The 57,671-nt window shown below is 43.7% G+C and carries 61 protein-coding genes, 1 pseudogene, 1 riboswitch and 1 other annotated feature (2 of these 64 running past the window's edge); of the genes and pseudogenes, 46 read left to right on the top strand and 16 right to left on the bottom strand.

The features are described 5' to 3' along the window. From ahrC to D4T97_RS12895, 5 genes are all read left to right on the top strand, one after another. A protein-coding gene (gene ahrC, locus D4T97_RS12915) for a transcriptional regulator AhrC/ArgR (RefSeq protein ID WP_126051162.1) crosses the window boundary here: on the top strand, positions 1–118 show its 3' end. Its footprint begins 332 nt before the window's first position; only the last 118 of its 450 coding nucleotides appear in the window; its start codon lies off the left edge, out of view; it ends in the stop codon at positions 116–118. 21 nt (positions 119–139) lie between these two features. Beyond that, a complete protein-coding gene (recN, locus tag D4T97_RS12910; RefSeq protein ID WP_126051161.1) occupies positions 140–1,813 on the top strand; it encodes a DNA repair protein RecN in 1,674 nt (557 codons plus the stop codon). Positions 1,814–1,932: 119 nt separating this feature from the next. Further along, positions 1,933–3,219 carry a SpoIVB peptidase gene (gene spoIVB, locus D4T97_RS12905; RefSeq protein WP_126051160.1) on the top strand — a complete coding sequence of 429 codons (1,287 nt, stop codon included), beginning with the start codon at positions 1,933–1,935 and terminating at the stop codon, positions 3,217–3,219. 191 nt (positions 3,220–3,410) lie between these two features. Further along, positions 3,411–4,235 (top strand): sporulation transcription factor Spo0A, encoded by an 825-nt coding sequence (gene spo0A, locus D4T97_RS12900; RefSeq protein WP_126051159.1) that lies wholly within the window; start codon positions 3,411–3,413, stop codon positions 4,233–4,235. 91 nt (positions 4,236–4,326) lie between these two features. Then, the gene (locus tag D4T97_RS12895) at positions 4,327–5,055 is read left to right on the top strand and encodes a glycerophosphodiester phosphodiesterase (protein WP_126051158.1); all 729 of its coding nucleotides are present in this window, start codon (positions 4,327–4,329) and stop codon (positions 5,053–5,055) included. A 68-nt stretch (positions 5,056–5,123) separates the two neighbouring features. Here D4T97_RS12895 and D4T97_RS12890 read toward each other — a convergent pair whose 3' ends face one another. Further along, positions 5,124–5,366: a DUF2627 domain-containing protein gene (locus D4T97_RS12890; RefSeq protein WP_126051157.1), complete on the bottom strand. Its 243-nt coding sequence runs from the start codon at positions 5,364–5,366 to the stop codon at positions 5,124–5,126. A 246-nt stretch (positions 5,367–5,612) separates the two neighbouring features. Here D4T97_RS12890 and D4T97_RS12885 point away from each other — a divergent pair, with 246 nt between their 5' ends. From D4T97_RS12885 to D4T97_RS12865, 5 genes are all read left to right on the top strand, one after another. Further along, on the top strand, positions 5,613–6,692 hold the full coding sequence (locus D4T97_RS12885; RefSeq protein WP_408021609.1) for a Leu/Phe/Val dehydrogenase: 1,080 nt from the start codon (positions 5,613–5,615) through the stop codon (positions 6,690–6,692). A gap of 74 nt (positions 6,693–6,766) precedes the next feature. Then, positions 6,767–8,191, top strand: coding sequence for a dihydrolipoyl dehydrogenase (lpdA, locus tag D4T97_RS12880; protein WP_126051155.1), 1,425 nt, complete (start codon positions 6,767–6,769; stop codon positions 8,189–8,191). A gap of 312 nt (positions 8,192–8,503) precedes the next feature. Continuing rightward, positions 8,504–9,502 carry a thiamine pyrophosphate-dependent dehydrogenase E1 component subunit alpha gene (locus D4T97_RS12875; RefSeq protein ID WP_126051154.1) on the top strand — a complete coding sequence of 333 codons (999 nt, stop codon included), beginning with the start codon at positions 8,504–8,506 and terminating at the stop codon, positions 9,500–9,502. Between the two features lie 12 nt (positions 9,503–9,514). Next, a complete protein-coding gene (locus D4T97_RS12870; protein ID WP_126051153.1) occupies positions 9,515–10,498 on the top strand; it encodes an alpha-ketoacid dehydrogenase subunit beta in 984 nt (327 codons plus the stop codon). Positions 10,499–10,529: 31 nt separating this feature from the next. Beyond that, a complete protein-coding gene (locus tag D4T97_RS12865) occupies positions 10,530–11,816 on the top strand; it encodes a dihydrolipoamide acetyltransferase family protein (protein WP_126051152.1) in 1,287 nt (428 codons plus the stop codon). 431 nt (positions 11,817–12,247) lie between these two features. On the opposite strand, the gene D4T97_RS12860 is transcribed toward D4T97_RS12865, so the two are convergent. Continuing rightward, positions 12,248–13,480: a CynX/NimT family MFS transporter gene (locus tag D4T97_RS12860; RefSeq protein WP_164525577.1), complete on the bottom strand. Its 1,233-nt coding sequence runs from the start codon at positions 13,478–13,480 to the stop codon at positions 12,248–12,250. Between the two features lie 504 nt (positions 13,481–13,984). Between D4T97_RS12860 and D4T97_RS12855 the strand changes: the two genes are divergently transcribed. The 5 genes from D4T97_RS12855 (at position 13,985) to D4T97_RS12835 (ending at position 20,680) form a co-directional block, all read left to right on the top strand. Beyond that, complete coding sequence (locus D4T97_RS12855) at positions 13,985–15,847, top strand: methylmalonyl-CoA mutase family protein (RefSeq protein WP_126051150.1); 1,863 nt, start codon at positions 13,985–13,987, stop codon at positions 15,845–15,847. Beyond that, complete coding sequence (scpA, locus tag D4T97_RS12850; RefSeq protein ID WP_126051149.1) at positions 15,840–18,008, top strand: methylmalonyl-CoA mutase; 2,169 nt, start codon at positions 15,840–15,842, stop codon at positions 18,006–18,008. Before D4T97_RS12855 ends, scpA begins: the two co-directional genes overlap by 8 nt. Continuing rightward, on the top strand, positions 18,001–19,029 hold the full coding sequence (gene meaB / locus D4T97_RS12845; RefSeq protein WP_235872246.1) for a methylmalonyl Co-A mutase-associated GTPase MeaB: 1,029 nt from the start codon (positions 18,001–18,003) through the stop codon (positions 19,027–19,029). The genes scpA and meaB overlap by 8 nt, the downstream gene beginning before the upstream one ends. A gap of 329 nt (positions 19,030–19,358) precedes the next feature. After that, positions 19,359–19,796, top strand: a complete 438-nt coding sequence (locus D4T97_RS12840) for a BrxA/BrxB family bacilliredoxin (RefSeq protein ID WP_126051147.1) — start codon at positions 19,359–19,361, stop codon at positions 19,794–19,796. Positions 19,797–20,191: 395 nt separating this feature from the next. Next, positions 20,192–20,680, top strand: coding sequence for a L,D-transpeptidase (locus D4T97_RS12835; RefSeq protein ID WP_126051146.1), 489 nt, complete (start codon positions 20,192–20,194; stop codon positions 20,678–20,680). A 77-nt stretch (positions 20,681–20,757) separates the two neighbouring features. On the opposite strand, the gene prli42 is transcribed toward D4T97_RS12835, so the two are convergent. Beyond that, entirely contained in the window at positions 20,758–20,862 is a 105-nt protein-coding gene (gene prli42 / locus D4T97_RS20540; protein ID WP_328588771.1) for a stressosome-associated protein Prli42, read from the bottom strand. Between the two features lie 114 nt (positions 20,863–20,976). Here prli42 and mce point away from each other — a divergent pair, with 114 nt between their 5' ends. From mce to D4T97_RS12815, 4 genes are read left to right on the top strand one after another with little or no spacing between them, the layout of a single operon-like run. Continuing rightward, entirely contained in the window at positions 20,977–21,390 is a 414-nt protein-coding gene (gene mce / locus D4T97_RS12830) for a methylmalonyl-CoA epimerase (RefSeq protein WP_126051145.1), read from the top strand. Then, positions 21,391–22,941, top strand: coding sequence for an acyl-CoA carboxylase subunit beta (locus D4T97_RS12825; RefSeq protein WP_126051144.1), 1,551 nt, complete (start codon positions 21,391–21,393; stop codon positions 22,939–22,941). A gap of 18 nt (positions 22,942–22,959) precedes the next feature. Further along, positions 22,960–24,081, top strand: a complete 1,122-nt coding sequence (locus tag D4T97_RS12820) for a M20/M25/M40 family metallo-hydrolase (protein WP_126051143.1) — start codon at positions 22,960–22,962, stop codon at positions 24,079–24,081. Positions 24,082–24,095: 14 nt separating this feature from the next. Then, positions 24,096–25,310 (top strand): DNA polymerase IV, encoded by a 1,215-nt coding sequence (locus D4T97_RS12815; protein ID WP_126051142.1) that lies wholly within the window; start codon positions 24,096–24,098, stop codon positions 25,308–25,310. Here the strand turns inward: D4T97_RS12815 and D4T97_RS12810 are convergent, their stop codons facing one another. After that, positions 25,311–25,820, bottom strand: a complete 510-nt coding sequence (locus D4T97_RS12810; protein ID WP_126051141.1) for a YueI family protein — start codon at positions 25,818–25,820, stop codon at positions 25,311–25,313. Between the two features lie 55 nt (positions 25,821–25,875). Between D4T97_RS12810 and rnz the strand changes: the two genes are divergently transcribed. Further along, positions 25,876–26,793 (top strand): ribonuclease Z, encoded by a 918-nt coding sequence (rnz, locus tag D4T97_RS12805; protein WP_126051140.1) that lies wholly within the window; start codon positions 25,876–25,878, stop codon positions 26,791–26,793. A 377-nt stretch (positions 26,794–27,170) separates the two neighbouring features. Here the strand turns inward: rnz and namA are convergent, their stop codons facing one another. Together namA and proC are read right to left on the bottom strand one after the other, a co-directional pair. Further along, positions 27,171–28,187, bottom strand: a complete 1,017-nt coding sequence (gene namA, locus D4T97_RS12800; RefSeq protein ID WP_126051139.1) for an NADPH dehydrogenase NamA — start codon at positions 28,185–28,187, stop codon at positions 27,171–27,173. A gap of 79 nt (positions 28,188–28,266) precedes the next feature. Next, entirely contained in the window at positions 28,267–29,094 is an 828-nt protein-coding gene (proC, locus tag D4T97_RS12795; protein WP_126051138.1) for a pyrroline-5-carboxylate reductase, read from the bottom strand. A gap of 124 nt (positions 29,095–29,218) precedes the next feature. Continuing rightward, positions 29,219–29,434 (bottom strand) — a binding site (T-box leader). 172 nt (positions 29,435–29,606) lie between these two features. On the opposite strand from proC, the gene D4T97_RS12790 reads away from it, so the two are divergent. The 7 genes from D4T97_RS12790 (at position 29,607) to D4T97_RS12760 (ending at position 37,135) form a co-directional block, all read left to right on the top strand. Further along, positions 29,607–30,560 (top strand): MBL fold metallo-hydrolase, encoded by a 954-nt coding sequence (locus tag D4T97_RS12790; protein WP_126051137.1) that lies wholly within the window; start codon positions 29,607–29,609, stop codon positions 30,558–30,560. 13 nt (positions 30,561–30,573) lie between these two features. Continuing rightward, a complete protein-coding gene (locus D4T97_RS12785; RefSeq protein ID WP_126051313.1) occupies positions 30,574–31,374 on the top strand; it encodes an SDR family NAD(P)-dependent oxidoreductase in 801 nt (266 codons plus the stop codon). Positions 31,375–31,780: 406 nt separating this feature from the next. After that, a complete protein-coding gene (locus tag D4T97_RS12780) occupies positions 31,781–32,992 on the top strand; it encodes a Y-family DNA polymerase (protein ID WP_235872251.1) in 1,212 nt (403 codons plus the stop codon). Between the two features lie 30 nt (positions 32,993–33,022). Beyond that, positions 33,023–33,355 (top strand): YolD-like family protein, encoded by a 333-nt coding sequence (locus D4T97_RS12775; RefSeq protein WP_126051136.1) that lies wholly within the window; start codon positions 33,023–33,025, stop codon positions 33,353–33,355. Between the two features lie 772 nt (positions 33,356–34,127). Next, positions 34,128–35,525: a purine-cytosine permease family protein gene (locus tag D4T97_RS12770; protein ID WP_126051135.1), complete on the top strand. Its 1,398-nt coding sequence runs from the start codon at positions 34,128–34,130 to the stop codon at positions 35,523–35,525. A gap of 160 nt (positions 35,526–35,685) precedes the next feature. After that, a complete protein-coding gene (locus D4T97_RS12765) occupies positions 35,686–36,231 on the top strand; it encodes an RNA polymerase sigma factor (RefSeq protein ID WP_126051134.1) in 546 nt (181 codons plus the stop codon). Next, positions 36,185–37,135, top strand: coding sequence for a hypothetical protein (locus D4T97_RS12760; protein ID WP_126051133.1), 951 nt, complete (start codon positions 36,185–36,187; stop codon positions 37,133–37,135). The genes D4T97_RS12765 and D4T97_RS12760 overlap by 47 nt, the downstream gene beginning before the upstream one ends. Positions 37,136–37,688: 553 nt before the next feature. Here the strand turns inward: D4T97_RS12760 and D4T97_RS12755 are convergent. Continuing rightward, positions 37,689–37,889 (bottom strand): CDGSH iron-sulfur domain-containing protein, encoded by a 201-nt coding sequence (locus D4T97_RS12755; protein WP_126051132.1) that lies wholly within the window; start codon positions 37,887–37,889, stop codon positions 37,689–37,691. Positions 37,890–37,985: 96 nt separating this feature from the next. Between D4T97_RS12755 and D4T97_RS12750 the strand changes: the two genes are divergently transcribed. Beyond that, complete coding sequence (locus tag D4T97_RS12750; RefSeq protein WP_164525570.1) at positions 37,986–38,306, top strand: iron-sulfur cluster biosynthesis family protein; 321 nt, start codon at positions 37,986–37,988, stop codon at positions 38,304–38,306. Here the strand turns inward: D4T97_RS12750 and D4T97_RS12745 are convergent. The 3 genes from D4T97_RS12745 to D4T97_RS12735 all read right to left on the bottom strand — a co-directional run bounded on the left by D4T97_RS12745 (position 38,303) and on the right by D4T97_RS12735 (position 41,162). Further along, positions 38,303–39,199: a hydroxymethylglutaryl-CoA lyase gene (locus D4T97_RS12745; protein WP_126051130.1), complete on the bottom strand. Its 897-nt coding sequence runs from the start codon at positions 39,197–39,199 to the stop codon at positions 38,303–38,305. The genes D4T97_RS12750 and D4T97_RS12745 overlap by 4 nt on opposite strands. A gap of 131 nt (positions 39,200–39,330) precedes the next feature. Then, the gene (locus D4T97_RS12740) at positions 39,331–40,512 is read right to left on the bottom strand and encodes a toxic anion resistance protein (RefSeq protein ID WP_126051129.1); all 1,182 of its coding nucleotides are present in this window, start codon (positions 40,510–40,512) and stop codon (positions 39,331–39,333) included. Next, a complete protein-coding gene (locus tag D4T97_RS12735; protein WP_126051128.1) occupies positions 40,509–41,162 on the bottom strand; it encodes a 5-bromo-4-chloroindolyl phosphate hydrolysis family protein in 654 nt (217 codons plus the stop codon). Before D4T97_RS12735 ends, D4T97_RS12740 begins: the two co-directional genes overlap by 4 nt. Positions 41,163–41,367: 205 nt before the next feature. Here D4T97_RS12735 and D4T97_RS12730 point away from each other — a divergent pair, with 205 nt between their 5' ends. Genes D4T97_RS12730 through D4T97_RS12720 form a run of 3 tightly spaced genes read left to right on the top strand, consistent with a single transcriptional unit; the run spans position 41,368 to position 43,954 of the window. Further along, positions 41,368–42,561, top strand: coding sequence for an acetyl-CoA C-acetyltransferase (locus tag D4T97_RS12730; RefSeq protein WP_126051127.1), 1,194 nt, complete (start codon positions 41,368–41,370; stop codon positions 42,559–42,561). 24 nt (positions 42,562–42,585) lie between these two features. Next, the gene (locus tag D4T97_RS12725; protein ID WP_126051126.1) at positions 42,586–43,275 is read left to right on the top strand and encodes a CoA transferase subunit A; all 690 of its coding nucleotides are present in this window, start codon (positions 42,586–42,588) and stop codon (positions 43,273–43,275) included. Positions 43,276–43,291: 16 nt separating this feature from the next. Beyond that, entirely contained in the window at positions 43,292–43,954 is a 663-nt protein-coding gene (locus D4T97_RS12720; RefSeq protein WP_126051125.1) for a CoA transferase subunit B, read from the top strand. A 94-nt stretch (positions 43,955–44,048) separates the two neighbouring features. Here D4T97_RS12720 and D4T97_RS12715 read toward each other — a convergent pair whose 3' ends face one another. Together D4T97_RS12715 and D4T97_RS12710 are read right to left on the bottom strand one after the other, a co-directional pair. Then, on the bottom strand, positions 44,049–44,180 hold the full coding sequence (locus D4T97_RS12715) for an anti-repressor SinI family protein (RefSeq protein WP_126051124.1): 132 nt from the start codon (positions 44,178–44,180) through the stop codon (positions 44,049–44,051). 21 nt (positions 44,181–44,201) lie between these two features. Continuing rightward, positions 44,202–44,531 carry a helix-turn-helix domain-containing protein gene (locus tag D4T97_RS12710; RefSeq protein ID WP_126051123.1) on the bottom strand — a complete coding sequence of 110 codons (330 nt, stop codon included), beginning with the start codon at positions 44,529–44,531 and terminating at the stop codon, positions 44,202–44,204. Between the two features lie 238 nt (positions 44,532–44,769). Between D4T97_RS12710 and D4T97_RS12705 the strand changes: the two genes are divergently transcribed. From D4T97_RS12705 to sipW, 4 genes and pseudogenes are all read left to right on the top strand, one after another. Next, a complete protein-coding gene (locus D4T97_RS12705) occupies positions 44,770–45,363 on the top strand; it encodes a CalY family protein (RefSeq protein ID WP_126051122.1) in 594 nt (197 codons plus the stop codon). 151 nt (positions 45,364–45,514) lie between these two features. After that, a pseudogene (locus D4T97_RS21110) lies at positions 45,515–45,598 on the top strand (hypothetical protein); the annotation flags it as partial. A 48-nt stretch (positions 45,599–45,646) separates the two neighbouring features. After that, the gene (locus tag D4T97_RS12700; RefSeq protein ID WP_235872245.1) at positions 45,647–46,282 is read left to right on the top strand and encodes a hypothetical protein; all 636 of its coding nucleotides are present in this window, start codon (positions 45,647–45,649) and stop codon (positions 46,280–46,282) included. Continuing rightward, the gene (gene sipW, locus D4T97_RS12695) at positions 46,279–46,842 is read left to right on the top strand and encodes a signal peptidase I SipW (RefSeq protein ID WP_126051120.1); all 564 of its coding nucleotides are present in this window, start codon (positions 46,279–46,281) and stop codon (positions 46,840–46,842) included. The genes D4T97_RS12700 and sipW overlap by 4 nt, the downstream gene beginning before the upstream one ends. A gap of 83 nt (positions 46,843–46,925) precedes the next feature. On the opposite strand, the gene D4T97_RS12690 is transcribed toward sipW, so the two are convergent. The 4 genes from D4T97_RS12690 to mciZ all read right to left on the bottom strand — a co-directional run bounded on the left by D4T97_RS12690 (position 46,926) and on the right by mciZ (position 48,907). Beyond that, a complete protein-coding gene (locus D4T97_RS12690) occupies positions 46,926–47,246 on the bottom strand; it encodes a helix-turn-helix domain-containing protein (protein WP_126051119.1) in 321 nt (106 codons plus the stop codon). Between the two features lie 92 nt (positions 47,247–47,338). Beyond that, on the bottom strand, positions 47,339–47,464 hold the full coding sequence (locus D4T97_RS12685; RefSeq protein ID WP_126051118.1) for an anti-repressor SinI family protein: 126 nt from the start codon (positions 47,462–47,464) through the stop codon (positions 47,339–47,341). Between the two features lie 17 nt (positions 47,465–47,481). Next, a riboswitch (cyclic di-GMP riboswitch) is annotated at positions 47,482–47,567 on the bottom strand. 233 nt (positions 47,568–47,800) lie between these two features. Further along, complete coding sequence (locus tag D4T97_RS12680; protein WP_126051117.1) at positions 47,801–48,724, bottom strand: aldo/keto reductase; 924 nt, start codon at positions 48,722–48,724, stop codon at positions 47,801–47,803. Positions 48,725–48,772: 48 nt separating this feature from the next. After that, positions 48,773–48,907, bottom strand: a complete 135-nt coding sequence (gene mciZ / locus D4T97_RS12675) for a Z-ring formation inhibitor MciZ (protein ID WP_126051116.1) — start codon at positions 48,905–48,907, stop codon at positions 48,773–48,775. 72 nt (positions 48,908–48,979) lie between these two features. Between mciZ and D4T97_RS12670 the strand changes: the two genes are divergently transcribed. The 11 genes from D4T97_RS12670 to sigF form a co-directional block, all read left to right on the top strand. Further along, positions 48,980–49,525 carry an NUDIX hydrolase gene (locus tag D4T97_RS12670; protein WP_126051115.1) on the top strand — a complete coding sequence of 182 codons (546 nt, stop codon included), beginning with the start codon at positions 48,980–48,982 and terminating at the stop codon, positions 49,523–49,525. Between the two features lies 1 nt (position 49,526). Continuing rightward, positions 49,527–50,696: an endonuclease Q family protein gene (locus D4T97_RS12665; protein ID WP_126051114.1), complete on the top strand. Its 1,170-nt coding sequence runs from the start codon at positions 49,527–49,529 to the stop codon at positions 50,694–50,696. Positions 50,697–51,196: 500 nt separating this feature from the next. Continuing rightward, positions 51,197–51,844 (top strand): stage II sporulation protein M, encoded by a 648-nt coding sequence (gene spoIIM, locus D4T97_RS12660; RefSeq protein ID WP_126051113.1) that lies wholly within the window; start codon positions 51,197–51,199, stop codon positions 51,842–51,844. 106 nt (positions 51,845–51,950) lie between these two features. After that, positions 51,951–52,433, top strand: coding sequence for a ferric iron uptake transcriptional regulator (gene fur, locus D4T97_RS12655; RefSeq protein WP_126051112.1), 483 nt, complete (start codon positions 51,951–51,953; stop codon positions 52,431–52,433). A 191-nt stretch (positions 52,434–52,624) separates the two neighbouring features. Continuing rightward, complete coding sequence (locus D4T97_RS12650) at positions 52,625–52,855, top strand: YqzK family protein (protein ID WP_126051311.1); 231 nt, start codon at positions 52,625–52,627, stop codon at positions 52,853–52,855. 5 nt (positions 52,856–52,860) lie between these two features. Then, the gene (gene xerD / locus D4T97_RS12645; protein WP_126051111.1) at positions 52,861–53,754 is read left to right on the top strand and encodes a site-specific tyrosine recombinase XerD; all 894 of its coding nucleotides are present in this window, start codon (positions 52,861–52,863) and stop codon (positions 53,752–53,754) included. A 91-nt stretch (positions 53,755–53,845) separates the two neighbouring features. After that, complete coding sequence (gene deoB / locus D4T97_RS12640; protein WP_126051110.1) at positions 53,846–55,042, top strand: phosphopentomutase; 1,197 nt, start codon at positions 53,846–53,848, stop codon at positions 55,040–55,042. Positions 55,043–55,208: 166 nt separating this feature from the next. After that, entirely contained in the window at positions 55,209–56,372 is a 1,164-nt protein-coding gene (locus D4T97_RS12635) for a D-alanyl-D-alanine carboxypeptidase family protein (protein WP_126051109.1), read from the top strand. Between the two features lie 109 nt (positions 56,373–56,481). Then, positions 56,482–56,832, top strand: coding sequence for an anti-sigma F factor antagonist (gene spoIIAA / locus D4T97_RS12630; protein WP_126051108.1), 351 nt, complete (start codon positions 56,482–56,484; stop codon positions 56,830–56,832). A gap of 1 nt (position 56,833) precedes the next feature. Next, a complete protein-coding gene (spoIIAB, locus tag D4T97_RS12625) occupies positions 56,834–57,274 on the top strand; it encodes an anti-sigma F factor (protein ID WP_126051107.1) in 441 nt (146 codons plus the stop codon). 12 nt (positions 57,275–57,286) lie between these two features. Then, positions 57,287–57,671: the 5' portion of an RNA polymerase sporulation sigma factor SigF gene (sigF, locus tag D4T97_RS12620; RefSeq protein WP_126051106.1), read on the top strand. Its footprint extends 377 nt past the window's final position; 385 of the gene's 762 nt are visible here — the first part of the coding sequence; its start codon is at positions 57,287–57,289; the stop codon falls past the right edge of the window.

The raw sequence follows: 57,671 nt of genomic DNA, 5'->3' as shown, positions 1-57,671 counted from the left end.
CAATCTTGATTGGGAAGAGATCATGGGGTGTATTTGCGGCGATGACACGTGCCTAATCATTTGCAGATCACGTGATAATGCCGAAGAAATCAATGAACGGTTTATTAACATGCTTTAAACGCAATGAGGGGTGAAGCCTTTGTTACAGGAATTGACAATCAGAAATTTTGCGATCATTGACCAGATTTCCATTTCTTTTTCAGAAGGCCTTACAGTCTTGACAGGGGAAACTGGGGCAGGAAAGTCCATAATAATTGATGCAGTACATTTATTGGTAGGTGGGCGCGGCTCTTCCGAATTCGTTCGCCATGGGGAACGAAAAGCGGAAATTGAAGGTCTTTTTTTTATTAATGAAGACCACCCCAGCACTGCGAAAGCTGATGAATTGGGCATTGAAATAGAAGAGGGGATGCTGGTCCTACGTAGGGAAATATCAAGCAGCGGAAAAAGCATCTGTCGTATCAACGGGAAGCTTGTCACGTTGACGGTCTTAAGAGACTTGGGAGGGACGCTCATTGACATCCATGGCCAGCACGAACATCAGGAATTAATGGACGAATCGATGCATTTATTTTTGCTGGATGAATTTGGCCGTCAAGAGATTGCTCCGAATCTTACTGAATATCGAAAAAAATATGGTGAATTGGTTGAAATTGAAAAGAAAATCAATGAATTGAACAAAAATGAACAGCAAATGGCACATCGACTTGACCTTTTACAATTTCAAGTTCAAGAAATCGAAAAATCCGAATTGAAACTGAATGAAGATGTGATGCTTGAAGAAGAGAAGACTCGCCTGGTCAATTACGAAAAACTATTTGAATCACTGAAAGCAGGGTATGAAAATCTTCAAGAGGAACAAAAAGGACTCGATTCAGTAGGCCAGGCTATGAGCTTCATGGAAACGGCTGCCGAAATAGACGATAAGTATAATGAGGTGCTTGAGTCAATTTCTACAAGTTTCTATATGCTGGAAGATACGGTCAGGACCTTAAGGAATGAACTTGACTTACTGGAGTTCGATCCGCTTAGACTAAATGAAATTGAGATGCGGTTGAATGAGATCAATCAGCTAAAAAGAAAGTACGGCCATACGGTAGAGGATATTCTCGATTATTTGGAAAAGATAAAAGAGGAAATGGAGTCAATCATCCACCGTGACAGCAGGATTGAGCAGCTGGAAGAGAAGAGGGCGTCTATTAAGACTGAAGTTTTGAAAAACGGTACACAGCTAAGCAAGCTTCGCAAAAAGTGGGCGGAACAATTGAAGGCTGCCATCCATAAAGAGTTGAAAGTTTTATACATGGAAAAAACTGTATTTGATGTAGTCTTCCATGAACAGAAAGAAAGTATGAATGGTCTGGATGATGTGCAATTTCACCTCTCCACCAACCCTGGAGAACCTTTGAAGCAGTTGTCAAAAGTGGCTTCTGGTGGTGAGTTGTCAAGGATCATGCTGGCACTTAAAACGATATTCTCAACGAGGGTGACATCTGTTATTTTTGATGAAGTAGATACAGGTGTTAGCGGCCGTGTAGCACAAGCCATGGCTGAAAAGATCCATCAAATATCTAATAATTCCCAGGTACTTTGTATCTCGCATTTACCACAAGTTGCTGCAATGGCTGATACTCATTTGTTAATATCTAAAAAGATCACTGATGGAAGAACCAGGACAATTATAAAAAGCCTGAATGATGACCAGAAAATTCATGAAATTGGGCGTATGATCGCCGGTACTGAGATTACCGCTATAACGAAAAAACATGCGAGAGAACTGGTAGAGACTGCCTATACACTTAAAAATCAATAAAAGTTTGTAATCCTATCCTCCTTTGGTCATCTTTTTTTTCCGCTCCCGGTTATAAATGCCCGCTTAAGAGGTCAAATTATAACTGTGGACTAGAAGGCGAGGAGAGTGAAAATGGACTTATGAAAGATCGACTCAGACAGCTGGCAGGTGGAATTCTCCTTGTTTCACTTCTACTTCTAGGCTTTTCCAAGCCTTTTCAACAATATATAAAAATCCCGGCAAATATCACATTGCTGGAAGGGCAGGAGCATGTCATCCCTAAAGACAAAGTTGTTACTGCCATGGCAGATTCCTTTGAAAGCTTCTCGTATTCGGAACAAGCACAATCTGTTTCATTAACAGCGGAAGCACCTGGGAAGGATGAACTATTCCTTCAAATTGCAGGATTGCCTGTCAAAAAGGTTGATGTTAACGTCCTCAAAAATTTCAAGGTCTTCCCTGGTGGTCAATCCATCGGTGTAAGGCTCAATACGCTTGGAGTACTTGTTGTCGGCCACCATCTTGTAACAACAGCTGACCATAAAGGATCACCAGGAGAGGATGCAGGTATACAGGTAGGGGACATTATTACGAAAATCAACGGAAAAAAGATTGAAAAAATGGAACAGGTGGCACCATTTGTGGAAGAAGCGGGAAAGAGCGGAAAAGCGCTTGATTTAACTGTACAGCGTGAAAAGGAGCAATTCCAAACAAAGTTACTCCCGCTGAAGGATGAAAAAGAAAAAGAATTTAAATTGGGATTATATATTAGAGACTCGGCTGCCGGAATAGGCACGATGACATTTTATGACCCAAAAACAAAAAAATACGGGGCATTGGGCCACGTCATTTCAGACATTGATACAAAAAAACCGATTCTGGTTGAAAATGGACAAATTGTAAAATCTACGGTAACAGCTATCGAAAAAGGGAAAAATGGAAACCCCGGCGAAAAGCTGGCGCGTTTTTCAGGAAACCGTGAGGTAATAGGAGACATTTCGTTAAACAGCCCATTCGGGATATTCGGAAAGCTAAAGAAAGACATTAAAAATGGATCATTGGACAAGCAAATGCCAATTGGTTTGTCCCACCAAGTAAAGGAAGGTCCTGCCAAAATTCTGACTGTTGTTGAAGGAAACCAAGTGGAGCCTTATGATATTGAGATTGTCAGCACCATTCCACAAAAATTCCCAGCAACAAAAGGCATGGTCATTAAAGTAACCGACAAGGAACTTTTGAAGAAAACCGGGGGGATTGTTCAGGGGATGAGCGGCAGCCCAATTATTCAAGACGGTAAGCTGGTTGGAGCAGTCACTCATGTATTTGTAAATGATCCTACTTCCGGATACGGTGTTCATATTGAATGGATGCTTCACGAGGCTGGCATAGATATTTACGAACAGCGGAAATTGGATAAAGTAGGTTAAAGGGGGCGACAAGCCCTCTTTTTTATTCGTATAAAGAAATTTCGACAAAACGTAGTAGTAATTATCAAAAAATGACGAATGTAGTTGAAAAAAATAGCAAATAAAAGGATTTATTAGGTTTTTTCCTTATTTTAAAAGATTTTAAAGGAATTTAACTTTCATTGGCGTATTTGTTTGGTAGAATATAGGCAATGGATTCATTATTCTTTTTTTACAAATGGGGAGGAAGAGAATTGAATAAAATAAAAGTTATGCTAGCTGATGATAACCGTGAACTTGTTTCTTTATTAGAGGATTATATGTCAAACCAAGCGGATATTGAGGTTGTTGGAACCGCTCACAATGGTCAGGAATGTTTGAATCTATTGGAAAAGGTAGAGCCTGATGTCCTGGTATTGGATATAATAATGCCGCACCTGGATGGGCTTGGAGTTCTTGAAAGATTACGGAATTCGAATATACGCTTCCCTCATGTGATCATGTTAACGGCTTTTGGCCAAGAAGATGTAACGACAAAGGCAGTGGAACTTGGTGCTTCGTATTTCATCTTAAAGCCGTTTGATATGGAATATTTGGCGAGTCACATTCGGAGTGTCAGTGAAAAAGGCAAACGCTCTTTTAAGTCAACCCCGCCATCAAGAACCCAGGAAGATAAGAAACCCCAAAACCTTGAAGCAAGCATCACATCAGTTATTCACGAAATCGGTGTCCCAGCGCATATCAAAGGCTATTTATATCTTCGGGAAGCGATATCCATGGTTTACCACGATATTGAGCTATTGGGTGCTATCACAAAGGTTCTTTATCCAGACATCGCGAAAAAATTCAACACAACTGCAAGCCGTGTTGAGAGAGCTATCCGGCATGCCATAGAAGTTGCCTGGAGCAGAGGAAACATTGATGCCATCTCTTCTTTGTTCGGGTATACGGTCAGCATGTCAAAGGCAAAACCGACTAATAGTGAATTTATCGCAATGGTTGCAGACAAGCTCAGGCTCGAACATAAGGCCTCATAAAAAGTGTTCTATGCTGGCTAAGTCATGTTGTTGCGCATATGCTACCTAAAAAGGGTATGATGTAAATATCCTTGTTTTAGGTGGTGGGCAGATGACGTTTATTCTGGCACATCGTGGATCGGCCGGCACTCACCCGGAAAATACGATGGAAGCATTTATCGCAGCGGAAAAAGCTGGGGCGGACGGCATTGAACTGGATGTACAGTTGACTGCCGATGGTGAAATTGCGGTGATCCATGATCTTACAGTCGACAGGACGACGAATGGGAGCGGCTATGTTAATGAGATGACGTTCAGCGAATTATCCAAGTTGAAAGCCAACTACCACTCCCTTCATTTTTTCAAAAAAAGCTGTCGGATTCCGTCTTTGCGGGAAGTGTTTTTATGGCTGGAAGGTAATAACCTTTTATGCAACATTGAGTTGAAAAATGCGGTCAATCCATATAAAGGAATGGAGGAAATGGTCATCGCGCTCGTAAATGAATTTTCTCTGGAAAAGCGGGTGCTAATTTCCTCTTTCAATCACAAGTCGCTCGTCCTTTGTAAAGAGATAGATCCGGTTATAGAGACGGCCCCATTATACAATGAGGCATTATACAAACCGTGGGACTATGCAGTGTCTCTAGGTGCAAGCGGAATCCATCCCAAATTGAAAACAATATCCGATCAGGAAATACTTGCTGCAATGGATTGCGGTGTTGCTGTCAGGCCTTATACAGTCAATAAAGAAAGTGATATGAAGAGGCTATTTGCCATCAGTTGCTCGGCAATTATCACTGATTTTCCAGGGAGGGCATTTCGGTTAAGGGAGCAATATTAATAAAAGATCTGCAATTTAGCAGATCTTTTATTGTGCAATAGTGCACCGCTCCGGCGCTTGCGCTTTTCTTAATGTTCCCTTTTTTTGAATCTGTCTTGAACTTTATTTCTTTTTCTATCCCGATGTAAAATGAATCCGCCAATAAAGCCTAAACCAATGATGAAGAAGATCAGCCCTCCAAGAAATTGCAGCCATAAATAGGGAAAGGGAGGCTGTAAAACACCGAAAAGCATATCCCTCATTAACTTTATTCCATAGCCGGCCAAAATGCCTGGCAGAAGCAACAGGATGAGTGCGATAATTCGAACCATTTAAATCTCCTTAATAATAAATACTTCAAAAAAATCATATCCTATCGGTATCATTTGTCAAGCATCGCGCTTTTCGCTACAATCAATTGTGAAATAATATACTTGGGAGCTGTATGATTTTTTTTTGCAACTCCTCTGGGGCGGCTTCTGTTTCAATTTCACTTTTTACCAGTCAATACAACCAATATAGATATTGATAATAAAACAAGACGAAGACGGGGTGAGTTTGTGAAAATATTTGAGAGCATGGCCAAGCATGATTATGAACAATTATTGTTTTGCCAGGATGAGGAATCTGGATTAAAGGCAATCATAGCCATACACGATACAACGTTGGGGCCGGCCCTGGGCGGCACCAGAATGTGGACGTATGACAGCGAAGAAGCAGCTATTAATGATGCTCTTCGCCTTGCAAGGGGAATGACCTATAAAAACGCTGCTGCGGGATTAAATCTTGGCGGCGGTAAAGCGGTTATTATCGGGGATCCGAAGAAAGACAAAAACGAGGAAATGTTCCGGGCCTTCGGCCGATTTATTCAAGGTTTGAATGGCCGGTACATTACGGCAGAGGATGTAGGTACAACAGTTGAAGATATGGATTTGATCTATGAAGAGACGAATTTTGTCACAGGCATATCTTCAGCATTCGGCTCTTCCGGAAATCCTTCTCCGGTAACAGCATACGGCTGCTTTGTGGGAATGAAAGCTGCTGTAAAAGAGGCCTTTGGTTCAAACTCGGTAGCAGGGAAGACAGTTGCTGTGCAAGGGGTCGGAAACGTGGCATTCGAGCTTTGCCGTCATTTGCACGAAGAAGGCGCAAAACTGATTGTGACGGATATTAATAAAGAAGCAGTCAACAGGGCAGTAGAGGCATTCAGCGCTGACCCTGTGGATCCGAACGATATATACGGGGTGGATGCTGATATTTTTGCTCCTTGTGCGCTTGGTGCGATTATCAATGATGAAACAATCCCCCAACTAAAGGCAAAAGTGATCGCGGGTTCGGCCAACAATCAATTGAAGGATTCTCGCCATGGAGACATGATACATGAAAAAGGGATCGTTTATGCCCCGGATTATGTGTTAAATGCCGGAGGCGTCATCAATGTGGCAGATGAACTTCACGGTTATAATCAAGAGCGGGCATTAAAGAAGGTTGAAACAATTTATAATAATGTTGAGAAAGTGATTAACATATCAAAACGAGACAGAATCCCGACATACATGGCCGCTGATCGGATGGCCGAGGAACGGATCGAAAATTTACGTAAATCAAGAAGCCAATTTTTACTTAATAACAAACATATTTTGTACAATAGAATATAAATTGGCCTTAGCGAAGAGTTCGGACAAAATCAGCGTGCAAAAAGATTCCGTTCTCGAATAAGGGGGACATACAGATGGCTCAAGAGTATGATTTGGTTATCATCGGAGGAGGAACAGGCGGTTATGTTGCTGCTATCCGGGCTTCACAACTCGGCTTAAAAACAGCAATCGTCGAAAAAGAGGCCCTAGGCGGGACTTGTTTACATAAGGGCTGCATACCGAGTAAGGCGCTGCTTCGAAGCGCTGAAGTGTACAAGACGGTACAGCAAAGCGGAGAGTTTGGGATTGAAACAACAAGTCCAAGCTTGAATTTTAGAAAAGTCCAGGAAAGAAAATCGGCTATTGTTGACAGGTTGCATAAAGGTGTCCAACATTTGATGAAAAAAGGCGAAATAGATGTCTATGATGGCTATGGACGAATATTGGGTCCTTCCATCTTTTCGCCATTGCCCGGGACAGTTTCCGTGGAAATGACAGACGGCAGTGAAAACGAAATGCTCATCCCAAAGAATGTTATTATTGCGACAGGTTCAAGAACAAAGTCTCTGCCTGGACTGGAAATCGATGGGATTCATACCCTTACATCCGATGAAGCCTTGGAGATGGATCAGCTTCCGGAGTCGATGCTCATCATTGGCGGAGGTGTGATCGGTGTCGAGTGGGCATCCATGCTTGCGGATTTCGGGGTAGAAGTGACAATTATTGAATATGCAGAACAATTATTGCCGGCGGAAGATCGAGAGATCTCGAAAGAATTGCAGCGCCTGTTCAAAAAGAAGAAAATCAATGTAGTCACCAACGCTAAGGTGCTTCCCGAAACATTGCTGAAAGATAGAGGCTTTGCAACCATCTCGGCTGAAATCGAAGGTGAGACAAAGGTCTTTACAGCTGAAAAGATACTAGTTTCTGTCGGTAGGGAGCCGAATTCGAATAACCTCGGTCTTCAAAATACCGAAATAGAAACCGATAATGGTTTTATCGGGGTAAATCAATATTATCAGACGAAAGAAGCACATATATATGCAATAGGCGATGTCATCGGTGGCTTGCAGCTGGCTCATGCCGCCTCGCATGAAGGGATTGTAGCAGTTGAGCACATTGCAGGGCAAAGTCCCTCTCCTGTTGTTTATGAAAATGTACCAAAATGCGTATACAGCAATCCTGAAATAGCCAGTGTTGGAATGACGGAAAATGAGGCGAAGGAAAAAGGATTTAAGGTAAAATCAGGAAAGTTTTCTTTCCAAGCTATTGGCAAGGCTCTAGTATTTGGGGAGACCGACGGATTTGTAAAAATCGTGTCCGATGAGGAGACAAATGATATTCTCGGTGTACATATGATTGGGCCGAATGTAACAGACCTTATTTCCGAAGCAGCGCTAGCCCGCGTGCTTGATGCGACACCATGGGAAATATCACAAACCGTTCACCCTCACCCTTCATTGAGTGAAGTTATGGGCGAAGCGGCCATGGCAGTGGAAGGACGCGCCATACATATATGAAAAGCGAAAGCACCCCATCTTTGAAAAAGCTCATGCTTTTCCTTCGTGCGCTTTAAAGCAACACTGAGAAGCTTTCCTAGTACTGTCGCTTCTCTGCACCAGCACATCCTTGTCCGGCGAAGCTAGATCGAATTTTTTACTACATAAGTTGAAATATATTTATTCATCTGGCAAAAGCCCGGGCAACATACAATGAAAAAATTTAGAAACCCGATTCGTCGATTGTAGCGGAATCAACGGTGGCTTCTAAGTGTGCACAATATTTAGTTCAAGTATATAAAATGTTTATTTTGTAATAGGGAGGTAGAAAGGATGGCAAAAAACCGTCATAAAGAGCTTGGATTGAGCGATGATGATGTATTGGGCATGTATGAGACGATGCTGCTTGCCCGCAGGATTGATGAACGGATGTGGCTTTTGAACCGTTCCGGAAAAATCCCTTTTGTCATCTCTTGTCAGGGCCAGGAGGCGGCACAAGTCGGTGCGGCCTATGCTCTTGACCGCGAAAAAGATTATGTTCTCCCTTACTATAGGGATCTTGGAGTTGTTCTTGCTTTCGGCATGACAACAAAAGAGATTATGCTTTCAGGCTTTGCTAAAGCGGAGGATCCGAACTCCGGAGGAAGACAGATGCCCGGTCATTTTGGACAAAAGAAAAATCGAATTGTCACAGGATCTTCGCCTGTTACTACGCAAGTTCCCCATGCAGTCGGGGTTGCGCTGGCAGCTCGTATGGAAGGCAGTGATCTTGTCGCTTTCGTAACTTTTGGTGAAGGCTCGTCAAATCAGGGGGATTTCCATGAGGGGGCTAATTTCGCCGGTGTCCACAAACTTCCGGTGATTTTTATGTGTGAAAATAATAAATATGCAATTTCTGTCCCTGTCGAAAAGCAGCTAGCCTGTGAAAAAGTATCTGACCGTGCGGCAGGTTATGGTATGCCTGGAATCACAATAGATGGCAATGATCCGCTAGTTGTATACAGTGCAGTGAAGGAAGCCGCAATCCGTTGCCGGAATGGTGAAGGGCCTACATTGATTGAAACAGTTTGCAACCGGCTGACGGCACATTCGTCAGATGATGATGACCGTACATACCGTTCACCGGATGAAATGGAAAAAGCCAAAAAACAGGACCCCATCATTTTGTTCGGCTCCTATCTTAAAGAAAACGGAATTTTGGATGACGAACTGGAAAAAGAAATAAATGAACGGATCATGAAGCAGGTGAACGAGGCGACGGACTATGCGGAGGAAGCACCATATGCATTGCCGGAAGATGCCATGAAGCACGTGTATCATGAAAAGGAGTAAGGGGGTATCTCGATGGCAATCATTTCATATATAGAGGCAGTTACTGCAGCACTAAAAGAAGAAATGGAACGGGATGAAAAAGTTTTTGTCCTAGGTGAGGATGTCGGCAGAAAGGGCGGCGTATTCAAAGCGACCCAGGGTCTATTTGAAAAGTTCGGGGAGAGCAGGGTAATTGATACTCCTTTGGCAGAGTCAGCTATAGCCGGGGTTGGAATTGGAGCAGCAATGTATGGATACCGTCCGGTTGCCGAGATGCAATTTGCAGATTTCATTATGCCCGCTATTAATCAGATTATTTCCGAAGCCGCGAGGATTCGTTATCGCTCCAATAATGACTGGTCTTGCCCGATCGTCATCAGAGCGCCATACGGCGGAGGAGTCCACGGTGCTCTTTATCATTCACAGTCGGTCGAGGCCATTTTTGCAAACCAGCCAGGTTTGAAAATCGTCATGCCATCGACACCGTATGACGTGAAGGGGTTGTTGAAAGCAGCCATCCGGGACGAGGATCCTGTACTATTTTTTGAGCATAAAAGGGCTTATCGATTAATTAAAGGTGAAGTTCCCGACGAGGATTACGTGTTGCCAATTGGAAAGGCCGACGTCAAACGGGAGGGCGATGACATCACTGTCATAACGTATGGATTATGTGTCCATATGGCCCTGCAGGCTGCAGAAAAGCTTGCGAAAGACGGAATCAGTACGCATATAGTTGATTTGCGTACGATCTATCCGCTTGATAAAGAAGCAATCGTAGAAGCAGCTTCCAAAACCGGGAAAGTATTGCTTATCACCGAAGATAATAAAGAAGGAAGCATCATTGGCGAGGTGGCCGCCATTATCGCGGAGGAGTGCCTGTTTGATCTGGATGCACCTATAAAGCGGCTTGCGGGCCCTGATGTGCCGGCCATGCCTTATGCACCAACGATGGAAAAGTATTTTATGATTAATCCGGATAAAATAGAAAAAGCGATGAGGGATCTTGCGAGATTTTAAAATGGCCCTTAATAAAGGAGGCTTGTTTTTTTTGGCTGTTAAAAATATTACCATGCCCCAGCTCGGAGAAAGTGTGACTGAAGGGACGATCAGCAAATGGCTTGTTGCGCCCGGAGATGAGGTCAAAAAATATGACCCGCTTGCTGAAGTTTTGACCGACAAAGTGACCGCTGAAATACCTTCTTCGTTTTCAGGGATAGTTAAGGAGATCATTGCCTTAGAAGATGAGACGCTTGCTGTTGGGGAAGTTATATGCACCATTGACACTCAAGAGGGGGGCGCAGGGGAAGAGTTGCCGGAAGTTGCTACTGTCAAGGCTGAAGGAGTGGCTACTTTTGATGAGCGCTCAGCCGGAACCCATGCTGATAAAATAAATAATCCAAATAAGGCTCGCTATTCACCTGCGGTTCTTCGGATGGCCCAGGAATATGACATCGACTTGGATCAAGTAGAAGGAACCGGCTTGGAAGGCCGTATAACACGAAAAGACTTGCAAAAGCTTATTGATGCAGGAAAGATTCCTACAAAGCCTGAAACAAGCGACCAACCGAAGCAGAAGGTCGTTTCAGCCAACCATGGCTTTGCCTATCAGCCTGCACATGTTCCTGTCCTTCCAGGGGATACAGTCATTCCTATCACACCTATTCGGAGAACGATTGCCGAAAATATGGTCCGAAGTAAGCAGGAAATCCCGCATGCTTGGATGATGGTGGAAGTTGATGTAACGGGGCTTGTACAATTCCGGAACTCCATAAAAGATGAGTTCAAGCTAAAGGAAGGCTTTAATCTGACTTACTTCGCTTTCTTTGTCAAAGCGGTGGCACAGGCTTTAAGGGAATACCCGATGATAAATTCCGTGTGGGCAGGGGACACAATCGTCCAGAAAAAAGATATCAATCTATCTATTGCAGTGGCAAGTGAAGATGTCCTGTATGTTCCTGTTATCAAAAACGCGGATGAACAATCTATTAAGGGGATCGCAAAGGAAATAGTGGGATTGGCAAATAAGGCCAGAAATGGCAGACTGAGGACAGATGATATCCAGGGCGGTACATTTACTGTGAATAACACTGGATCTTTCGGTTCAGTACAGTCCATGGGAATAATTAATCATCCTCAAGCAGCCATCTTACAGATAGAATCGATTGTCAAGCGGCCGGTGATATTGAAAAACGGAGGAATTGCTCCACGAGATATAGTAAACCTCTGCTTGTCAATGGATCACCGCGTTCTAGACGGACTCGTATGCGGTAACTTCTTGAAAAGGGTAAAAGAAATTCTGGAAAATATATCCAAAGAAAATACATCTGTCTATTAAGCGGAAAAATCCCGTACTCACTTTTGAGTACGGGATTTTTTAGAGTTAACGAAGGTATGAATTGGAGTGATTTTCCATTTAAACAAGGATAGTTTAATCTAGCTCCGAAGGACAGTAGATCCTAGTGCCGCCGGCGCCACAGGACGTGGCTCATTAAGTCGGCCAGGAGCCATCGGCTAGAGGTACAAGTTACGATGAAGCATATTCAGTATTTGCTCCTGCGGCATAGCGTATTAGAGGAAGCGCATGTTTCCCTCGTAGCAAAGCCGGATGAAGTAAATTCGGTTATGTTTCTCACGGTGTGATTGGAATCAGCTACTTTGCTGTGGCGGCTGAGGAACTCCCTCATTAAAATCCGCCTTGTGCTTGTCGCGCGCCTTTTTGTGCGGCTAAATTTGAATATATTCATTTTTTTCCTTTTGCTGCTATGCTTAACTATTTTCGGCATTTGATTTAGAAAGGATAACACGTTGTGTAGACTCACCCATAATCACTCTATCTTTACCTGATTTGATCCCTACAATAAAGATTATTGCCGAAAGGATCATTAACATAACAAGGGAATGCTGCCATTTTCCGCTAATATCATATAAAGCCCCGAATAATACAGGTCCTGAGGCAGCTAAAAGATAGCCAAAAGATTGTGCCATGCCAGATAGCTCTGTTGCTTGTCGCCCGTCGATGGTCCGAAGGCTGAAAAACATCATGGCCAAGCTAAAGGCACTCCCACCTGCAATTCCGATAAGTATCACCGAAACATATAATAACGGTCTAGCCCCGATCATCAAGGCAACGATACCCAGGAAAAATAACAGGGAAGTCATTCCTGCCAATAGTTTCTGGTTTTTCATTTTATCTGCAATCACCGGAATCACAAATGTGATGGGAATCAATGCAAGCTGCATGAGAAATAGCATCCAACCAGCTCCATTCGAGCTGAATCCATGAGATTGCAATATGTCCGGAAGCCAGGTAATCAGAGTATAAAACATCAATGACTGCAATCCCATAAACAAGGTGATGCTCCAGGCCAAAGGAGAGCGCCAAACTGGCATTTTTTTTTTGGAAGGTGCTGCCGGCACAGTAAGTTTATTCTGTTTGCTTAATTGCGGAAGCCAGAATAATATGGCGGTGAAAGAAAGTATTGCCCAAACGGCAAGCGAACCTTTCCATCCGACCCCTCCTATCGTTGAGATCGGAACACTCAATCCGGACCCCAAAGCCCCGAACACATTCATAAATACAGCATAGATTCCCGTCATGACTCCAATCCTAAAAGGAAAGTTCATTTTAATATATCCGGGTAATAATACATTTCCCACTGCGATGGCCAACCCAATCATAATGGTGCCCGCGAAAAGAAAGCCGGCGCCAAACATGGAACGTGAAATTACTCCAACAGTCAATAGGATTAATGAAAAAAGAATGGTCCGTTCCATCCCCAATCGACTGGCTATCTTTGGTGCAAAGGGGGAAAGAAAAGCAAATGCCAGAAGGGGTAAGGTGGTAATGGTCCCGGCTATTGCATTACTGATTCCCAAATCTTCACGTATAAATGAAATAAGAGATCCGACCGAAGTGAGCGGCGCTCTTAAGTTTGATCCGATAAAAATAATTCCTATAAACAACAACCAATTGACTTCACGTCCCGGCATTTGTTCCATGGTTGATCTGCTTCTATTCAAATTGATGCCTCCCATAACATACAATGAATCTGATGGTTAATCATCTTTACCTCATGTTAATTTTCTTTTTTATTAATAGATATATTTCTATACATAACATGCCGCAGCCACGACATCCAAGTCACAGATTAGGAGTTCATTATGTATTTCTCTTTTATAACAAAACTGCGTATCCAGCGCCATTAAATATTTTATTGAGGAATATAAAGAACATGGGACATGTTATCATTGATTCCAGCGATTGTAAAACACCATTCTGAAAAGGAAGGGAGCTTTCAATCATTCGAATTGGAAGAGAGGATATAGTAACTGTCTAGGCTTGATTCCAACTTACAAACCACGAAAAACTTTTAGATCTCACAGGAGGGAGATCAGCCCTTGTCGCTCAATCGGTTGTCTGGCTTCCACAACTATAATAAAATAGGAATGAATAGATAAATATTTTGGAATCGTTTACATAAATGGAGAGGAAGGGTGTACCGCATGTTCACTGATCAGGCAAAAAATACAGTCTTCAATAAAGCGACAATCAATGATTGGGAGAAGACTGCACAATCATCTTTGAAGAATGCTTCCCTCAAAGACCTTTACACCGATACGTACGAAGGTATTCAATTAACTCCCCTTTATACACAGAATAATATCGATTATAGACGGATAGACCAATACCCAGGAGAAGGGAATTTTTTACGGGGCTTTTTTCCTCCTGAGAAAAAGCAAGGTTGGCGTATAGCTCAAATTATAAAAGAAGAAGATTGGAACAAATTGAAGCTTCAAATTGAAAATTCCCTTAAACGGGGGCAGGACACGGTCGCATTCGACCCTTTGCAGCTTGCAAGGCTTGCTGATGTAAGTTTCAAAGAATTGAACGATATAATCCCACTTGATCAAGTGCCGCTTCTTATTTTTGGCGGAAACCGATACGAAATCATCACAGAAAAGCTGCTTGATGAAAATATTAATGTTACAGGGGTGATTGCGGCCGATGTGGTTTCAGCGGAGCTTGACGATGGCTTCATCCCCGACGTTAAAAGTGACCATATGGAAGATTGGAGTTCACAGATCAAACGGCTTGATCGGGAGTTTCCTCAAATTCGTACAATACTGATCGATATAAAGCCATATAAGGAAGCCGGGGCTCAAGTAATTCAGGAGCTTGGTGTTTCTTTGGCATTGGCAGTATTTTATCTTGAACATATGAAAAAACTGGGATGGCCCCCAGAAAAAACCGCATCCAAACTTATTTTTCGGTTTGGCATCGGCAGTAATTTTTTTATGGAACTATCGAAATTTAGGGCTTTCAGGGTCCTTTGGAAGACGCTTGCTGATGCATACGGAATGCCGGCAGGTGAACAAGCAGTTCCGATTAGCGCGGAAACAGCCAATATTACAAAATCTGTCCTGGACCCTTATGTGAATATGCTCCGTGCGGGAAATGAAGCATTTGCCGGAATATTGGGCGGTGTTAATTACCTCCATGTAGGGCCATTTGATGAATTGTCCAAACAAGCCACCGATTTTTCAATAAGAATAGCTGGAAATACTCAACTTCTGTTAAAAGAAGAGTCATTTTTGGACCAGGTTGTGGACCCGGCGGGAGGCTCTTATTATATCGAGGCGTTAACATCAAGTCTGGTCAATGATGGGTGGAGGTTTTTCCAGGAGATTGATCATCGAGGCGGCATGATTGAAGTCTTGCGGGAAGGGTGGCTCCAAAGGAAAGTCAAAAAAGCTGCAGCTGATAGATTAAAAGACATGGAAACAAGGAAAAGGGCGGCTGTCGGGGTGAACGTGTATGCTGTGGCCAGCGAAAAAGCTGGATATCCAATAAAAGAAGGCAAGTCCCTTCCGAAAGGAAGAGGGATGTTGAAAGTTGAGCCTCTTCGAAGTGTTAGGCTCGCGGAGAAATTCGAGAGCTTGCGGGAAAAGGCTTCCAAGCTGTCATTGAAAGGAAACACTCCAACTGTAGGACTGATCTGCCTTGGGGAATTGAGGGCATATAAGCCATATGCGGATTTTGTTGCAGGTGTACTGGCTACAGCAGGTATACAAGCTGTCTGGAAAGATGGTTTCCAGAGTTTGGATGATATAAAGCGTTACATGATGGAGTCTTCGGAAATAGATTTCTGTTTGTGCGGGCCGCATTCCTTTTGTAAGGAATTTGCTCCGAAAATTGGACGCTGGGCGAAAGAAAACTTGCCTAATGTCCATCTGGATATTGCCGGTGACTTCACAAAAGAGGAGCTTGCGTCACTCCATATGGACGGAACATTTTATTCCGGACAGAATATATTTGAAAAGTTATATGGAATGTTTAGCCGATGGGAGGTAGATTTAAATGGATAAAAAGCCGGATTTCCAATCGATTGTACCTCAATTTGCGGGGGCTCCCAAAAATCAGCAGGCTTTTAAAAATAAAAGCTTTGAAACGAATGAACAAATTAACGTAAAAGCTTTATATACAAAGGACGATCTTAGTGGGTTGGAATTTACGGATACGATACCGGGAATCCCCCCGTATACCCGTGGGCCTTATCCTACGATGTATGTGAACCGTCCCTGGACAATCAGGCAATATGCCGGATTTTCAACCGCGGAAGAAAGCAACGCCTTTTATCGGAGAAATTTGGCCATGGGACAAAAAGGCCTGTCCGTGGCGTTTGATTTGGCAACCCATCGGGGGTATGATTCGGACCATCCGCGGGTTGAGGGCGACGTCGGAAAAGCGGGGGTGGCCATTGATTCCATTCTCGATATGAAAATATTATTTGACGGAATCCCGTTGGATCAAATGTCCGTCTCGATGACAATGAATGGGGCAGTAATTCCTGTTCTGGCCTTTTTCATCGTGACGGCCGAAGAGCAGGGCGTCAAGAAGGAGCAGCTTTCGGGTACGATACAAAATGATATTTTAAAAGAGTACATGGTAAGAAATACGTATATTTATCCGCCGGAAATGTCCATGAGGATCATCGGTGATATTTTTGAATATACATCAAAACATATGCCAAAGTTCAACAGCATTTCAATTTCCGGATACCATATGCAGGAGGCGGGAGCTCCAGCTGATATAGAATTGGCCTATACGCTTGCGGATGGGCTTGAGTATGTAAGAACAGGCCTAAAATCCGGACTTGATATTGACTCATTTGCGCCGCGTCTTTCATACTTCTGGGGCATTGGAATGAATTACTTCATGGAAGTGGCCAAATTGAGGGCTGCGCGAACGATGTGGGCCCAGTTAATGAGTCCCTTTGAGCCGAAGAATTTGAAGTCGCTGGCTCTCCGGACGCACAGCCAAACGTCAGGATGGAGTTTGACAGAACAGGATCCGTTCAATAATGTGATTCGGACATTGATTGAGGCACATGCAGCTGCCATGGGGCATACACAGTCCCTCCACACGAATGCACTTGACGAAGCCATCGCTCTTCCGACGGACTTTTCTGCACGAATCGCCCGTAACACCCAGCTTTTTTTACAGGATGAGACCGGTTTGACAGACGTAATCGATCCGTGGGGCGGTTCATACTATGTCGAAGCGCTGACCGATGAATTGATGAAAAGGGCTTGGACTCATATTGATGAAGTTGAAGAACTTGGCGGCATGACTAGAGCGATTGAAACTGGACTCCCAAAAATGCGGATTGAAGAAGCTGCCGCAAGAAGACAGGCTTTGATAGATTCCAAAAAAGAGACAATTATCGGGGTAAACCGCTATCGTCTTGAGAAAGAGGAAGAGATCGATATTTTAAATATCGATAATACCGCAGTTCGGGAGAAACAAGTGGAGCGCATCGGTCAACTAAAGGAGCAGCGCTCGGAAGAAAAGGTTAAAGCAGCGTTGAAACAACTGACAGAAGGCGCTGCAGGCAATTCGGCTAATCTCTTAGAGCTTGCAGTTGAAGCGGCAAGGGAGCGCGCGACGCTGGGTGAAATATCATCAGCGATTGAAAAGGCATGCGGGAGACACAAGGCAGTAATCCGATCAATCAGCGGTGTTTACGGCTCGCATTTTTCAAATGAGGAGGAAATTACCCTGATAAAAGACATGACAGATGACTTTTTGGAAAATGAGGGACGGAGACCGCGGATTTTAATTGCCAAAATGGGCCAGGATGGGCATGATCGCGGTGCAAAAGTCATTTCGACTGCTTTTGCAGATCTGGGCTTTGACGTTGACATCGGTCCTTTATTTCAAACGCCTGAAGAAACGGCGAGACAGGCGGCAGAAAATGATGTGCATGTCATTGGAGTAAGCTCATTGGCTGCCGGACACCGGACATTGCTGCCAAAGCTGGTGGAGGAACTGAGGAAAATTGGCAGGGAAGATATCATTGTGGTCATAGGCGGCGTCATCCCTCCGCAGGACTATGATTTTCTGAGAGCGAATGGCGCTTCGGCCATTTTTGGGCCGGGAACCGTCATTCCTGTTGCTGCCCAAAAAGTGATTGAAGAAATTTATGAACGTCTGGGATACGAGGAAGCGGGCGAGATTAATGAATAAGGAAACCCGCAAGAAATTCATCAAGCGGAAGCAGACTGAAATTAGTGCTGCAGAAATGGTCGACGCAATTCTTTCAGGGGATCGCACCATCCTTTCAAGAGCTATAACATTAATTGAAAGCAATGCGGGGCGTCATAAAAAAACCGCGGAAGAAATACTGCAGAGCCTTCTTCCCCGTGCAGGCAAATCGGTCAGGATTGGTATAACAGGCGTACCCGGAGCTGGAAAAAGTACATTCATTGAATCGTTCGGCCTGTTATTGTGCAATAAAGGCCACCGTGTTGCCGTGCTGGCAGTGGATCCAAGTTCAACCGTACACGGGGGCAGTATCTTGGGAGACAAAACGAGAATGGAACAACTGGCAAAGCACCCAAACGCTTTTATCAGACCTTCTCCTTCCGGAGGTACTCTTGGCGGTGTGCATCGAAAAACTAGAGAAACAATGATAGCTTGTGAAGCGGCAGGCTATGATGTTCTTTTGATTGAAACAGTTGGCGTCGGTCAAAGTGAAGTGCTTGTGCGGGGCATGGTTGATTTTTTCATGCTGCTGGTTTTAACAGGTGCCGGCGATGAATTGCAGGGAATGAAAAAAGGGATCATGGAGCTTGCAGATGCAGTCATTGTCAATAAGGCTGATGGCCGCAATCTGGAGCTGGCTAAAAAAACGCAGAGAGAATATAAACAAATACTTCATTTTCTGCAGCCAGCGACACAAGGTTGGACAACCCCTGCCCTTACCTGTTCAGCCCTGTTTAAACAGGGCATTGAAGAAATTTGGGAAATGGTCCTTCGATATATAGAGGTGACGAAAGCTTCCGGGCTGTTTCAGGAAAATCGTAAAATGCAGGCAAAGGAATGGCTATACGCTTTAATAAAAGAGGAGCTGGAAAGCGCCTTTTTTGGAGACGAAAAAGTAAAAAGCCTTGTGCCAGGAATTGAAAAGAAAGTGATGGATGAGGAAATTACTGTCACTAAAGCAAGCGGCCTTTTGTTTGATGCTTTTTATGACAGGCTATGTTAAATCTATGTTTGGCATTTGCAAATAACCTCAAGGTTAAACAGAACTTTATAATAAACGGCGCTGTTGATTTTGCGGAAAGCGCCCGCCCGAAGCGATAATCAACGGTGTTGATTAATGAACGAATAAAAAAGGGACAGCCCTTCGGCTGTCCAAAGAAAACATCTAGGGAGTTTAGGGGTATGGATCTAGATGTATTTTTATCATACCCGAACTTTTTAGAGTTAAACCAAAACTTTTGATGAAACTCCCATATTTGATAAAATACGTGTCAAATTGTTATGATAGCATTAGTACAAACTATGAAAGTTGTTGAAAGGGGAAAGAAATAGATGAGTATGGATTTTAACATGTATGTTAACGATATTGTCAGGCAGGCCCGTGAAGATATGGAGCAGTCTGGCTATGAGCAGCTTCAGACACCCGAGGAAGTGGATGCGGCATTGACAAGAAAAGGGACAACCCTTGTCATGATCAACTCTGTTTGCGGATGTGCCGGCGGGGTTGCACGTCCTGCTGCAGCACATGCTATTCACTATGATAAGCGTCCTGACCACCTTGTGACAGTTTTTGCCGGGCAAGATAGAGATGCGACAGCCAAAGCAAGAAGCTACTTCACTGACTACCCGCCGTCCTCCCCATCTTTTGCATTGCTGAAAGACGGAAAAATCTGCACGATGGTAGAACGTCACGAGATTGAAGGACATGCTCCGATGTCTGTTGTAAACAAACTTCAGCAATATTTTGATGAATATTGCGAGGAAGTTTAATTTTTTTAAAAGATAAAAAGCATAAAATTTTACTGCATTTTTTCTTCAAACAAGGATACGGTATGCTAGCTCCGACGGACAGGAGGTCCTAGTGCCGGCGGCGCCACAGGACGTGGCGCATTAAGTCGGCCAGGCGCCTTGCGCTTTTATAAAAGTATTTGAATCATACTTCACCCTACGTGCAAGCTAAGTAGAAAAAGCAAAAGCGGAGCCTATTACGGTGATGCAAGACGAAATTTGTTGAGAGTAACTCGGTGTCACAGCAAAGCTGCTGAACTGCATTACGTAGCTTTGCTATGACATTCTGAACCTCCCCGAATACGCTTCTTGCAATCGATCCTTACGCATGGCGCCAAGCTTGATAAAAAAGGGTGAAGAACGTGCGCATTTTTTTCATGTTGTTTTTATTGGCCGCCTCTCCTTTTTGGCCGCTTGGTTCTGAAGTTTTACCGGGAGATCCCTTAATTATCATTAATAAGAAAACGAACGAACTGGTTTGGGTCAATCATGGAAAAGTTCAAATGCAAACCAAAGTGGCGACGGGAAAAACAAATGAGTTGACTCCCGAAGGCTTGTTTACTGTCAAAGTGAAAGCGGTAAATCCTTATTACCGAAAAAAGGATATTCCCGGAGGCGATCCGCGCAATCCGCTCGGATCGCGTTGGATTGGATTTGATGCAAAAGGTACAGATGGCAGGATTTACGGACTGCATGGCACAAATCAGCCCTATACGATCGGGAGCTATGTATCGGAAGGGTGTATACGTCTTTCAAAAGTGACCCTGGAGGATCTATACGATCAAGTTCCGGAGGGCACAAGAATACTCATCACCAATACTGATAAGTCTTTCGAACAATTGGCCAGTGAAGCCGGGGCATTTTAAAAAGGCCTTGCTACAGCAGGCCTTTTTCTATATGGAAATTTAATTGTGACGGCAGGATGGACGCTTTTCGCTTTTCTTTATAGCATGAATGATAATCCTGCCATCACTGTGGTGGCGATCATGGCAAAAAGCATTAAGTATATGATCAGGCGTTGCATTTTTTTGTTGGACAATTTCTTCACTCCTTGTCTCTCGCTTTACTTTCTATTTTATATCCAATATTTTATGGAGACAAGCCCATAAACAATTCTTCTGCGGGGAGAGAGGGCATCATTGGAACGGAGGAGGTCAAAGACATGAAAAAAGTCGATCACATCGGTATTGCAGTCAAATCGATTGATGAAGCACTAGTTTTTTATACGGAAATTCTCGGTTTTCGTTGTACGGCTATAGAAGATGTGGAATCCCAGCAAGTGCGCGTTGCTTTTCTTGATGCAAACAATGTTAAGCTTGAACTGCTTGAATCTCTTGACATTACAGGCCCGATTTCAAAATTTATAGAAAAGCGGGGAGAGGGCATCCATCATATTGCATTTGGGGTAAATTCCATAGAAGAGCGGATATCTGAACTGAAAGAAAAAGGAGTTCGCATGATAGATGAAGTGCCAAAGATGGGCGCAGGCCAATCACTTGTTGCTTTTATGCATCCCAAATCCGGTCATGGCGTCCTATACGAACTATGTGAAAAAGAAGGCATGGAGGAGAAGTAAGTGGCGGATATATACGATAAGATTAATGAGTTATATGATCGCCGCCGAAAAGCGGAACTTGGCGGCGGGGATGAACGGATTGCCAGGCAGCATGAAAAGGGTAAATTGACAGCGAGGGAAAGAATTGAACTACTTTTGGATGAAGGCACATTTGTGGAGCTGAACCCTTTTACGGAACATCGTTCAACGGATTTCGGCTTGGAGGAAATGAAGTATCCTGGTGATGGTGTGGTGACAGGTTACGGAAAAATAAATGGCCGCCCCATTTATCTGTTTTCACAGGACTTTACTGTTTTCGGGGGAGCCCTTGGTGAAATGCATGCTGAAAAAGTTGCAAAAGCAATGGATCTGGCAGCAAAAAATGGTGCTCCGTTTATTGGGCTGAATGATTCGGGAGGGGCGCGGATTCAAGAAGGCGTGGTTTCTCTTGATGGATATGGGCATGTCTTTTACCGTAATGCGATTTATTCCGGTGTGATTCCTCAAATATCCGTCATCATGGGACCATGCGCCGGAGGAGCTGTCTACTCTCCCGCGATTACCGACTTTGTTTTCATGGTTGATAAGACCAGCCAAATGTTTATTACAGGGCCGAAAGTGATAGAGACTGTCACAGGAGAAAAAATTTCATCGGAAGACCTAGGCGGTTCCAAAGTACATAATACAATCAGCGGAAATGCACATTTCCGTGCGAAAAGTGAAGAAGAAGTCCTTGCAATGGTCAGAAAGCTGCTTACCTATCTTCCGCAAAACAATCAGGAAAAATCAACTAGGGAAAAATGGATAGCGGGGGATGAAATAAGACCCGATTTAGCAGATGCTATCCCATATGACGCTGTGAGGCCTTATGATGTCCGTACAGTCATTGAGCAGGTGGTCGATGACAATTCATTTTTTGAAGTGCAACAGGAATTTGCAAAAAATATTGTTGTTGGCTTCGCCAGAATCCGTGGAGAAGCGGTCGGGCTTGTGTGTAATCAACCGAAATTTCTTGCTGGCGGACTTGATATTGACTCATCAGATAAAGCGGCAAGGTTTATTCGATTTTGCGACTCTTTTAATATCCCTCTTATTACGTTTGAAGATGTCACAGGCTTTTTCCCGGGTGTCAAACAGGAACATGGGGGCATCATCAGACATGGGGCGAAAATCCTTTATGCTTATTCAGAAGCGACTGTACCAAAAATAACGGTCATATTGAGAAAGGCATACGGAGGGGCTTATGTAGCGCTGAACAGCAAATCAATTGGTGCTGATTTGGTTTTTGCTTGGCCGAATGCAGAGATAGCAGTCATGGGTCCGCAGGGAGCGGCGAATATCATATTTGCCCGTGAAATTGCTCAAAGCGATAATCCAGATCAAACGAGGAACAACAAAATAGAAGAATACCGGGAAAAATTTGCGAACCCCTATGTTGCAGCTTCACGAGGTATGGTGGATGATGTCATCGATCCGCGGGAAACGAGGATTAAATTGATCCAAGCATTGGAAATGCTGCATAATAAGCAGGAAGAGAGACCACGGAAAAAGCACGGAAATATTCCACTTTAGATGAGGAGGAGAAAAAGCATGATCAATGAAAAGCGATTGCTCGATGAATTTCTTGAATTGGTGAAGACAGACTCGGAAACAAAAAACGAGGCGGATATTGCCAAACTACTGAAGGAAAAATTTGAAGGGCTCGGCGTCGAAGTGTACGAAGATGATACGATGGAGCAGACGGGCCATGGAGCCGGGAATTTAATCTGTACCCTAAAAGGAACAAAGGACAATGTAGCGACTATCTATTTTACCTCCCATATGGATACGGTCGTTCCAGGCAACGGAGTGAACCCGTCAATTAAAGATGGATATGTAGTAACGGACGGGACGACGATTTTGGGTGCGGATGATAAAGCCGGGCTTGCTGTCATGCTGGAAGCCGTGAGGACTTTGAAGGAAAATGACATTCGGCATGGGGATATCCAATTCATTATTACTGTTGGGGAAGAATCCGGTTTAGTCGGCGCCAAAGCCCTTGATTCAAAACTCGTAAAAGCCGAATATGGCTTTGCTTTGGACAGTGACGGGCCAGTAGGAGATATCATTGTGGCAGCTCCCACCCAGGCAAAAGTAAAAGCGGTCATCCATGGAAAAACGGCTCATGCAGGCGTCGCTCCGGAAAAAGGGGTATCAGCCATCACCATTGCCGCCAAATCAATCGCCAAAATGCCGCTAGGCCGGATCGACGAGGAAACAACAGCAAATATAGGCAGGTTTGAAGGTGGAAAAGCAACGAATATCGTTGCCGACCGTGTTGATATATTGGCGGAGGCACGTTCACTTGTGGTGGAAAAAATGATCTCCCAAACTGAAAAAATGAAGGCGGCTTTTGAGACAACTGCAAAAGATATGGGGGGCAGCGCTGATGTCGAAATAGAAGTCATGTACCCTGGCTTTAAATTTTCTGATGGAGACCATGTTGTAGAAATCGCCAAAAAAGCGGCTCAAAAGGTGGGGCGAGAGCCTCGTTTGTTGGCAAGCGGCGGTGGCAGTGATGCAAATATCATTGCAGGGTTCGGAATTCCTACCGTCAATTTGGGTGTCGGATATGAAGAAATCCATACAACGAACGAGCGGATGCCAATCGAGGAACTGAACAAATTGACTGAAATGGTTGTCGCACTTATTGAAGAAACGGCAGCCAATTAAGGATTGATGAAAAGATGAAGAAATTTTATCCGAAAAGCGGACGGGTAATTCTTCATGTGGATATGAACAGCTTTTTTGCATCGGTGGAAATAGCGCATGACCCTTCTTTAAAAGGGAAGCCTTTAGCGATTGCCGGTGATGCCAAACAACGAAAAGGTATCATCGTCACATGCAGCTACGAAGCGCGGGAATACGGAGTTAAAACGACGATGCAGCTCTGGGAGGCGAAAAAGCTTTGTCCGAAGCTCATCGTAAAACAACCTGATCACGAGCGTTATCGACTTATTTCAAGAGCTATTTTCGACCTTTTGCGAAAGTACAGCAAACTTGTTGAGCCCGTATCTATTGACGAGGGATATGTTGATATTACGGATTGCCAGGAACTTGGAAACCCCGTTCAAATAGCCGAAATGATTCAGCGGGATTTATTGAACACCCTTGATCTGCCATGCAGTATCGGAATTGCTCCAAATAAATTTTTGGCAAAAATGGCTTCTGACATGAAAAAGCCGCTTGGGATCACGATACTGAGAAAAAGGGATATCCCGGCTGTTTTATGGCCTTTGCCTGCCATTGAAATGCATGGTATTGGTGAAAAAACAGCGGAAAAGCTGGAAGCCATTCATGTAAAAACGATTAAAGATCTTGCACATGCAAATGATTTGCAGCTTCAAACAGCAATTGGCATCCGCGGAATCAAACTGAAAGAACGGGCAAATGGAATCGACCCCCGGAAAGTCGATCCGGAAGCCGCCGCTGTGAATAAAAGCATTGGCAGTTCGATTACTTTGCCCAGGGATATTTCCAATCAAGCCGAACTTCTATCCGTATTGGAAAAGCTCTCAGCCAATGTGACAGCAAGGCTGAAAAGGAAACAGTATGTAACGAAAAATGTTTCTGTGATGATCAAATATAAAGATTATGAAACGATTACCAGAAGCCGAATGCTTGATAATCCAATCGTCGAGGCCAGTGATATTTTCATTGCTGCAAAATCTCTTTTTGTAAAAAACTGGAATGGACATCCAGTAAGGCTTTTGGGGATAACCGGACAGGATCTGCTAAAGGCAGATCACGCTTTTGAGCAGCTGAGCCTATTCACTTATGAAAAAGAAACAAAAAAAGAGCCGCTGTATGACGCCATCAAAAAGATGAAGAAGAAATACGGCCCTTCGATTCTGCAGACTGGAGCTGAAGCGTCCCATCCGGAAAATAAAAAGGAATCATGATTATTTTCTTTTGAATATGCGTTTAAATAAAGAAAAGGGAGCCCTTTTTTTCTTTTTTTTCTTTGGTATCGCTGTAAATTTTTGAGGTTCCTTATTAATATAAATGTTTTTTTTATCTATGGCGTGATGATAAGTGAGAACAAGCCCGATATCTGTGTAGTGGTCTTTATCCCTGACGATAGAAAAGGGAATTTTCTTTTGGCGTGCTTTTTTTATATAATCAGACAAGTAGGAGTAGCCCAGTTCGCCATTTAATAAGAGAACGGATTTCGGATGTTCGTTCATCAGTTTCTCAACTTCTGGATAAAGACCCGGCTCCATTACCTGGCTCTTTGTGAGCGCGACGATAATCCTTTCCCTAATTGTACCGAGAAATTTTTTGCGTTCTTCAATCTTTGTCTGTTTCGGGCCATACATTCCTTTTTCCAGGTAATCTTCAAGATTGGCGCGTTTCAACTGCAACACCTCCGGGATAATATATTCGTCGGCAATAGTCCGGGTGAATGCCATAGGGGCCTTTGCAGCCCCTTGCAAGTAAATGAAAAGATAGAAAGCGGGTGAGCCGATGAACCTTTTGTTTTTGGGTACCGGCGCAGGAGTTCCTGCAAAGCTGCGTAACGTATCTGCATTGGCTTTAATGCTTTTGGAAGAGAGAAATGCTGTTTGGTTATTCGACTGTGGAGAAGCAACGCAGCATCAAATTCTCCATACGTCATTAAAACCGAGAAAAATCGAAAAAATATTCATTACCCATCTCCACGGAGACCACATTTTCGGTTTGCCGGGATTATTGGGGAGCCGCTCCTTTCAAGGCGGCACATCGGAGCTGACTGTTTATGGACCGAAGGGGATTCGACAATTTCTCGAGGTGTCGCTAAAAATAAGCGGGACTCATTTGAGATATCCTCTTACAATCATGGAATTTGATGATGGTCCAATATTCGAAGATTCCCAGTTTACGGTTGAAGCTTTACTTTTGGATCATGCCCTTCCAAGCTATGGTTTTCGGATTACTGAAAAGGACAAACAGGGGGCACTTGATGCAAATAAGCTCCGGGAAGAGGGAATCCCTCCGGGCCCTATATACAAACGGCTAAAAGCAGGTGAGGCTGTTACGCTTGAGGATGGGAGAACAATCCATGGAAGCGATTATGTAGGACCGTCTCAAAAAGGCCGTGTTCTCGCCATATTAGGCGACACACGACCTTGTCAAAATGCCGTTAAGCTTTCAGTAAATGCGGATCTGTTAGTCCATGAAGCCACTTTTTCCGGCGACAACGCAGAAATGGCAAATGAATACTTTCACTCCACCACACTTCAAGCCGCAGCCATTGCCCGGGATGCAAACGCCCGTTTGCTGTGCCTGACCCATATTAGCTCCAGATATGGAAAAGAGGATTGGGATCAACTCGAAAAGGAAGCACAGTCTATTTTTCCGAATACAAAAGTAGTTTCTGATTTCACTAATATAGCCATACCTTAGCTAGGATGAAGGTATGGCTGTTTTCATTCTGTACGTCGCTAAAGGAGCGCTTACGCGTTTCCTGTTGTCCAGCTTCAGCGCTCAGCGACTAACAGACTTCGCACCTCCTGGTACTCCTGCGGCGCAGCCTATTCGGGGAAGTGAAGCTCACCTCGTCGCAAAGCCATGATGCATAATCAAGGAATGATCACACGAGGCTTTCAAGTTAGCGGCTTTCCTACGATAAGTCAACATCGGCTCCGACGTACAGGAAGTCCTAGTGCAAGCGAAGCGACAGGATGTCGCGTCCTGAGCCTGCCTACGTCGCCGTGTTTCCTTTATCTCGTCGAAAGTGCTCCAGTCTATACGTCGCTAAAGGAGCACTTACGCCTTTCCTTCTACCACCCACGCTTATACTGAATCGGAGGCTCGATTTCATAACCCAGTTCTTCAGCGGCAGTCCTTGCCCAGTATGGGTCCCTTAAAAGGGCGCGTGCCACAAAAATTAGGTCGGCACGGTTATTTTGCAAAATTTCTTCCGCTTGAATTCCCGTGGTGATCAATCCGACAGACCCGGTCGCGATTGCCGCCTCCCGTTTAATTTTTTCGGAAAAAGGCACCTGATATCCCGGGTAGGTCGAAATCTTCGCCGGAGCAACAGCTCCAGAGCTGACATCGATCAAATGAACACCTTCTTCTTTCATCCATTTGGCCATCGTCACATAATGGGATGGATCCAAGCCTTCATCAAGATAGTCATTGGCTGAAACCCTGACGAAAAGCGGGCCGTCCCAAACAGCTTTCACCTCGGCGATGACTTCTTTTAAGAAGCGATAACGGTTTTCCATCGACCCTCCGTATTCATCGGTTCGATGGTTTGTGAGAGGGGAGAGGAATTCATTGATCAGATAGCCATGTGCACCGTGCACTTCTATAATGTCAAATCCTGCCTGCTTGGCACGTTTGGCAGCTTTTCCAAAAGCTTTGACCGTTTCCGTTATGTCAGAAATACTCATTTCTTTCGGTGTCTTCATTTTTTCATTGAAAGGGATGGCGGAAGGAGCCAAGATTTCACCTTCGAGCTCAGCCTTCCTGCCGGCGTGGGCGATTTGGATTCCTGCCTTAGCTCCATGGTCTTTGATCATGCCGACTAGCTTTGCCAATCCCTCTACATGATCATCACTCCAAATTCCCAAATCCTGCGGACTGATCCTGCCTTGAGGAGTGACCGCAGTGGCCTCGACGATAATCAGGCCGACTTGCCCCACAGCACGGCTCGTATAATGGGTGTAATGCCAATCATTGACCATGCCGTCTTCATTATGGCAGGAGTACATGCACATAGGCGACATGACAATACGGTTTTTTAATGTTACATTGTTTATCTCATACGGTTCGAACAATTTTACAGCCATTCGGTAAAAAATCCCCTTTCGTCATCTTGTCACCCATTATTATAACAAGAGGGAGCGGAAAGACCCCAGCTTTCAGCTCTTAGACCAGATGCTTCGATTCGTGGACTTGGCCCAAACGCTTCGATTGTTCTGCTGCAGCCTTGATACATTTGATGAATGCTTCTTCGACATTATTGTTTTGAAGCACCTTGATGCCTGCTTCCGTTGTACCCCCCGGACTTGTCACAGCCTTCCGTAGCTCGGAGGCCTCGCGGTCCGATGAGCTCAGCATTTCCGCAGCACCTGCCAGCGTCTGAAGAATAAGCTGTTTTGCCATGCCTGCGTCAAGGCCGATTTCTTCGGCGGACTGCTCCATCGCCTCAACAACATAGTAGATGTAAGCCGGGCCGCTTCCGGAAAGGGCAGTGATGGCGTCGAGCTTGTTTTCTTCGACAACGGCTGTCATTCCGATAGATGAGAACACTGTTTCCGCCAACTGTTTTTGATTTTCGGATACATGATGATTGAATGAAATAGCCGTGGCTGATTTGCCTACGCTGGCAGATGTGTTTGGCATGGCTCTTGCGACGGCGCATGATACTTTCAATTTATCCTCCATAAATGAGATGGATATGCCAGCCATGACTGATATGAAAAATGTGCTGGGTTGGATATATGGCTGGATTTTTTGAAGGGCGGCATCTGCATCTTTCGGCTTTACTGCAAAAATGACCATGTCAGCATCTCTAATTAGTTCATCCATGTCATACGTAGATTGGATTTCGTAACGGTGTTCAAGTTGTTCCAATTTTGTTCGGTCTTCACGGTTGGTGACTAAAATGTCTTCTCCCTGACAAATATTTTTTTCAATTAAACCGGCAATGATAGCCTCTGCCATGGATCCGGCCCCGATGAATGAAATCTTCATGTTTTTTCCCTCCATTATTAAGACAAGGCTCTGTTAAACTTTATTGTTGTTTTTAGCAAGATCGTTGGTAGCGGAAATCAACAGTATTGTTTAGCAGCCTTAAAAACAAAAAAACCTTTCATCCTCAAAGGACGAAAGGGTTAACTTTCGCGGTACCACCTTTATTAGCTGCAAAAGATGCAACTATCTCAAAACCCTGTAACGCAGGGGGACGGTCAGTTTTTACCGACAGCTCACTTGGGCAGGTTCGATAAGATAGGGGATGATGGAGTCTTCCAGCCTCTGGACTCCAATCTCTTTCATCATTTGCTTATCTACTGATCCCGATCATCGCTTTTTTAACTCAATTTTATATATGATTATGCTGACAGATTGCAAAAATGTCAAGGGGTTTGGAAGAACAAACCCCCATTTCTATTCAAATATAATGACATTATATGCAATAATCGATAAACTATACATGCTTGTATTATGAACTCTTTTTTCAAAATAACGAAGTTGAGGGATTAGGTATGGACGAAAAAATTTTCAAGCTTGTTTTGCCAACACCATTTGCTGTAGGAGACGTTAATGTATATCTTGTCAAAGGGGACACCCTGACTTTGATTGATGCAGGTGTAAAAACCGAAGAAGCCTGGGATGCATTCCAAAAGCAACTGAAAGAAATAGGCTTTGAACCTAGGGATATTGAACAAGTCGTCTTGACGCACCATCATCCGGATCATGTGGGGCTATTGGAATTGATGCCGGAAGAAATTCCAGTTTACGGCCATCCTTACGTACGTCCATGGCTTGAAAAAGACAAAAGCTTTTTTGAAGGCTATGATCAATTTTATAGCCAGTTGTTCACGGAATTCGGTATGGAGGGCGATTTTGAAAGAATGCTTGCGGCCTTGAAAGCCCCTTTGCGTTTTTCGGCTAAGCGGGCACTCACTTATGAAATTGAAGAAGGGGATGTAGTTCCGGGTTTAGAAAATTGGACAGTTTTCGAAACACCAGGGCATGCGCAAAGCCATTTGGCTTTTTATAGAGAGGAAGACGGAGTTTTGATTGCCGGGGATCATATTCTTGCAACGATTTCATCCAACCCGTTGCTTGAGCCTTCGATCCATCCCGGAAATAAGCGTCCGAAGCCCCAGCTTCAATATAACGAGTCGCTCCGAAAAATGCTTGATGTGGATATTAGCAAGGTCTATACGGGCCATGGCGCCGAGGTGAAAAAGGCGCACGAACTCATTGAACGCCGGCTGACCAGACAGCATGACAGGGCCATGCAAGTTCGGGAGATTCTGAAGGAACAGCCTGTAACAACATTTGAACTGACTAAAATCCTTTTTCCAGCAGTTTATGAAAAGCAGCTTGGCCTGACATTGTCCGAAACGACAGCACAGCTTGATTATCTATTGGAAAATGAGTTGGTTACAAAAAAAATAAATGATAATGGTACAGCATATTTTTCAGCATGACGGAGAGAAAAAGATGACAAGAAATAAACGTTTAAAAGGAAAAACAGTCGTTATTACTGGGGCTTCAGGAGGGCTGGGAGAGCAACTGGCCTACCAGTGTGCCGCAAGCGGGGCAAATCTGTTCCTGCTTGCCCGTAACGTGGGGAAGCTGGACCAAATGGCCGAAAAAATCCGCGGACAGCACGGGGTGGATTGCCGATACTTGCAGCTTGATCTCTCTTCGCATGAGGATGTTCCGGCTGTTTTCCAGGCCATTTTTGAAGAGGTGCGCCATGTTGACGTACTGGTCAACAATGCTGGGTATGGAATATTTTCCGAGGCAAAAGACGTGACTTTGCCGGACGTTCAGGGAATGTTTGCGGTCAATGTTGTAGGGTTGATCGCATGTACAAAGGAAGTGATCCCTTCCATGAAAAAGAGAAAGCTTGGCCACATTATCAATGTTTCTTCCCAGGCAGGAAAGCTCGCCACTCCTAAATCAAGTGTTTATTCGGCGACGAAGCATGCGGTCCTTGGCTACACAAACAGCTTGCGGATGGAACTCGCCGATGCCGGCGTTTTTGTAACGGCTGTTAATCCAGGACCGATGGCTACAAGTTTTTTTGATCTTGCGGATCCAAGCGGAAACTATGTTAAGAATTTGGGCCGCCATATACTGTCCACTGAAAAGGTAGCTGAAAAAGTCGTTGCTGCTATGCTGACAAACAGCAGGGAAATCAATCTGCCTGGTTGGATGAATGCCGGAAGCATTCTGTATGCTTTATTTCCCAAGCTTGTTGAGCGCCTCGGTAAAAAAGCTTTTTTAAAAAAGTAAAGCTCGCCACACCCTTCTTGTTCCAGTTTTCATGGAAAGGAAGGGTGTTTTTATATTGTCTCGGAGAGGGCTTCCTGAATATTCCATTGAATAATGTATTGAAAGGTGTATATAATGGGAACGAGTGTTCCTTTTTGTCATTTAACTATAAAACTCTATGCTCATGGATAACTTGTTAATCGGATTATTCTACGTCCAGCTCCAGCGCCTATCGACTAGCAGACTTCGCGCCTCCGCCTACGATAAGTCAACATCGGCTCCTTCGTCGCCGTGTTTCCTTTATCTCGTTGGAGTCACTCCAGTCTGTACGTCGATGAACAGGCGCTTGCGCATTTGTTCTGAGGAGGGGAAGAGATTGAGTGTCGATTATAGCCGGCTGCCGAACGCCGATATATTGTGCATTGATATGAAGAGTTTTTATGCAAGCTGCGCGGCGGTGATGAACGGTCTTGATCCACTGGAATGTCATCTTGCAGTCGTCGGGAACTTGCAACAGTCCGGAAGCGTTGTTTTGGCTGCCTCTCCTCGAATGAAAAAAGAATTCGGTATCAAAACGGGGTCGCGCCTGTTTGAAATTCCAAATGATTCCCGCATTAGGCTTGTGGAAGCGAAAATGGGCACCTACCTAAGGATATCGACCGAAATTACCAGGCTGCTGCACCGCTATGTTCCCGTAGACGAGATTCATGTATACAGCGTTGACGAAAGCTTTATTAAGCTTAATGGTACGGGTCATCTATGGGGGGATGCAATCACAGCCGCTGAAAAAATCCGGGATGACCTGATGCGCGAATTCCAGCTTACTTGCTCCATCGGCATTGGGCCCAACATGCTGCTGTCAAAGCTGTGCCTCGATTTGGAGGCAAAAAAAACAGGAATCGCTAAATGGGCCTATGAAGATGTGCCTGAAAAGCTGTGGCCAATCTCCCCGCTAAGGAAAATGTGGGGGATCGGCCGGCGGATGGAAAGGCGGCTGAACAATCTGGGGATTTTTACAGTCGGGCAGCTTGCATTTTACGATCTTCAAGCACTTGAAAAAAAGTTTGGAATTATGGGAACGCAACTATATTACCACGCATGGGGAGTTGATCTGTCGGAACTGGGGGCTCCCATCATGGATGGGCAGATCAGTTTTGGAAAAAGCCAGATTTTATTGCGCGATTATAAAGAGAAGAATGAGATTATCACGGTGATTTTGGAAATGTGTGAAGAAGTGGCGCGGCGGGCACGGGAACATCGAAAAGCGGGAAGGACGGTCAGCCTCGGGATCGGCTACAGTGAAAAAGAGCTTGGGGGCGGATTCCTTCGCTCGAAGTCGGTTGAAGAGCCAACAAATATAACAATGGAGATTTACAAGGTGTGCCGAGAACTGTTTGAAACTCACTATACGGGAAAGACTGTGCGGCAAATTTCCGTTTCTCTATCAAACATTGTTGATGATCATCTGCTCCAGCTCAGCTTGTTTGAGCCGGACAAAGAGCGTAAGAGAGAACTTGGCTACGTAATGGATCGAATCCGCCGCCGGCATGGGGCGGCTTCCCTGCTTCGGGCGGTTTCCTATACCGAAGCGGGAACAACAAGGAAAAGAGCCTCGCTTGTCGGGGGACACAAGGCATGACACCTGTTATAAGTGAAGGGGGAAGGCAAGATGATTCGGGACCGCGGCAGAATCAAATGGAATTCACTGATGCTTCCGGAGCATGTCAAAATGCTCCGAAAGTGGGCGGAAGAAGAAACTTGGATGGAACAAAAACAGCTGGATGAGCAAAAGCTTGAAATGCTAGATGAAACGGCAGCAGAAGCAATGGAATTAGGCAAGGCAGTCTCGATTACATATTTTGAAGCGAATCGCTTCGCGCAATTAACAGGTACAATCCACTACTTCGATGATTTGCAAAAAGAATTCCGGGTCATTGATCAGTCGGGGAACGCACGGCGGATTTCATTGAAAAATATCGGCCAGATTCGGATGATTGATTAGACACACTGTAGCTTGAAAAGGAATCTAAAACAAAGTTTCCGCCTTTTTAAAGCCAAAGTAAGAATAAAATTACCCCTAATTTTCTCTTCAAACAAGGATGCTTTTATGTCCCGACGGACAGACGGCCAAGCACCAGCAGCTCGAGGTCACAAGCAGCAAGGAAGATAATCCAGGATGATTATACTCCTGCGGCACAGCGTATTGGTGGAGTGCATGTTTTCCTCGCCGCAAAGCCGCATGAAGCAAATTCGGTGATGACTCTCACGATGTAAGTGAAATCAGTGGCTTTGCTATGGTGACTGAAGAGCTACCTCCATCTGCTTGTCGCCTAAGGCTGCGCGTCTTGCGCTTTTCTTTATCTGTTTCTTTTCTTTAATTTCACCCTCTCGAATTTCACTTTCTAACTTTAAAAGCTTTCGATACTTTGCAAGAATGAAAAAAGACTTGCAATAATGAACGAATTTCCCCTTAAAAAAGAAAGTCGCCACGCAGCCAAATTTACAAATTACCTCCTTTTTTATCAGATAAATAAAAGGTTTCTGTCACTTTTTATAGAAAATTTAGGTCTTATGTCTTAAGTTGGTACGGTTTTTGCGATATGTAATTTCATCAAGGGAGAGCAGGTATCTCCAATGATGTAAGCGGTTGCTAATCTGCAAAGGGGGATTGGGAAAATACACAAACTTTTAAGTTGTTCGCAGGAAATTGATTTATGAAGAGGGATTTCCCGTCGGATACTGGGATGAAATGAAATAAGAGAGGGGTAAAAAGTGTGGCGGAAGTAATTAAAAATGAGGGAAAGATTGTAGAAAATAAAGAGAAAAAAGAAGATTACGCGTTAGAACGGGTGCCGGAACATTACCGGATGAACTGGTGGAGCATCACCAATGTGACCCTCGGCGTAGCAACAGCGATGCTGTTTATGCAAATGGGAAGTTTGATGACCGTGAGTTTCGGAGCGGTGAATGCTTTGCTTGCCGAAATATATGCTACGATCGTGGCTGGTGTTCTGGGAATAGGAATTGCTTATGTTGCTGGAAAATCCGGGCTGAATGTAAATTTGATGGCAAGAGGAGGAGGCTTCGGATATATCGGAGCGTCGATTACATCCCTGATCTACGCATTGAATTTCATTATGTATTGTGCCATCGAAGGGGCCATCATGGCATATGCTGTTCATGAATATATTCCGGGAATTCCTGTTTGGGCCTTAATGGTATTTTTCGGATTTGCGGTTGTTCCATTTAACTGGTTTGGCGTGAAGCAGCTTGATAAGCTGCAAAAGTGGACACTGCCTTTGTTTGTTATTTTGCTGGGGGCTGGAATGGTAGTAGCCGCAAGGCTTGAGCCTGCATACGTAGGGAGTCTTTGGGGAGTGCTTCCGGAAGGGATGGCAGTCGGCGGAGCATCGCTTATTACTTGTATCGGTATCATGAATGGTCTGGTAGGAATTATTGCATTACTAATTTCTGATTACGCCCGTTTTATCAAACCGAGTCAATTTAAAATGGGTGTCTTTATGGTAGGATTCGTCCCGGCTCTTGTCTGCTTCTTTATAATGGGACTGATCGGCATCTGGTTTGGTGCCCGCTTCATGCAGGAAAACCCGGGAATCTATTTTGTACAATTGATTGGAATTTTTGGGGCTTTATTTACGATACTTACACAATTGCGCATTAATATTACAAATCTGTATAGTGGTTCACTTTCACTGGCCAACTTCTTTGAAAATGTATTTCGTTTCAAACCGGGCAGGAACTTCTGGGTGTTTTTTACAGCCACGGCAGCGGTCGTCTGTATGTTAGCCGGAGTTCTGGATTATCTCGGTCCCTTGCTGACATTCCAAGGAGTATTCTTACTTGCCTGGGCAGCGATCGTCATTTGCGATGCATTTGTTGTTAAAAAAGTTTTGAAAATTGGTCCGAATTATTTCGAATACCGTCAAGAATACTTATACGCCTGGAATCCGGTCGGGGTTATTTCCCTTATTGTTTCCAGTGTGATTGGAACAATGGCTGCTTTTGGGCTAATGGGCAGTTTCCTGGAAGCGTTCGCTGCATTCTTCGCAGGGATTTTGGCCTTCGTCTTGACGATTGTATTGGCAATTGCGACCCGAGGAAAATATTATCTTAAAAAAGAAGCAACAGCAGAAATGCCGAAAGCGAATTAAATAGAAAGATGTATACGCGGGGATAGCTATCATCTCCGCGTTCTTCATTTTCCATTTTATCCTCCAAAAATCCCTTCAAAAACCCACTTTAACTTTTTATGAAAAAATGTAAGGTAATCGATCCATAATCGTCTAATATGTAAAGGAGAGGAGGGACGGTGTGAAGGAATATTCGATTGAAGACTGGTTTGAGAAATATGAAAGGGATATTACAAGCTTCCTTATATACTATACGGGATTTACAGATGTGGAAGATCTGGTGCAGGATACCTTTGTAATCGCGATGAATAAATTTTCCAAATTCAAGGGGAACTCCCATCCGAAAACCTGGCTTATAGCCATTGCAAGAAATATTGTGATAGACCGCTACAGAAGAAAGAAAGTATGGCAGAGGATCAAGCATTATTTCATCGCGGATCGTGCGCATGTCCCTGGATCGGAGGAAATCATCATCCAAAGCCAGGAACAGCAGCAATTATATGATGCCATTGATAAGCTCTCTCCCCAGCAAAAAGAAGTGGTGATATTGCGGGGGATTTTAGAATTATCATCCAATGAAACTGCTGAAATATTAAATTGCAGTTCAAACAGTGTGAACGTAGCCTATCACCGTGCATTGAAAAAATTGAAGGACATTTTACAAGAGGAGGGGTTTGATCTTGAGGGAAACGGAGCAAATCAAAGAAAGTCTAAAGAGCCTTCCTAAATATTCATTAACGAAAGAGCAACAGCAAAATATATTATTGAAACTGCAACAGAATCGTACTCATCAAAGGAAGAGCCTTAAACCGGCAGCAGCAATTATCTCTTTTTCAGCTATTTTAATGATATTTGCTTTCTCACTCTTTGAAGGAGGACTTGGCAGCGAAACAGCCAAGGAGGAGAGTCAATCCATTCAGATGGAGTCCTCAATGGAAGACAAGGCCGAAAGTTTTACAGACCTTGAAAGTATACCGAAAGGGCAGGCGTTTATTCTCCCGGATACGAAGCAGGAAGTCATCGGAATTAAAGGGAAGCTCGGGATTTTAAACACCTTTGATCATTTCGTTGCTGAAGATCCCAGGAGGGTTGCAAAGCTGATGATCTTCTTTTGGGGAAATCCTGAGGAGCTTGCCGGGAAAGAATACGAGATAGAAGCGGCAAACAATAACGAAAGTATACTATTATCACATGGAATCTTGTCAACGGGACTTAATGGGGACGATGCTCATGTATTGACGCAATTTACACCTTTTACTGAGGAAGGGCTATGGCAGCTATCGTTTTATGTGGATGGCCAATTATTTGATCAGTTTTCACTAGAAGTCCTGCCTCCATTCCCAAAAACAGAGAACTACACACTTGAAAAATCCCCGAAAGAAATGGAGATTCGCAAAGAAACAGACATAATAATAGAAAGTTCAAGGAAAGATAAAAAGAGAATTGAGGTACAATTAATAAATGAGAATGGAAAAACGGTGTCGGAGCATACTTTTGTGCAAGAGACCGAACACATTGATGGTGCAACGAACAATCCTATATATTTATATGGTGGGAAACTGTCATTTCCGGAAAAAGGGATTTGGAAGTTGAAAATTGATGGAGAAGAGACAGGTAGTTTCGAAAATTAAAACGAGAAGCTGTGTGCTTCTCGTTTAGGTTCCTTTATGGAGATAGAATTTTACTCTCGTCCAGCTCCAGCGCCTATCGACTAGCAGACTTCCTCCTTTTGGTGCTCCAAGGCATAGTTTATTCGAGGAGGTTTTGTTACCTCGTCGCAAAGCTCAACGAAGATTATTCGCAGAAGTTTCTCATGATGTGTATGANACCTCGTCGCAAAGCTCAACGAAGATTATTCGCAGAAGTTTCTCATGATGTGTATGAAATCAGCAGCTTTCCTACGATAAGTCAACATCGGCTCCGACGGACAGGACGTCCTAGTGCCACCGAAGCCACAGGACGTGGCGCCCTGAGGCGGCCTTCGTCGCCGTGTTTCCTTTATCTCGTCGAAGGCACTCCTGTCTAGCTGCAACGCCTAGCCCCTCGAGGTCATAAGCCAATTCCCTGTGGCGGCTGAAGTCCTGCCTCCTCGGGAATCGTCTTATGCTTGTCGGGGCTGACCAAGGCGTTTCCGCATTTCGGCTCAGTCTGTAAGTCGATGAACAGGCGCTTGCGCTTTTGTAATTATTCCGCTCTGACGCAGGATTCAAACTTCCCTTTATGTGTACCGTCACAGAAAGGCTTTTTGTCCGACAGGCCGCATCTGCATAAAGAAATCATATTTTTCGTTTCAAATGCATTGCCTTCGGCATCAATCAGCTCAAAATTTCCCGCAACCCGGTATGGACCGTTATCCATCACTTTAATCTGAGTTTTATTTTCCATTTGATAACCTCCTTCTAAAAATTCAATCAATAAATAGTATGCGGCTTCAAATGGAAAAACAAACACGCATGAAAAATAATAGGGAGGATGAACAATATGGTGAACATTAATTTTACTCCTGAAGCAACAGAACAAATTATAAAGAAGCTTGCTGGGAGAGACTTGGATTTGAAACTGATGTATGAAATCGACGGCTGCTCTCTCAGCGGCATTCCCATTCTCAGGCTGATGGACAAGCAGGAAAGGGAAAGCGATGAGATAGCGGTGGAAACGAACGAAATGCCTGTCAGAGTGGAGCAGTCAAAGCTGGTATTTTTAGATGATGAACTTGAAATAGATTTCTCTGAGAAAAACCATGCCTTCCAACTTGCCAGCCCCAATGAAATCCTGAACGGCAGGATGAGCCTGCTCGATTAGTTTGGCTTTCCCGACAATTGGTAATAGCCGGTGGTAATCGGCCGGGAGACGGCAGGGGCGACCAAATCAATTGCTTTTTTCAGCTCATCGAGATCAACCCCGGTCTCAACACCCATGCGTTCCAGCATGTATACGACATCCTCTGTTGCCACATTGCCGGTCGCTCCCGGAGCAAAAGGACAGCCGCCGAGTCCGCCTGCGGACGTGTCAAAACGGTCGATGCCCGCTTGGAGTGCGGAAAAAATATTTGCCAAGGCAGTTTTTCGCGTATCGTGGAAATGTGCAGCGATCAACGTGCCAGGCAGCTCTTTTTTGAGTTTCGAGAAAAGTGAAAATGACTCTGTCGGCACCGCCATCCCGATGGTATCTGCGACACTCAGTTCATCTGCACCTGCTTCCGCAAACTCACGGCAAAGCGATATTGTATCAGATTCCACTACCTTTCCCTCATAAGGACAGTAAAAGGCAGTAGATATACATGCCCGCACGAAAAAGTCTTTCTCTTTCAGTTCAGAAATGATAGGCTTCAACTCTTTTAGGCTTTCCTCTGTTGACTTATTTATATTTTTTTTATTGAAAGTGTTGCTGACACCTACAAATACCGCAACCGCTTTTGAGGAAGTTTCCAGGACTCTGTCAATCCCCCGGCGATTTGGCGCAAGTACAATATTCCTGACTCCGGCGGGAGACGCGTGTACGATTTCAGCAGCATCACGCATTTGCGGTACCCATTTAGGAGAAACGAAAGAAGTGATTTCCATCTCTTTGATTCCCGATGACGCCAGTTGACGGATGAATTCCTTTTTTACTTCGGTATCTACAAATTTTTGTTCGTTTTGCAGGCCATCCCGTGGACCCACTTCAATGATCGTTGCTTTTTTCGGTAAATTCAATGAAAATCCTCCTTAGATAAGAAAAGCCGGACTCAGCTGTCCGGCTCTCTTTGTTGATCTCTCAAAATAAATACTTTTATAAGTTGTGACACATGTTCCTTTAGAATATCAGGGATCAGGCGTTTTTTCCTTTATTTTAAACTAAGCAGCTTTTGCTTTAATTCGTTTTCCATTGTCACCAGTTCCTGCTCAGCCTGTGCACGTTTTGACCGGCCTTCCTGCTGGATTTTAATCGTTTCTTCCAGTGTGGAAATCAGGTTTGCCTGTGTTTTCTTCAATGTTTCTATATCCACAAGACCGCGTTCACCTTCACGGGCAGCTTCCAATGTATTGGATTTAAGCATTTCGGCATTTTTAAGCAATAATTCGTTCGTTGTTTTCGAAACCTGCTTCTGCGCTTCGACTGCTTGCCGTTGGCGGAAAAGGGAAAGGGCTATCGCAATCTGGTTTTTCCAGAGCGGGATGGCTGTCATGATTGACGTCTGAATTTTCTCAGCCAGCACCTGATTCGTATTTTGAATCATTCGGATTTGCGGAGCGCTTTGAATTGTAATTTGTCTGCTCAGCTTCAGGTCATATAATCTTTTTTCAAGACGGTCGGCAAATTGGATCATGTCATTAACATCCTGATATGCCATTTGATCCCCTGAAGCTTCCGCTTTTTTCTTCAATGACGGAATGGTCTCTGTCCGCATCTCTTCAATCTTCAACTCGCCAGCAGCGATGAAAATATTCAATGCATGGAAATATTCCTTGTTTTTTTCATATAATTGTTCCAGCATCTGTAAATCCGAGAGGAGCACATCTTTTGATTGGTTCAGCTTGATGCTGATCCGATCAATCTGGGCGCCTGTTTTTTGATATTTTGACATCGTTTCCTGAATGGAGTTGGAAATCTTGCCGAACATTTTAGAGAAAAAGTTCTTCTTTTCCGGTGACAATTCTTCCGGGTTGATAGATTTCAGCTTACTCATCAGATCATTTAAAACATCGCCAATTGGACCGATATCTTTATTTTGAACATGGTCGAGCATGGAGCTTGAAAAATTCAGCAGCTGGGATTGCGCCTGCGTACCATATGAAATGATCGCCTGATGGTTGGCGGGATCAATTTGCTTTGCAAGATCCAATGCCCTCTTTTTGCTTTCTTCCGGCAGGGCGTCCACAAGCTTTACCGGTTTCGGAGCAGAAGGCTCCTCCGCCAATTGTGGCTGCAATGCGAGCTCCTGCTCTCCGAACGGATTGGCAAGCAAGTCATCCAATCCGCTTGTGAAATCGTCTTTTAACACTTTTTCGTTCATTGGTTCGCTCATTCTTTTGTACTCCTTTCGTCGTCAAGAGGGTGATATTCAAGCTTCTTCAAAGAATGTCTTGCGACATCCAATTCGAATTGCAAATCATCCACATCCGAAGACAATACGTGATATATGTCTTTTTTGATTGACTCGTTCAAGTCTTCGAGTGTACTTTGCGTTTCTTTCAATGAAAGATAAATATTATCGTTTTTCACCGGCTGGGAAGCCAGGCGCGCATACCGTTCGGATATTTCCACAACAGAATCAAGATGGTAGAAGAAAAAGCGCTCCGACTGGTAAAATCTGCGCGGGTCTTTATTGACGATGGCGTACATCCTTTTGGCGAGCCTATTCAATTCATACAGCTGTTTGAATGCTCCCATCGTTCTGACTGATAAAAATGACTTTTGCAGGCGGGCTATCTTCCTTTTGGCTTCCTGCAGGTTTTTTTGAATGTAGGCGTATTCTTTTCTGGTCAGCCTGTTCTTTTTTAAAAACCGATAGTCCGAAACGAACTTGACTCCAAAGAATGTAGCGAGACCGGCCAGGGCTGATATGCCCGAAGATTCGAAGAAACCCATATCAAATCCCAAAAACAATATAAGCCATATAAGAACTGCTTCGGCAGTTGCAAACATTCCCAGAAAAAAAGACAAAATTGATTTCAAGCTGGATTCACTCCTGTCCCTACTTGCTTTATCTCTAATACGTTTGTCATACAAAGAAGTTTCATTATCTTTCATTATAAGGAATTCCAGGGATGAATGAAAGTACAAAGAGTGTAGGTTATCGCTGATCGCTTGGTTAAAAAGAAGGTTTTTTGCAATTTTTCACGAAAAGTTACAGTAGACATATTCAAAGGAGGGTAAACATATGGGTCAGCAGGATGTAGTGATTGTCAGTGCCGTACGCACGGCAATTGGGAGTTTTATGGGTACGCTAAAAAATACGCCGGCTTCCGAACTGGGTGCAATAGCCATTAAGGGAGCGTTGAAGGAGGCGGGAATTAGACCGGAGGATGTGGAGGAAGTCATTATGGGGAACGTTCTCCAAGCAGGATTGGGACAAAACCCGGCGCGGCAGGCGGCAATAAAAGCCGGCATTCCTGAAAGCGTTTCCTCGATGACGATCAACAAAGTGTGCGGGTCTGGATTGAAGGCTGTTCATCTGGCCACCCAGGCCATATTGTCAGGAGATGCAGAAATTATTGTTGCCGGCGGGATGGAAAACATGTCTAAGGCACCGTACTTATTAAAAAATGCCAGGGAAGGCTTTAAGATGGGCGATCAAAAGCTTGTTGACAGCATGACGAGCGATGGCCTTACCTGTGTATTTAACGACTATCATATGGGTGTCACAGCTGAAAACTTATGTGAAAAGTATGACATCAGCCGAGAAGAACAGGATGAATTTGCGGCATTGAGCCAGGAAAAAGCAGTGAAAGCCATTGAGGAAGGGAAGTTCAAAGAGGAGATCGTCCCGATTGAGATTCCGCAGCGAAAGGGCGAGCCGATTATTTTTGATACGGACGAATATCCGCGCAAAGGTACGACTGCTGCAAAGCTTGCAGGTTTAAGACCCGCTTTTAAAAAAGACGGAAGTGTCACTGCAGGAAACTCATCAGGCATCAACGACGGAGCTGCTGTTGTGGTTGTCATGTCAAGAAAAAAAGCTGAAGAGCTCGGCGTTGATCCACTTGCTTTTATCACTGCGAATGCCAATGCTGCTGTTGATCCGAGCATCATGGGAATCGGGCCTGTCTCTGCGGTGAAAAAATCCCTGCATAAGGCCGGATTGTCCATGGAAGATATAAACCTCATTGAAGCAAACGAGGCATTTGCAGCCCAATCGCTCGCGGTGGACAGGGAATTGCATTTTAATAAGGACTTCTTGAATGTAAACGGAGGGGCAATCGCACTCGGGCATCCAATAGGAGCGAGTGGAGCAAGAATCCTGGTTACACTCCTGCATGAAATGAAGAGGAGAGGGGCGAGGAGGGGGCTTGCTACGCTTTGCATCGGCGGAGGTCAAGGAGTGGCGACCATCGTTGAACTGGCAGGACAATAATACAATCTGGGAGGTTAGGCCGGCATGAAGAAGTTTTTTGCGACATTTCAGGATGCGGTAGCCGATATCCATGATGGATCTACCCTAATGGTTGGGGGATTTGGCCTTTGCGGAATACCGGAAAATCTGATTATGGCGCTTGTGGATAAGGGTGTAAAAGATTTAACGGTCATTTCGAATAACTGCGGCGTGGATGAATGGGGGCTCGGACTTCTTCTTCAAAACAAGCAGATAAAGAAAATAATCGGTTCATATGTAGGGGAGAACAAAGAATTTGAAAGACAGGTATTGGCGGGAGAAATTGAAGTCGAGTTGACCCCTCAGGGGACGCTTGCTGAAAAAATCCGTGCTGGCGGTGCAGGAATTCCGGCTTTCTATACCCCGGCAGGAGTTGGCACGCCGATTGCGGAAGGGAAGGAAATCCGGGAGTTCAATGGAAAGGAATATGTTTTGGAAGAGGCACTGACAGCCGATTTCAGCCTGGTGAACGCCTGGAAAGGAGACAAGATGGGCAATCTCGTCTATCAAAAGACTGCTCGGAACTTTAATCCGATGATTGCAGCAGCAGGGAGAGTGACCATAGCGCAGGTAGAAAATCTTGTGGACATTGGTGAACTGGATCCTGATTGCATTCATACTCCGAGTATTTATGTTCAAGGCCTGATACAAGGTGATCTCGAGAAGCGGATAGAGAGAAGGACAGTAAGTTCGTAGAAGGGAGGTTGTCAAATTGAGTAAAGCTGCTGTAAGAGAAAAGATAGCGAGAAGAGCAGAAAAGGAAATCCGGGACGGATATTATGTAAACCTTGGCATTGGTATGCCGACTCTGGTGGCCAATTATATTGCAGATAATAAGCAAGTGGTGCTTCAGTCGGAAAATGGGCTTCTTGGCATCGGGCCATATCCGACGGAGTTGGAGGTCGATGCCGATTTAATCAACGCCGGTAAAGAGACCGTGACCGCTATTCCGGGGGCTGCCTATTTTGACAGTGCAGAGTCGTTTGCAATGATTCGTGGAGGGCATGTAAATTTGGCCATTTTGGGTGGAATGGAAGTTTCAAAGGACGGCGACCTCGCCAATTGGATGATCCCTGGTAAAATGATAAAAGGTATGGGCGGGGCGATGGACCTTGTCCATGGTGCGGAAAAAATCATCGTGATCATGGAGCATGTCAATAGAGACGGCGATCCAAAAATATTAAACCAATGTGTCCTTCCGTTGACGGGTAAGCAGGTCGTAGACCGGATCATCACTGACCGAGCGGTGATAGATGTAACGGAAAAGGGACTTGTGCTAAAAGAAGTGGCAAAAGGATATTCAGTTGATGATATTAAGCAATCAACGGAACCTGAGCTGCGTGTCAGTGAGAATGCAATCATGGATGCCTATTAAAATAGAAGGCTTGGTTTTTTCCGCCAAGCCCTCTAGTCTTTATGGTATTTTAATATATCAATTATACTCTCTGCCTTTCCTTAACGACACTTGCTCAGTTTTTTCTTCTTAAAAATGAACGAATATCCTCTATTTTAATGTTTAACCGCTTTGCCTCTTTCATCAGTAATACCCATTCATAGTCGACTTTATCGAAATGTTTGCTGCCCCCTTTATATTGGCTCACCTGCGGCCCTCCTCAATGAGTTCATCGTTTTTTATTCCGGTTTTTAAATTGAATGAATTGATAGTATTCAAGGAAATCCTCTTTTCTCATTCCTGCCTGTATTGCTTTTTGCACAAGCATTTGCCATTCTTTATCCAGTTTGAACTCCTTTTGCACGCTCTCCTGTAAAAGCTGTTCTACGGTTACCCCTAGAGGATGGGCAATTTTGGAGAGAACTTGTAGTGAGGGATTTCTTTGCATGTCCCTTTCGATGTAGCTAAGGTAGGACTTTGATATGCCAGCCTTATCGGCGAGTTTGGAAAGAGAGTATCCTTTTTGTTCTCTGAGTTCTTTAATATGCAGCCCGATCACATAACATTACCACCTTTCAACCTATGTGTTCATTATAAGAAACATATTGTTCTTGATAAAGTTGCAAAATAATGAGGAAAAAGAAGGAAAAGTTTGTTTGATGGAGTTTTATGTTCTTAATTGAGAATATTCGGCAGAATTTGAAGTTTTAATAAATAGCCCGTTTGTACTATACTCAATTCAGTCCATTCGTTAAAAAGAACGAAAGGGAAAATATAAAGGGAAAGAGGAGATTAGTATGAGTATCAAAAAGAAGCTGGGTATGGGAGTAGCGTCGGCGGCATTGGGGATTGCATTAGTAGGGGGAGGAACGTTTGCGTATTTTAGTGATACGGAAACTTCAGCTAACACGTTTGCAGCGGGTACATTGGACTTGACTTTAAACCCTCAAGAAATTATTAACGTATCTAAAATCAAGCCGGGAGATTCCATGCTTAGAACATTTAAATTGAAGAATGATGGATCATTGGATATTAAAACTGTTGGTCTTGAAACTTCATATGAAGTAACTGATACAAAAGGTGATAATGCGGGAGAGGATTTCGGAGAACATATTCGAGTGAATTTCTTGACGAATGTTAATCAATTAAGTACACCGATTCATACAACGACACTAGCGGCTCTTAAAAATGAAAACCCAGATGTCATTAAGCAATTGTTCATTGACAAACTATTTGGCAATGGTGGCTTAAAACCGGGTCAGACACATAATCTTGCTGTCCAGTTTGAATTTGTAGATAACGATCATGATCAGAATAAATTCCAAGGGGATGAACTTGAGTTAACTTGGGACTTTACTGCATATCAAATGGATGGTTCACCACTCAAATAATATAAAAAGGCGGGACCTCCCGCCTTTCTCTAAATACTTCACCAAAGCCTGATTACGGGAGGTGGGCTCTATTAGAAAATCGCGGCAGAGAACACACGGCAATAGAAACAAGAAATTGATAAGAGCAGGGAAAGCTACGGCATTTTGGTATATGTCCGTTTTTGCGGCTATCACTCTCGTTTCACCCACTTTTGCTGGGTTTACGAGTTCGGAGGAGATAGAAGGGACGATTGAAGCCGGTAAATGGCCTGTTCCGTGGAAGCAAACCGATGTCAGTTTATCTGTGGGGAATGAAGAAATTGAAAGCTGCGATAAGAATACAGAAATAGAAGCAAAGTTTACAAATCAAGGAAAATATGAAACTGAAGAAGGATATTGGAAAATTGAAGAAGGGCCCGCAGGTTCAAACAAAATAAAGAGGTTAAAGTCTGGAGAAAGTGTAACTTTAAAATTTAAAGCTAGAGAACCTGGAAGTTATACATTCAAAGCTTATCAAGAAGGAAAACATCCAAGTGAATTCTTAAAGAAAATTACTGTCACATGTGAAAAGGAAGAGCCCGAAGACGAGGTAATCGAAGAAGAGAATACAACTGAGGAATCACAAGAGCCATCGGATAAAGAAAAACCTCAAAAGGAAGAGAAGCAAGATAACAAACCTGAAAACAATGAGAAAAAAGATAAAGATACACCAAAACAGGATGGCCCACCAACTCAAAATGAACCATCGAAGCCAGTTGATCAGCCAGATAATCCAAATCTGCCAGACGGCAATGATAATAAGCCAAAGGGTCAAGAGCCTGTTCCAACCCCAACACCAACACCTGTGCCAGAGCCTAACCCGGATCCTCTACGAGCCCCTGAAGCACCTGCTAAGGAGGAGCCGTCAAATTCTAATTCTGTAAAGGATGGAGAAGAATGAAACTCGTTTGGAAAATCATCAGCAATACAATTAGCGCCGTGTTATTCCTTGTGTTTATCCTAATGCTGTTTTTGGTTATATCTTCAAAAGCAGCCGGCGGAGAACCCCAGTTTTTCGGCTACCAGCTGAAATCAGTTCTGTCCGGTTCCATGGAACCGGGAATAAAAACGGGCTCCGTGATAGCTGTTAAGCCTGGCGGTGACTTCACTCGCTTTAAAGAAGGCGATGTCATCACATTCATGCAAGATGAGAATACACTAGTTACCCACAGGGTCACTGAAGTGAACAAAAGCGGAGAGCAAGTGACGTACACGACAAAAGGGGATAATAACAATGCTGCTGACACGGAGCCTGTACTTTCAGAAAATGTTGTTGCAGAGTATACAGGGGTCACTGTTCCATATGTGGGATATTTCGTCAGCTATGCGCAGTCAAAAGAGGGGAGCGCGCTGATGCTCATCCTTCCGGGACTCTTGCTATTGGGCTACTCTGGCTTTACGATCTTTAGTGCGATTAGACAGCTGGAACCGAAGGAGAAAGCAATCAAAAAGACTACATGAGCGGGAAGAGCAGTATGACTGTTCTTCCCGTTTTTTAATTGTAGAAAAAATAAAAAACGCCCAGACAGATCGTCACGGAGCGTTTATTTATTCTTCATTTTCCATTTATTGAATTCCAGGAACTCACGGAATTCTTCTTTAGAAATACCGGAAGACATCGCTTCGCGGACGAGTTCTTCCCAACCGTGGTCCAATTCAATTTCACCCGTTTCTCCGTGAAGCAGAACATGGACCGGCACATCAAGGACAGATGAAAGCTTCTCCAAAATTTGAATGGAGGGGTTCGACTGGATATTGCGTTCGATTGAACTCAAATATGATTTGGCAATCCCAGCTCGTTCGGCCAATTCGGAAAGGGATATTTTTTTTTGCAGACGATACTCTTTAATTCGTTGACCAATCATTTACACAGTCACCTACTCTTTGCCCATTATAACATACACTGCAAAGTTATTAATAGAGCAAAATTCCTGATTTACAGGGTCATTATTATGTACTACTGAGATTTTCGAAAAAATTCCTTGATCTCCTGGGGGCTGATTCCTGCACCCAATGCATGGAGTATGAGCTCTACCCACTCTTCATCAAGCTTTTCTGGTCTCATTACGACTGACTTTTTCATCGTTACCTCCCATAGATACGGGTAACCCAGCTGCCCTAGTTATTTAACCTTAGGCCTGTGGCTTTGCGTCTCTGCCTTTCGAACAGATTTGCCTTTTTCGCTAAGTGTATCTAAGTATAGGCGCTTCTAAAGTCATAGTCCTGAAAAAAATGTTGGTGTCGAAGAGTGGTAGAATCTCTTAAATTAGAATCGATTTAAAGGATATGGTGTCGATATACCCCTAAAAAAATCAATTGTAAGGAATTTATGATTCGATATTACTATTATACTTGAACGAGCTTGTAAAATATATGCTGAAATGTTAGAAAAAAGCTAAAAGATTGACGAACGATTAATTCAGCGATGTGCCGAATAGCGACTTTCCTTTGTTAGAAGCTCTAAAAGGGCCAACTCCTCTTTAGATAAGGCAGGGGAGTTGACTGCACGTACATTATCTTTCACCTGCTCAACCGTGCTTGCTCCAACAACAACAGCAGCCACTGCTTTGTGGGACAAATTGAATTGAAATGCCAATTCATTCAGCGATCTTTTATCATCTAAAAGTTTAGCCTGGATACTTTCGATGAGCTCCTTGATATCGTTTGAAGAATAATCGAGATATTCTTTCCCTTCCCATTGATTTTCTTTGACTCCGAGCATTTTATCACTTAATAAGCCTTTGGCAACGGAGCCTCTTGACACGATGCTTATTTCATTTTTCGTAAGTAGGGGCATGACTTCCTCTGGGCGGCGGTCCAGCAAACTATATTGCATCATAACACTGACAATTGAGGAGCGGGTTGCATATTCCCGAATAACATTAGGCCTAATGGAGGAGATCCCGTAATGTCTGACCAGTCCTTCAGATTTTAACTCTTCAAAAGCTTCTATTGTTTCATCGATCGGATCTTCAATGGTACCCCCATGCAGCTGGTACAAATCGATATAATCAGTGCGTAGACGCCTGAGGCTGTTTTTAACCGCCTCTTTTATATGTTTTTTAGATGGGTCCCAATCCCAGCCATCCTTCTTATCAGTCCAGCGGTTTCCCACTTTTGTAGCAACTATCACTTGATCGCGGACTGCTCTGAGAGTTTCTCCTACGATTTCTTCGTTTACCCCATAATCGTATAAATCAGCCGTATCAAAATAGTTGACTCCTTCGTCAAGTGCAGTTTTAATTATTTTTTCAGCATTGGCCGAATCTGTTCCAAGTGACATACAGCCTAGCCCCATCTTGGTTATAAATAAGTCTGATTTTCCCAGCTTCCGTTTTTCCATATAAACCCCGCTTTTCTTTTTTTCCTATTTTATCTGAAGGTGCCCATTCTATTCAATCATTGTGCAAGAGTCCAGCCAATCTTTTACAAGCTTGTGCTGCTTGGCATACTTTTTAAGCAGTGCTTGGATTTCCCATGCCTTTCCTGTTAAAACAAAGCGGTTTTCACTTATATTCACTCTCATCGTGATCCCTCCCCGATGTATGGTAAAATGTATGATTATCTGCAATTGAAATAGAACAGGGAGCTGAATACGATGAATAAATTCGAAGAAAAAACAGTTGGTATGAAACCAATCTTTGACGGGAAAATCATCAGCGTACAAGTGGATGAGGTGGAGCTTCCTGATGGCAAAAGATCTAGTCGTGAAATCGTCAGGCATCCTGGCGCCGTTGCCTTGATTCCCCTGACAAACGAAAAAAAAATCGTCATGGTTGAGCAGTACAGGAAGCCGTTGGAAAGATCCCTGCTTGAAATTCCAGCCGGGAAATTGGAGCCGGGGGAAGAGCCTGCGGTTACGGCGGAAAGGGAACTGGAAGAAGAAACCGGCTATCGGGCAGGTAAAATGGAATATATCACTTCCTTTTACACGTCACCAGGCTTCGCCAATGAAATCATTCATATTTACTTGGCGACAGAATTGGAAGCATTGGATAATCCGGCTGATGGGGATGAAGATGAATTTGTTGAGTTGGTTGAAATTTCACTTGAAGAAGCACTTGAATGCATCAAAAATGAAAGGATTTATGATGCAAAAACTGTATTTGCAGTTCAATATTTGCAATTGATGGAGAAAAAATAATATGAAACAGTATTTTGTAGACATGCATATTCACATTGGAAGGACTTTTACTGGAAAACCTGTAAAAATCACTGCCGCGAAAAGCCTGACATTGACGAATATTTTACAAACAGCAAAATTCCCAAAAGGACTGGATGTCATTGGGATTATTGACTGTCATTCTCCAGAAGTGATTATGGAAATGGAACAGCTCTGTGACGAGGGGCGTCTCGTAGAAATGGAAGAAGGCGGTTTTCGATTTGAGGGGGAGGTGACGCTGATTCCTGGCACGGAAATGGAAGTTTTTGATGAAAGCTGCAACGGTCCAATCCATCTGCTGGCCTATTTCCCTGCCTTTAAACAGCTGAAGGAATTTTCCTCCTGGCTTTCGAAGCGTGTAACGAATAATCAGCTAAGTACACAGCGAGTGTATGAGAAAGCTATCATTATTCAAGAGAAGGTAAAGTCTTTGGACGGCCTATTTATCCCTGCACATGTCTTCACACCTTTTAAAAGTCTTTATGGAAAAGGAGTCAGGGAATCTCTGGAAGAAGTGTTAAATCCGGATTTGATAGACGGAATTGAACTTGGATTAAGTTCCAATACAACGATGGCTGACCAGATCGATGAATTGCACAGCTTAACTTTTGTATCTAATTCAGATGCCCATTCATTGCCGAAGATGGCGCGGGAATACCAGAAGATGACCTTAGAAGGTCCCACCTTCCAGGCAGTCAAAAAAGCCTTGCATGGAGAGGATGGCAATAAGATCGACGCAAATTACGGCCTCAATCCTTTTTTGGGCAAATATTACCGGACCGCTTGTGCTAAATGCTTCGCTTTGAAACAAGAAGATGAATGTGTGAGCTGTGGCTCAAAAAAGTTTACAAAAGGGGTATCCGAACGGATCGCAGAGTTGGCGGAAGGTGGGGAAAAATCAAGCAACCATCCTGAAAGGCCGCCATACATCCATCAGGTGCCGCTTGATTTTTTACCCGGTCTGGGGCCTAAAACAATGGAGAAACTGTACAGCCATTTCGGATCTGAAATGAATATACTGCATCGCGTTTCTGAAAAGGAATTGAAAAAAGTTATTAAAGCCGAGCTGGCGGAATTGATTGTCAAAGCCAGATCGGGAAAATTGCAGTTGGAAGAAGGCGGAGGAGGGCGCTACGGAAAAGTGGCGAAATGATAGAGGTGCCGTCTATGATGAATGGTAGGTACCATCAAAAAAATAATATTTAAGTTTAAATGAATATTGTTTATCTAGCAAAGGCCTGAAGCCAGATACTAATGTACAAACTCAGAAACCCTGTTCGTTGATTGCAGTGAAAGGCGCCGACTCCTGGAAAAATGCTTCGCATTTCATCGTGAGATGCATATTCAAAGAAGCTATTTCTAGGTCCTGCGGGAATAACGTGACCCTTAAGGCTCTTGAAAAAGCGGAAACTCCTTGCTAAGCCCCTCCGAGGTACAAGCTGTGAGGAAGCATATTCAGGATGAATGTGCTCCTCCTGCGGCCAAGTATATTTGAAGAATCTTCTTATGATGTAAGCAGCTTTGCTGTGGTGGCCGAGAAACTCCCTCATTAAAATTCGTCGCCTAAGGCTGCGCGCCTTAAGTTTTTCTTAGTCATATGCATTGTTTTGTCCTCATAAGATGTAACAATTGCCGGACAGGAGGAAGCAGCATATGAGGAAAAAGTTTTATACCAGTTATATTACCAGACACATTCAAACCTACTCTCCCATCTATTCTTTCATCATGGTATTGTTTGTCATGGGCATTATTTTCGGTGCAGTCATTGTTAACAGTCTATCAATTGCACAGAAAGAAGACCTCTTTTATTATTTGAACCATTTTTTTGGACAAGTGGCGGATGGAAAAACTGGGAAAGCCGAAGATTTGTTGAAGCTCAGTTTCTTTCATAATGTTAAATTCACAGGGTTAATGTGGGTGCTTGGTATATCCATCATTGGATTTCCCTTGATTTTGATTCTTCTATTTTTAAAAGGGGTCGTGGTCGGTTTTTCCGTCGGTTTTCTTGTCAATCAAATGGGCTGGAACGGACTGCTTCTCGCTTTTGTGACTTTGCTGCCACAAAACCTGTTATTTATACCCGTGTATATTTTTATTGCAGTCATTTCGATAGCATTCTCAATTAAACTCATAAGAAAAATCTTCATTAGACAAGGATTCTCATTTCACTTTGTTCCTGAGTTTGCACGTTACTTCTTGTCTTTTGTCGCAGCGATGGCTGTGATTACTCTTGCTGCGAGCATTGAGGCGTTCATAGCGCCGGTCTTGATGAAATCGATCATTGCCTCCATCACTAAATAATGGTAAATTTCTGATTGTAAACCTCCCATTTTAATAATGATTTTAATTTGATTATTGTTCACTGTCTGTTATAATAAAAGGGATAGTGGCGAGGGAGGATTGTTTGATGGAAAGTCGCATTAACCGTATAAAGAAACAATTGCATTCCGCAAGCTATAAGCTTACTCCCCAGCGTGAAGCCACGGTTAGGGTGTTGCTTGAACATGAGGACGACCATTTGAGTGCGGAAGATGTTTATCTGCTTGTAAAGGATAAATCTCCAGACATCGGTCTTGCAACTGTATACAGGACTCTGGAACTTTTAACTGAATTGAAGGTAGTGGACAAAATCAATTTTGGTGATGGAGTTTCCAGATATGACCTGCGTCAGGAAGGTGCAGATCATTTTCACCATCACCTCATCTGTATTGAATGCGGTACGGTGGATGAAATACAGGAAGATCTCCTCGGAGATGTTGAAAAGATTGTTGAACATGATTTTAATTTCAAGATCAAAGATCACAGGCTGACATTTCATGGCATTTGTTGGCGCTGTCACGATAAAGTGGAGAACGAACAGAAAGAGCCGTCAGCCGGCAAAGAAAATTAAACCCGAAGCGCTCGTCCTTTTGGATAATAGGATGGGCGTTTTTTAATCGTTCAAAAGCATATATTCAACTTGTGCTTTTCTTGTTTCGCTCAAAATTAAAAAGCCCTTTGCACGTATAAATTCGGACGACTTTTGCATATCATGTATTACTGGTACAAACTGTCCGAATACTTGAAAAGGGTTTGATTAAGATGAGGAATGCGGCGAAATTGATGTTTCAGGTCCTAAGGGTGTTTCTGCTTTTTGCGGCATGCACAATCATGTTTTACTATGGTATTATATGGGTTAGCCAAGAGTATGAGAATTACCGGAGATACGACGAGCCCGAGGGGACGGCTATCAAGGTGATCCAGCAAAATAGTAGTGAAGAGGAGAGTGATTGGTTCTCCCGCCTGTTGTTTTTTTATTTAAATGGGGAGTAGAGCAAATGAAAGATCGTCTTCAGGATTTTATTCATTTTATGATTGTTGAAAAGGGATTGTCCCAAAACACGGTAAAGGCTTATGAACGTGACTTGGTGAACTATCTTTCCTATGTCCAAAAAATATTGAATATTAATAGTTTCGATGAAATTACCCGCATGCATATCATACAATTCTTGGGACAGATAAAAGGCGAGGGGAAATCAAGCAGGACGCTTGCCCGTCATATTGCATCGATACGTTCGTTTCACCAATTCCTTTTACGGGAGAAAGCAGCCGGGCATGACCCTACCGTACATATTGAAACGCCGCAGCTGGAAAAAAATCTGCCCAAGGTCCTTTCCATAACGGATGTACAGTCTCTGCTGGAAGCTCCAGACCAATCTACGATGTTCGGTATTCGGGACAAAGCGATGCTCGAGCTCTTATATGGAACAGGTACACGGATAAGCGAACTCCTTGATATGAATTTGGATGATATTCACTTGACAATCGGTTTTGTCAGATGCAGGGGGAAAGGGAATAAAGAACGGATTATCCCAATCGGAATGGAAGCGACCAAAGCGATTGAGCGGTATTTGAAAGAAGCAAGGCCGAAGCTGCGGAAAGAAAAAAATAAAACAGATGCCCTATTTTTAAACCACCATGGAAAACGTTTGACAAGGCAAGGCTTTTGGAAGAACTTGAAAAAACTCGCTTCAAAAGCCGACATTAAAAAGGAATTGACACCGCATACGTTAAGGCATTCGTTTGCAACCCACCTCCTTGAAAATGGGGCGGATTTGCGCGCTGTCCAGGAAATGTTAGGCCATGCCGATATTTCTACCACACAGATTTATACACACGTATCCAAATCAAGATTGAAAGATGTATACAAACAGTTTCACCCTCGTGCTTAAAACCGCTTATTTTTTAAAGCGGTTTTTTTAACGTTTCTAAATGGGTATGATACCATTAGAAAATATTAGTTTTTGATTCGGAGGGATAATTGTGGAAAGTTCTCAATATAAAAGAATCCACTTGATTGTATTGGATTCCGTAGGAATTGGCGAAGCCCCGGATGCGAAGGATTTTGATGATATCGGTGCAGATACACTGGGGCATATTGCGGAAAAAATGAACGGACTGCACATGCCGAATATGGGAAAGCTGGGATTGTCGAATATCAAAGAAATTAAAGGGATTGAAAAGGTGGAAAAACCACTTGCCTATTACACAAAAATGCAGGAAGCGTCAAGAGGGAAAGACACATTGACCGGGCACTGGGAGATCATGGGCCTTATCACAAGCCATCCGTTTAAAGTGTTCCCGAACGGATTTCCTGAACTGCTGATCACACGGCTGGAAGAGGCTTCTGGCCGGTCGGTTATTGGAAATATACCCGCGAGCGGGACGGAAATCATCGAACGTCTCGGTCCGGAACATATGAAAACAGGAGCTTTGATTGTGTATACCTCCGCTGATTCAGTCTTGCAAATCGCGGCACATGAAGAAGTCATTCCATTGGAAGAACTGTACAGCATTTGCGAAAAAGCGAGGGAGCTTACACTTGACGAGGAATTTAAGGTCGGACGGGTGATTGCACGTCCATTTATCGGTTCTCCGGGGAATTTCCAGCGTACAGCAAACCGCCACGATTATGCATTGAAGCCGTTTGACCGGACAGTGATGAATGAATTATCCTCCAATAACTTTGACGTAATTGCCATTGGAAAAATTCACGACATTTATGATGGGGAAGGGATCACGGAATCAGTAAGGACTGAATCCAATATGGACGGAATGGACAAGTTGATTCGAGTGATGGAAAAAGACTTCAACGGCCTCAGCTTTATCAACCTTGTTGATTTTGATGCCAAATTCGGACACCGGCGGGATCCGGAAGGATATGGAGGTGCGCTGGAACAATTCGATGAGCGGCTTTCGGCAGTGTTTGAAAGAATGCAAGAGGATGATCTATTGATAATAACTGCTGATCATGGAAACGATCCGACCCACCACGGGACGGACCATACAAGGGAATATGTGCCTCTTCTCGTATATTCCAAACGTTTTAATGGAGGCAAGGAGCTTCCAATTCGAAAAACATTTGCTGATGTCGGTGCTACGATAGCACACAATTTTGGGGTTAACTGGAAAGGAGCGGGAGATAGTTTCCTGCCGAACTTGATAGTTGAAGATGAATAGGAAAATCTGTAATAAAAATTAATATTCGTTTAAAATGTTAGGGCCCTGCGGAACGATCCGCAGGGCATTTTTTTATGAAAGTAAAAGTATAAAAAAACCTTTCCGGGGGACAATGGTGATAGTTGGTAAACATTACCGTTTTTATTAAACAATTGGAGGGGTTCGGATGAAAAGGTCAGCTGGTATATTCTTTTCTTTTTTGCTCATATTCTCACTCATTGGACAGCCAGTTTTGGCAGAGGAAAAGAAAAAGGAGCTATCTGAGGATTCAAGTTCAGCGATTTTAATAGAAAGGGATACGGGGGCAGTTCTGTATGACAAAAACAGTCATGAAAAACTACCTCCCGCATCGATGACAAAGGTGATGACAATGCTTCTTATCATGGAAGCATTGGACAGCGGACACTTGAGCATGGATGAGAAAGTGCGGACAAGTGAGCATGCTGCTTCGATGGGTGGATCACAAATCTTCCTTGAGCCCGGGGAAGAAATGACTGTAAAAGATATGCTGCTTGGAATCGCAATCGCATCTGCCAACGATGCTTCCGTGGCATTGGCCGAAAAAATTTCTGGTAGTGAAGAAGCTTTTGTTGCCAGAATGAACGAACGCGCAAAGGAAATGGGATTGAAAGATACAAAGTTCCAAAATCCGACAGGCTTGACGGCAAAAGATCATTACAGCACAGCGCATGATATGGCGCTAATGGCCAAGGAACTGTTGAAGCACGAAGAAATCACAGATTTTACAAAGTTGTATGAATCATATTTAAGGGAAGAATCGGAGAAGAAGTTCTGGCTTGTCAATACGAATAAACTAGTAAAGTTTTATCCCGGTGTTGACGGTTTGAAGACCGGCTTTACAAGCGAAGCAAAGTACTGTCTGACCGCAACGGCAAAAAAGGATGGGATGCGGGTCATCGCAGTCGTCTTCGGTGCACCGACATCAAAAAGCCGAAATGCGCAGATCACAAAAATGTTTGACTATGCTTTTTCCCAATATGCTACTCATTCTCTTTATAAAAAAGGCGAAAACCTTGGAAAAGTAAAGGTGAGTAAAGGAAATTACAAGGAGATTAATGCGCAAACAGGAGAACCAGTTTCCCTCCTGACGAAAAAAGGGGAGAAAGCCAAAGATTTCACAACAGAATTAAAGCTGGATAAGGATTTGAAAGCTCCCATTAACAAAGGTGACACAATTGGCAAGATCATTATTAAGAAGGATGGAAAGAAACTGGCCGAGTCGGCTTTGGTTGCAGACAAAGGTGTTAAGAAAGCTTCCTGGTGGCAGCTCTATAAAAGGTCATTTGGGCTTTTTACACAGTCAAAATGATGAAAAATCAATAAGATTAGCGAATAGGTTCTAGTTTTGTCATGAAGAAGGAATCGGTTGCATAGAGGTAGAATTCACTCATTATACGACACATAAGGAGGCTGTTCATGTGGGATTGGAGATTGATATTGAAGTGAAGCAAGACGTACTGTGCATCCGGCTTTCCGGCGAATTGGACCATCATACAGCGGGAGTTTTGCGGAACCGGATTACTGAGGCAATGGATACTCATAAAATTTTGCATCTCGTTATGAATTTGGAAAAGCTTTCTTTTATGGATAGTTCCGGATTGGGCGTAATCCTCGGAAGATATAAGCAAATAAAATTGAATCAGGGAGAGATGGTTGTTTGTGCTATTTCCCCGCCGGTCAAACGGCTTTTTGAAATGTCGGGCTTATTCAAAATCGTCCGTTTGGAGTCTTCGGAAAAATTTGCACTTGAAAGATTGGGGGTTGCCTGATATGAGAAATGAGATGCAAATTCAATTCAGTGCGCTCAGCCAGAACGAGTCATTTGCCCGTGTGACCGTTGCTGCATTCATTGCCCAGTTGGATCCTACTTTGGACGAATTAACAGAAATTAAGACGGTTGTTTCTGAAGCAGTTACAAATGCGATTATCCACGGTTACGAACAGAACCCTGCTGGAATAGTCTATATTTCGGCAGTTATTGAAGACGGAAAAGTGGATCTAGTAATTAAAGATACAGGTATCGGCATTTCTGATATTGATGAAGCAAGGCAGCCGTTGTTTACAACGAAGCCGGAAATGGAGAGATCCGGCATGGGCTTTACAATTATGGAAAATTTCACTGACCATTTGGAAATACAATCCCACCCCGGGACAGGCACAACGATTAGATTAATCAAGTATTTAACGAAAAATAAAGCGTTGTGCAATTAAGGAGCCGCGCCTATGGATGTGGAACTTAAAAAAGACTCAAACAAATCATTCCTAAAGGACGATGAGGTTAAGGAATACATTAGAAGAAGCCAGAATGGGGACCAGGAGGCCCGCGATATTCTGGTTGAACGAAATATGAGGCTTGTTTGGTCGGTCGTTCAGCGCTTTCTAAACAGAGGCTATGAACCTGATGACCTATTCCAAATCGGAAGCATTGGTTTGTTGAAATCAGTTGATAAGTTCGATCTTTCATATGATGTAAAATTTTCCACTTATGCCGTTCCTATGATCATTGGCGAAATTCAGCGGTTTATCCGTGATGACGGGACAGTTAAGGTAAGCCGTTCTTTAAAAGAGCTAAGCAATAAAATCAGAAGGTCAAAAGATGAACTTGCTA

It is taken from the genome of Siminovitchia acidinfaciens, assembly GCF_003605385.1.
Lineage (GTDB): Bacteria > Bacillota > Bacilli > Bacillales > Bacillaceae_C > Siminovitchia > Siminovitchia acidinfaciens.
Note: the sequence above shows the minus strand (reverse complement) of the source record. Positions and strands in the feature narration are given on the sequence as shown.

Bases quoted from the DNA above. Each gene is read 5' to 3' on its own strand.
- spoIVB (WP_126051160.1), top strand. From the start codon at position 1,933: ATGAAAGATCGACTCAGACAGCTGGCAGGTGGAATTCTCCTTGTTTCA.
- spo0A (WP_126051159.1), top strand. From the start codon at position 3,411: ATGGATTCATTATTCTTTTTTTACAAATGGGGAGGAAGAGAATTGAAT.
- D4T97_RS12895 (WP_126051158.1), top strand. From the start codon at position 4,327: ATGACGTTTATTCTGGCACATCGTGGATCGGCCGGCACTCACCCGGAA.
- D4T97_RS12890 (WP_126051157.1), bottom strand. From the start codon at position 5,366: ATGGTTCGAATTATCGCACTCATCCTGTTGCTTCTGCCAGGCATTTTG.
- D4T97_RS12885 (WP_408021609.1), top strand. From the start codon at position 5,613: ATGGCCAAGCATGATTATGAACAATTATTGTTTTGCCAGGATGAGGAA.
- lpdA (WP_126051155.1), top strand. From the start codon at position 6,767: ATGGCTCAAGAGTATGATTTGGTTATCATCGGAGGAGGAACAGGCGGT.
- D4T97_RS12875 (WP_126051154.1), top strand. From the start codon at position 8,504: ATGGCAAAAAACCGTCATAAAGAGCTTGGATTGAGCGATGATGATGTA.
- D4T97_RS12870 (WP_126051153.1), top strand. From the start codon at position 9,515: ATGGCAATCATTTCATATATAGAGGCAGTTACTGCAGCACTAAAAGAA.
- D4T97_RS12860 (WP_164525577.1), bottom strand. From the start codon at position 13,480: ATGGAACAAATGCCGGGACGTGAAGTCAATTGGTTGTTGTTTATAGGA.
- D4T97_RS12855 (WP_126051150.1), top strand. From the start codon at position 13,985: ATGTTCACTGATCAGGCAAAAAATACAGTCTTCAATAAAGCGACAATC.
- scpA (WP_126051149.1), top strand. From the start codon at position 15,840: ATGGATAAAAAGCCGGATTTCCAATCGATTGTACCTCAATTTGCGGGG.
- meaB (WP_235872246.1), top strand. From the start codon at position 18,001: ATGAATAAGGAAACCCGCAAGAAATTCATCAAGCGGAAGCAGACTGAA.
- D4T97_RS12840 (WP_126051147.1), top strand. From the start codon at position 19,359: ATGAGTATGGATTTTAACATGTATGTTAACGATATTGTCAGGCAGGCC.
- D4T97_RS12835 (WP_126051146.1), top strand. From the start codon at position 20,192: ATGTTGTTTTTATTGGCCGCCTCTCCTTTTTGGCCGCTTGGTTCTGAA.
- mce (WP_126051145.1), top strand. From the start codon at position 20,977: ATGAAAAAAGTCGATCACATCGGTATTGCAGTCAAATCGATTGATGAA.
- D4T97_RS12820 (WP_126051143.1), top strand. From the start codon at position 22,960: ATGATCAATGAAAAGCGATTGCTCGATGAATTTCTTGAATTGGTGAAG.
- D4T97_RS12815 (WP_126051142.1), top strand. From the start codon at position 24,096: ATGAAGAAATTTTATCCGAAAAGCGGACGGGTAATTCTTCATGTGGAT.
- D4T97_RS12810 (WP_126051141.1), bottom strand. From the start codon at position 25,820: ATGGCATTCACCCGGACTATTGCCGACGAATATATTATCCCGGAGGTG.
- rnz (WP_126051140.1), top strand. From the start codon at position 25,876: ATGAACCTTTTGTTTTTGGGTACCGGCGCAGGAGTTCCTGCAAAGCTG.
- namA (WP_126051139.1), bottom strand. From the start codon at position 28,187: ATGGCTGTAAAATTGTTCGAACCGTATGAGATAAACAATGTAACATTA.
- proC (WP_126051138.1), bottom strand. From the start codon at position 29,094: ATGAAGATTTCATTCATCGGGGCCGGATCCATGGCAGAGGCTATCATT.
- D4T97_RS12790 (WP_126051137.1), top strand. From the start codon at position 29,607: ATGGACGAAAAAATTTTCAAGCTTGTTTTGCCAACACCATTTGCTGTA.
- D4T97_RS12785 (WP_126051313.1), top strand. From the start codon at position 30,574: ATGACAAGAAATAAACGTTTAAAAGGAAAAACAGTCGTTATTACTGGG.
- D4T97_RS12780 (WP_235872251.1), top strand. From the start codon at position 31,781: ATGAAGAGTTTTTATGCAAGCTGCGCGGCGGTGATGAACGGTCTTGAT.
- D4T97_RS12775 (WP_126051136.1), top strand. From the start codon at position 33,023: ATGATTCGGGACCGCGGCAGAATCAAATGGAATTCACTGATGCTTCCG.
- D4T97_RS12755 (WP_126051132.1), bottom strand. From the start codon at position 37,889: ATGGAAAATAAAACTCAGATTAAAGTGATGGATAACGGTCCATACCGG.
- D4T97_RS12750 (WP_164525570.1), top strand. From the start codon at position 37,986: ATGGTGAACATTAATTTTACTCCTGAAGCAACAGAACAAATTATAAAG.
- D4T97_RS12740 (WP_126051129.1), bottom strand. From the start codon at position 40,512: ATGAGCGAACCAATGAACGAAAAAGTGTTAAAAGACGATTTCACAAGC.
- D4T97_RS12730 (WP_126051127.1), top strand. From the start codon at position 41,368: ATGGGTCAGCAGGATGTAGTGATTGTCAGTGCCGTACGCACGGCAATT.
- D4T97_RS12725 (WP_126051126.1), top strand. From the start codon at position 42,586: ATGAAGAAGTTTTTTGCGACATTTCAGGATGCGGTAGCCGATATCCAT.
- D4T97_RS12705 (WP_126051122.1), top strand. From the start codon at position 44,770: ATGAGTATCAAAAAGAAGCTGGGTATGGGAGTAGCGTCGGCGGCATTG.
- sipW (WP_126051120.1), top strand. From the start codon at position 46,279: ATGAAACTCGTTTGGAAAATCATCAGCAATACAATTAGCGCCGTGTTA.
- D4T97_RS12690 (WP_126051119.1), bottom strand. From the start codon at position 47,246: ATGATTGGTCAACGAATTAAAGAGTATCGTCTGCAAAAAAAAATATCC.
- D4T97_RS12685 (WP_126051118.1), bottom strand. From the start codon at position 47,464: ATGAAAAAGTCAGTCGTAATGAGACCAGAAAAGCTTGATGAAGAGTGG.
- D4T97_RS12680 (WP_126051117.1), bottom strand. From the start codon at position 48,724: ATGGAAAAACGGAAGCTGGGAAAATCAGACTTATTTATAACCAAGATG.
- mciZ (WP_126051116.1), bottom strand. From the start codon at position 48,907: ATGAGAGTGAATATAAGTGAAAACCGCTTTGTTTTAACAGGAAAGGCA.
- D4T97_RS12670 (WP_126051115.1), top strand. From the start codon at position 48,980: ATGAATAAATTCGAAGAAAAAACAGTTGGTATGAAACCAATCTTTGAC.
- D4T97_RS12665 (WP_126051114.1), top strand. From the start codon at position 49,527: ATGAAACAGTATTTTGTAGACATGCATATTCACATTGGAAGGACTTTT.
- spoIIM (WP_126051113.1), top strand. From the start codon at position 51,197: ATGAGGAAAAAGTTTTATACCAGTTATATTACCAGACACATTCAAACC.
- fur (WP_126051112.1), top strand. From the start codon at position 51,951: ATGGAAAGTCGCATTAACCGTATAAAGAAACAATTGCATTCCGCAAGC.
- D4T97_RS12650 (WP_126051311.1), top strand. From the start codon at position 52,625: ATGAGGAATGCGGCGAAATTGATGTTTCAGGTCCTAAGGGTGTTTCTG.
- xerD (WP_126051111.1), top strand. From the start codon at position 52,861: ATGAAAGATCGTCTTCAGGATTTTATTCATTTTATGATTGTTGAAAAG.
- D4T97_RS12635 (WP_126051109.1), top strand. From the start codon at position 55,209: ATGAAAAGGTCAGCTGGTATATTCTTTTCTTTTTTGCTCATATTCTCA.
- spoIIAB (WP_126051107.1), top strand. From the start codon at position 56,834: ATGAGAAATGAGATGCAAATTCAATTCAGTGCGCTCAGCCAGAACGAG.